The organism is Penaeicola halotolerans (assembly GCF_016464625.1).
GTDB classification, from domain to species: Bacteria; Bacteroidota; Bacteroidia; order Cytophagales; family Cyclobacteriaceae; genus Penaeicola; species Penaeicola halotolerans.
Window position 1 is genome coordinate 115,343 of sequence record NZ_JAEAGO010000004.1, and the last position, 55,462, is coordinate 170,804.

The following is a 55,462-nucleotide window of genomic DNA, read 5'->3' on the forward strand; positions in this document are numbered from 1 at the left end:
GGAGGCTAATTTTGAATTAGCCTCCTTTTTATTGATCATACTGTCATGATTTCTTGTTCTTTCTTATTGAAGAGATCATCTACTTTAGAGATGTGCTCATCTGTTAGTTTCTGAACTTTATCTTCAGCTCTCTTTATATCATCTTCAGAGGCACCTTCTTTGAGTAGTTTTCTCAGTGATTCGTTAGTATCTTTTCTGATGTTTCTAACACTGATTTTACCATTTTCACACTCGTTTTTTACTTGCTTTACGAGGTTTTTTCTACGCTCCTCAGTAGGAGGTGGAATGGATAAAATCACTTGTTCCCCATTATTTTGAGGGTTTAGTCCTAGATCAGAGTTGATGATGGCTTTTTCTATCTCACCGATGAGCCCCTTTTCCCAAGGCTTGATAGTGAGTGTCCTGGCATCTGGAGTCGTGATACTGGCCACTTGTTGTATTGGTGTTGGGGCACCGTAGTAGTTTACTTCTATACCGTCCAACATATTAGGCATGGCTTTTCCAGCTCTGATTTTGAGTAGCTCAGCATTTGTATGACTGATGGCTTTTTCCATCAGCTCCTTAGCTTCATCTAGGTATAATTTGATCTCTTCCATTGAAATGTTAGTTTTTAGCAGTGATTAAGGTCCCTACTTCTTCTCCTTTGACTAGTTTTTCTAAGTTCCCAGTTTTATTCATATCAAAAACGATGATGGGAAGATTGTTTTCTTGGCAGAGTGTAAAAGCTGTCATGTCCATGATATTCAAGTTTTTCTCATAAGCCTCTTGAAATGAAAGCGTATTGTATCTGGTAGCCTTTGGGTCTTTCTCTGGATCAGCAGTGTAGACACCATCTACTCTAGTACCTTTAAGAACTACATCTGCTTCTATCTCGATAGCACGTAAACTGGCTGTAGAGTCAGTCGTGAAATAAGGATTACCAATACCCGCTCCGAAGATGACGATCCTGCCTTTTTCGAGGTGTCTAACAGCTCTTCTTCTGATGAATGGCTCACAGACTGATTCGATTTTGAATCCAGACATCAGTCGAGTGTACATGTTATTTTTTTCTAGGGCGCTTTGAAGCGCCATGGCATTGATCACTGTAGCGAGCATGCCCATGTAATCACCTTGTACCCTGTCGATCCCTACTTTTTCGGCTTGTACTCCTCTAAAGATATTACCTCCACCAATCACGATGGCGATCTCTATCCCTAAGTCATGAGCCCTTTTGATTTCTTGCGCGTACTGATCGAGTCTTTGTGGGTCGATACCGTAGCTGTTATCCCCCATGAGGGCCTCTCCACTTAATTTGAGTAGAATCCTTTTGTATTTCATCGTTTATTATTTCTTACCTCTCGGTGGTATTTAGGTACAAGTTCTGATTTTCAAAATTTGACAAATATAATGGCTACAAGTGTAAAATTAAAGTCAGACTAGAAGAGAATCATCACTTGGTTTTTCTCTACACTATCCCCTTTTTTGACTTTGATAGCAGAGATAGTGCCATCACCAGGCGACTTTAAGAGGTTTTCCATCTTCATCGCTTCGAGGATGAGGATAGGCTCTCCTTTTTTGACTTCATCACCCACTTTAACTTTTATATCTAAGATCAAGCCAGGCATTGGTGCTTTGATATCTTTCAGTTGAGTGCTAGCTAGTGAAGACATGCCTAACTTTTCTAGCAGTAGGTCAAATTTGTCTTTCACCTTGAATTCAGCTACCTTGTTATTGATCTTTAAGATCACTTTTTTTTCTTCGGCTTCTACAGCGATCAACTCACATCGGTAAGACTGATGATTTTTGATGATATGAAACTCGTTATCTGAGATCTTTTGGACATCCCAGTCGAAAATTTCATTATCAACGGTGATCACTTCTTTTTCAGAGGTGATTTCATATTTAGAAGTAGGAGTAGATACTGCGTACATTTGTTTTATAATTTGACGGCTTAAATATAAACCAAACATAGTAAACATCCCTATGCAAATCCATAAATCCCTTACAAAGCTAAGTATCCTAGTGGTCATATTACTGATGAGTTGTGTGGCTAAGTCACCGACTCCAGCTGTAGTGTCTAAGGCTCAGACTGAGTCGAATGTCAGCCCTTCAAAAGAGCAATCTAAAGTGGAGGTCAAGCCATATAAAGCTTCTAAAGAGCGATTTTTTGATTTATTGCATACAAAGATTGAGTTAGGCTTTGATTGGGAAAAAGAACAAGCATTAGGAAAGGCACAGCTTACACTGGTGCCGTATTTTTATCCCCAGAATACACTGACGCTAGACATGAAGGGTTTTGAGATCCATGATTTGGGAGTTTATCGTGGAGAGGCTTACTATCCGCTAGAGTATGTTTATGACGGCTATCAAGCTCAAATAACTTTGGATAAAGTGTATCAGCGTACTGACACGCTAAAAATACAAGTGTCTTACACAGCCAGTCCGGGAATTGATAAAAATACTGGTGAGAAAACTGCTATTGATGATAAAGGACTTTACTTTATCAATCCTCGAGGTGAGGTAACAGATTTCCCTCGGCAAATTTGGACACAAGGTGAACCCGAGGCTAATTCTTGGTGGTTTCCTACGATAGATGCTCCCAATGAGCGCAGTACTCAGGAGCTCTTACTGACAGTTCCTGATACTATGGTCTCTGTCTCAAATGGGAAACTAATCCATCAAAAGAAAACAAACAATGGTTTTAGGGTAGACCACTGGAGGATGGATCAGCCTCACGCGCCTTACCTTTTTGCTTTTGCTATTGGAGACTTTGCTGTTGTGAGAGATAGCTGGGGCGGAATTCCACTAGCTTATTATACTGATCAGAAATACGCGGAGACTGTAGGAGAGGTATTCAAGCGGACACCTGAGATGATGACGTATTTTTCTGAATTGCTTGGAGTCAAATTCCCTTGGCCTAAATATGATCAAGTCGTAGTGAGAGAGTTTGTTTCTGGCGCTATGGAAAATACGACCGTTTCTATATTCTATGATGAATTAAACATGCGAGCTGGTCAACTGAATGATTATCACTGGGACGAGATCATCGCGCATGAGCTTTTTCATCAGTGGTTTGGTGACTTGGTCACTACTGAGTCATGGGCGAATCTCCCTCTGAATGAAGCTTTTGCTAATTATTCAGAGTACTTATGGCTGTCGCATTACTATGGAGAAGCGACTGCTATGACTCATCACATCTCTGAGATGCAGGCATACTTTACCGAGGCTGAAGATAAGAAAGTAGATTTGATTCGCTTTGATCATGAGCTACCAGATGACATGTTTGATAGTCACTCCTATGCAAAAGGTGGTCGTGTCTTGCATATGTTGAGAAACGAGGTGGGAGATGAAGCTTTTTTTGCTTCTTTAGAGCACTATCTCAAGAGCCATTCATACAAGAGTGTAGAGATTCATGATTTGCGCTTAGCCTTTGAGCAAATTACTGGAAGAGATTTGAATTGGTTTTTCAATCAGTGGTTTTTAGCAGCCGGGCATCCTGAATTGAAGATTTCATATGAGTACCGATCTGATAGTGTTTTGGTGAAAATTTCTCAAAATCAAGATTTGACTAAATATCCACTTTACAGATTACCCTCAGAGCTGAGTATATATATGGGTGCTGAAGTAATTAAAAAGCCAATCCTCATTACCAAACAGCAAGAGACATTTAGTATACCTGTTTCGAGAAAACCTTCTTTAGTGATTTGGGATGAGGATTTTACTATACTAGCCGCTCGTGAGGAGCAAAAAAATGAAGTTGATTTTATCAATCAATACAAGCAATCAAAAGCTGTAATCAGACAGATCGAAGCCTTGGACTCACTTCAAAATTACCCTTACCAAGAGTCGATAAAGTCCATAGTGATAGATGCGCTGAATAGCGCGGACAAGGAATTAAGAGTATCAGCGCTTAATTATCTACTCAGTACGGATGTAGAAACAGCATCGCTTTTTGAGTCTAAAATACTAGAGATTGCAGAGAAAGATAGTGACAATATGACTCGGTCTACAGCGATCTATCTGCTTGAAGAGATTGACGCGATTGCTTATGCTACTTTTTTTAAAGCTTTGATCAATGACCCTTCAGAATTGGTTTCCGCTACAGCCTTAGCATCATATTTATCTTCTGATCCAGCGGATGCGGCAGTCTACGTAGCTCGATATGAAAATAGTGAGCAAACAGACGCACTCATCGCTATCGCAGAATATTATATAAATGCTACAGCTGATGTTTCTGATTGGTACCAATCCACTATCGATCGCGTGGGTTCTGCCAATGCCTATTATTTAGTTAATTTATACGGAGAGTACTTATCTGCTCAGTCTAAAGCCATTCAGGAGAAGGCAGCTGTTTTCTTAAAAGAGCTGGCACTTAACGGGGCCAACTCATACGTGAGGTTCATGGCTACCCAATCAATCTATGGATTATTTTCTGTAGAAAACAGGGATCAACTTTTAATGGAGATTTATCAGAAAGAGTCAGATTTAGGCTTAAAGTCCTTCTACAAGTCGATGGGTATAGATAGTTTGGAAGATTAAGCGATTGAAAGCTAAAAGCTTACTATCACGGCATTAAAAAATGTCAAGTTTTTTTGGGAAAAAGTTTGAACAATCGTGAAAAGCGTATAATTTTGCCACTCGTTAGAACAATGACTGAGTTAGAGATTGTTCTGATGGCTTACTAAAATCAGTTGGGGGGATACCAAAGCGGCCAACTGGGACGGACTGTAAATCCGTTGACTTATGTCTTCACAGGTTCGAATCCTGTTCCCCCCACACTAAAAGTTTAAACTAATGCGGGAGTAGCTCAGTTGGTAGAGCGACAGCCTTCCAAGCTGTAGGTCGCGGGTTCGAGCCTCGTCTCCCGCTCCATTAGTTTAAGCTTTTTTATAGTTTAAGCCGATGTAGCTCAGGGGTAGAGTACTTCCTTGGTAAGGAAGGGGTCACGGGTTCAATTCCCGTCATTGGCTCTTTAAAATTTACCTTGGATACTAGTAGATCTTCAATCGAATGACTGAAGAGGTAAATAGGAGTAGAGACTCCTGACAATATTGGATTAATTTAATCTATCATACATTTATCATTAACTAAAAAGAGGATTTTCAAGCATGGCAAAAGCAACCTTTGACCGTTCGAAACCGCACGTAAATATCGGTACTATTGGTCACGTAGACCATGGTAAGACTACTTTGACTGCCGCTATCACTACAGTATTGGCAAACAAGGGTCTTTCTGAGTTGAGAGATTTCTCATCTATCGATAACGCTCCGGAAGAAAAAGAAAGAGGTATTACTATTAATACTTCACACGTAGAGTACGCTACAGCAAATCGTCACTATGCACACGTTGACTGTCCAGGTCACGCTGACTATGTAAAGAACATGGTTACAGGTGCTGCGCAGATGGACGGTGCTATCCTAGTAGTAGCTGCTACTGACGGACCTATGCCACAGACAAGAGAGCACATTCTTTTGGCTCGTCAGGTAGGTGTACCTCAGCTAGTAGTATTCTTAAACAAAGTAGACATGGTGGATGATCCAGAACTACTTGAGCTTGTTGAGATGGAAGTTAGAGAACTTCTTTCATTCTATGAGTTTGACGGTGACAACATCCCTGTGATCCAAGGATCTGCTCTTGGTGCACTTAATGGTGAGCCAAAGTGGGTTGAGACTGTAGAAGCTTTGATGGAAGCAGTTGATACTTGGATTCCACTTCCAGAAAGACTTGTTGACAAAGATTTCTTGATGCCTGTAGAAGACGTATTCTCTATCACTGGTAGAGGTACAGTAGCTACTGGTAGAATCGAAAGAGGTGTCATCAACTCTGGTGATCCAGTAGATATCATCGGTATGGGTGCTGAAGGTCTTAAGTCAACTGTAACAGGTGTTGAGATGTTCCGTAAAATCCTAGACAGAGGTGAAGCTGGTGATAACGTAGGTCTACTATTGAGAGGTATCGAGAAGTCTGATATCAAGAGAGGTATGATCATCTGTAAGCCAGGTTCTGTGAAGCCACACCAGAAGTTCAAAGCTGAGGTTTACGTACTTTCTAAAGAAGAAGGTGGACGTCACACTCCATTCTTCAACAAGTACAGACCACAGTTCTACCTAAGAACAACTGACGTAACTGGTGAGATCATGCTTCCTGAAAACGTTGAAATGGTTATGCCAGGTGACAACGTGACTATCGAAGTTAACTTGATCAACAAAGTAGCTCTTGAGAAAGGTCTAAGATTCGCTATCCGTGAGGGTGGTAGAACAGTAGGTGCCGGTCAGGTAACTGAAATTCTTGACTAATCAAGACTCCATTTAATATTTAACATAATGCGTTTCTGATATTTTCGGAAACGCATTTGTTTCATATAGTATTTATCATTAGCTTTGCACTCCGTTTTGGAGTTTGCAAATGACTTACGGGTGTAGTTCAAGGGTAGAATACCGGTCTCCAAAACCGTTGATGGGAGTTCGAATCTCTCCACCCGTGCGAAAATTATAAAACCATGAACATAAAGCAGTTTGTAGTAGATTCCATCGATGAGATGAGAAACAAGGTGACTTGGACACCTTTTAGAGAATTGCAAGGAAGTGCAACTCTAGTACTAGTGGCATCCTTGATCTTTGCTTTGTTGATCTTTGTGATTGACTTAGGCTTTGAGAATATGCTGACATGGTTTTATAATGCATTTTAACTAGAATTTGAATCACTGATGGCTGAACATAAATGGTACGTGCTTAGGGTGGTAGCCGGGCAAGAGAAAAAAGCAAAAACTTATCTTGATAATGAGATAACTCGAGCTAATCTGTCAGACTTTATCCCTGAAGTATTGATCCCATCTGAGAAAGTGTATGAGATGCGCAATGGCAAAAAGCGTGTGAGAGAGAGAAATTTCTTTCCAGGCTATGTCTTAGTGTCTGCTGATCTTTCAAATGGTGAAGCTAATCACGTGATTACAAGTATACCCGGTGTGATCGGATTTCTCGGTTCAAACAACGGGGGGGCTTCCAAAACCCCCGAGCCATTACGCCAATCAGAAGTTAACAGAATCTTAGGACGAGTTGAGGAGATTGATGAGTTTGACGATAAACTCGAGACGCCATTTATAGTTGGAGAGACCGTTAAGGTAATGGACGGTCCCTTTAGTGGCTTTACTGGGACAATTGAAGAGGTGTTTGAAGATAAGAAGAAACTTAATGTTATGGTTAAGATCTTCGGTCGTAACACACCTGTCGAATTAAATTTCATGCAAGTAGAAAAAACTGAATAACAATGGCTAAGGAAATTAGTGGTTATCTGAAATTACAGGTAAAAGGTGGCCAGGCAAACCCTTCACCTCCAGTCGGTCCGGCTTTAGGTTCTAAGGGTCTGAACATCATGGAGTTCTGCAAGCAGTTTAATGCTAGAACTCAAGAGAAAAATGGTCAGATACTTCCTGTTCTAATCACCATTTATTCTGACAAGTCTTTTGACTTCGTAGTAAAAACTCCTCCAGCACCAATCATGCTGATGGATGCTGCCAAGTTGAAGGGTGGTTCTGCGGAGCCAAACAGAAAGAAAGTTGGTTCGGTTACTTGGGATCAGGTAAAAGAGATCGCAGAAGTTAAAATGCCTGACTTGAATGCCTTCAAAATCGAGTCTGCTATGAAAATGGTAGCTGGAACGGCTAGAAGTATGGGTATAACTGTAACTGGTAAAGCTCCTTGGGAGAATTAATTAGAAAAGAGATGGCGAAACTGACTAAAAAAATGAAAGAAGCGCTTTCGAAGTATGATGCTACGCAGCAGTACTCTCTAGAAGCGGCTTCTAAGCTAGTTAAGGAAATCACTAATGCTAAATTTGATGCTTCCGTAGATATTGACATCCGTTTGGGTGTAGATCCACGTAAAGCTGATCAAATGGTCAGAGGTGTTGTAGCGCTTCCTCATGGAACAGGTAAAGATGTAAGAGTACTTGTACTTTGCACTCCTGACAAAGAGCAAGAGGCTAAGGATGCTGGTGCTGACCACGTAGGATTAGATGACTATATAACTAAGATAGAGGGTGGATGGACAGACATTGATGTCATCATTACTATGCCAAACGTGATGGCGAAAGTCGGTCGTTTAGGTAAAGTATTGGGTCCAAGAGGCTTGATGCCTAACCCTAAATCAGGTACTGTAACGCTAGATGTAGCTAAGGCAGTGAAAGATGTGAAAGCAGGTAAAATTGATTTCAAAGTAGATAAATTTGGTATCATTCATACTAGTGTAGGTAAGGCATCTTTCTCTCCAGAGAAGATTCTTGATAACGCTAACGAGGTGATTCAAACAATCTCTAAGTTGAAGCCAGCATCTGCGAAAGGTACTTACTTTAAGAGCATTACCCTATCGAGCACAATGTCTCCAGGGATTGCAATTGACAAAACCAGTATTCAAGGTATTTAATCATGACTAGAGAAGAGAAAAAAGTAATAATAGACAGTCTTACCGAGAAGCTTAAAGTAACACCTTATTTCTACATTACTGATGCTTCTGGTTTTTCAGTTGCTCAGGTAAATGCCTTCAGACAAGTTTGCTATGACAAAGGTGTCGAGTATAAAGTGTACAAAAATACGCTTATCAAAAAGGCATTAGAAAATCTAGAAACGGATTACACTGCATTTGCAGATGAGGCGCTTAAAGGTTTCTCAGGTATCATGTTTTCACAGGAAGTAGCAAATCTTCCAGCAAAAGTTTTAAAGGATTTTAGAAAAGCAAACGGTAAATTAAACAAGCCAACGCTTAAAGGTGCTTCAATTGATTCAGCTTTATTCATTGGTGACAATAATTTGGATATGCTATCTACGCTTAAGTCTCGTGAAGAGCTTATCGGAGATATCATCGGATTGCTACAGTCTCCAGCTAAAAATGTGGTATCTGCTCTTCAGAGTGGTCAGCATATCTTGGCAGGAGTTGTTAAAACCCTTTCAGAAAAATAATCAATCAGTTAAAAAAATCAATCAATTAAAATTTCTAATAAAATGGCAGATCTTAAAGCATTCGCTGAGCAGTTAGTAAATCTTTCAGTAAAAGATGTAAATGAACTAGCTGCAATTTTGAAAGAAGAGTACGGTATTGAGCCTGCAGCTGCTGCTGCTGCTCCAGCAGCTGTAGCCGGTGGTGGTGACGTTGCTGCTGCTGAAGAGAAAACTTCTTTCGATGTTATCCTTAAAGCTGCAGGTGGTCAGAAACTTGCTGTCGTGAAACTTGTTAAAGAACTTACAGGCCTAGGCTTGAAAGAAGCTAAAGACGTAGTTGACGGAGCTCCTAAAGCAGTAAAAGAAGGAGTAGGTAAAGACGAAGCTGAAGCACTTAAGAAGCAGCTTGAAGAAGCAGGTGCTGAAGTAGAATTGAAATAAATCTAGTAGGCCATTTGCCATATTTTAGCAAATGGTTTACTGATATTAGACCTGGCAATTGAGTCAGGTCTTTTCCTGTTTGTACATGTCTTAATTATTGTACAATTCAAAGCGAATATATTCGCATTTTGATAAAAAATTATCTTCAATCTAAATATACACGGCCTTGGCTATCCAAAATCAAACAGGCAGAATTAATTTCTCGTCAATCAAGGTAGTTAAAGATTATCCGGATTTCCTTGATATCCAACTCCAGTCATTTCAGGATTTTTTCCAATTGGAAACTCCTGCGGAGAAAAGAACCCAAGATGGTTTGTTCAAGGTTTTTTCTGAAAACTTCCCGATTTCAGATTCCAGAGAAAACTTCGAATTATCATTTATAGACTACACTGTAGATCCTCCTAAATACTCAGTAGAAGAGTGTATTGATAGAGGACTTACTTATGCAGTGCCGCTCAAGGCAAAGCTTAGACTAGTCTGCAATGATAGTGATAACGAAGACTTCGAAACTATTGAGCAAGAGGTATTTTTAGGTAATATCCCTTACATGACCGAAAAAGGCTCATTTGTAATCAATGGTGCTGAAAGAGTCATCGTTTCTCAATTACATAGATCTCCAGGTGTATTTTTCGCGCAAAGCAAGCATACAAATGGGACGAAGCTATATTCAGCTAGGATTATCCCTTTCAAAGGTTCTTGGATTGAGTTTGCTACAGACATCAACAATGTCATGTATGCCTACATCGATCGTAAGAAGAAGTTTCCGGTAACTACACTCCTAAGAGCTATAGGATATGGTAGTGATAAGGATATCTTAGATCTATTTGGTCTATCAGAAGAGGTAGATGCTACAAAATCGAAATTAAAAAATGTAGTCGGTAGAAAGCTAGCTGCTAGAGTCCTTAAGACTTGGGTGGAAGATTTCGTGGATGAGGATACTGGAGAAGTAATCTCTATACCTAGAAATGAAATCTTGCTAGAAAGAGATTCTATTTTGACTGCCGAAGATATAGAATTGATATTGGAATCAGGCTCTAAGTCTATCATCTTGCATAGAGAAGATGTCAACATAGCTGATTACTCTATCATATATAATACGCTTCAAAAAGATAATTCAAACTCTGAAAAAGAAGCGGTAGAACAAATCTACAGACAACTAAGAAATACAGAAGCTCCAGATGAGTCTACAGCTCGTGAAGTTATTCACGGATTGTTCTTCTCTGATAAGCGTTATGATCTTGGTGAAGTAGGTAGATATCGTATCAACAAAAAGCTAGGCCTTGATATTGATGCCCTCAAAATCGTCTTGACGACTGAGGATATCATCTCTATCGTGAAGTACCTCATTGGTTTGATCAACTCTAAAGCGGTAGTCGATGATATCGATCACTTGAGCAATAGACGTGTAAGAACAGTAGGTGAGCAGCTTTACAGCCAGTTTGGTGTAGGTCTTGCAAGAATGGCTCGTACTATCAGAGAGCGTATGAATGTCAGAGATAATGAGGACTTCAAGCCAGTTGATTTGATTAACGCTAGAACGCTTTCTTCTGTCATCAACTCATTCTTCGGTACTAACCAGCTTTCTCAGTTTATGGATCAAACAAATCCATTAGCTGAATTGACGCACAAAAGAAGACTTTCTGCCCTAGGACCAGGTGGACTTTCAAGAGAAAGAGCTGGTTTCGAGGTTAGAGACGTTCACTATACGCACTATGGTCGTCTTTGTACGATCGAAACTCCAGAGGGACCAAACATTGGTTTGATCTCATCTCTTTGCGTTCACGCTAAGGTCAACTCTATGGGATTCCTTGAGACACCTTACAGAAAAGTGAATGATAGCAAAGTAGGAATGTCTGAAAAGGACATCGTTTACTTAACTGCAGAAGAGGAAGATGGACACAACATCGCTCAGGCTAATGCTCCTTTGGATGAAAAAGGTAAGTTTGTCAACGATAGAGTAAAGGCAAGATTTGAAGGAGACTTCCCTGTGTTGGAGCCTACTCAAATCACCTTCATGGATATTGCTCCTAACCAGATCGTATCGGTAGCAGCTTCATTGATTCCATTCTTGGAGCATGATGATGCTAACAGAGCCTTGATGGGATCAAACATGCAAAGACAAGCTGTTCCGTTGCTAAAGGCTGAAGCTCCTATCGTAGGAACTGGTCTTGAGGCTAGAGCAGCGCTTGATTCTAGAGCATTGATCATTGCTGAAGCTGATGGAGTCATCGATTATGTAGATGCACGTCAGATCAGAGTGAAGTATGATTTGACTGATGATGAGCTATTGGTAAGCTTTAGCGATCAGTTCAAAACTTACGACTTGATTAAGTTCAGAAGGACAAACCAAGATACTTGTATCAACTTAAAGCCTATTGTACTTAAAGGTCAGAAAATCAAAAAAGGCCAAGTACTATGTGAAGGTTACTCTACTAATAATGGAGAACTAGCACTAGGTAAAAACCTAAGAGTAGCCTACATGCCATGGCAGGGGTATAACTTTGAGGATGCAATTGTTATATCTGAAAGAGTTGTTAGAGACGATGTCTTTACTTCTATCCACATTGAAGAGTTCCAGCTAGAAGTTAGGGACACTAAGAGAGGAGAGGAGGAATTGACTTCTGAAATTCCTAACGTATCTGAAGAGGCTGTGAAGCACTTGGATGAAAATGGTATCATCAGAGTAGGTGCTGAAGTAAAAGAAGGAGATATCCTCATCGGTAAGATCACACCAAAAGGTGAGACTGATCCTACTCCGGAAGAGAAACTTCTAAGAGCGATCTTCGGTGATAAGGCAGGTGATGTGAAAGACGCTTCTCTAAAAGCTTCCCCATCTCTCAGAGGTGTAGTCATCGGCACTAAATTGTTCTCTAGACCTAAAAAGGATAAGGATCTTAGAGCTAAGTCTAAGAAAGAAGTGGAAGTACTTAAGGCTAAATATGGTAAAGACCTATTAGCAGTAAGAGCTCAAATGATTAAGAAAATGGTAACACTACTTGAGGGTAAAGTTTCTCAAGGAGTCAAGCACAAGTTTGGTGATGAAATCATCAGCAAAGGCGTGAAGTTTACCGCTAAAAATATAGAAGAGAATCTCTTCCCTCCAAAGAACGTCTACAGAGATGAAAGTACTTATAATGTACCTGAAGAAGCTAACTTAATAGCTGATATCATCTTAGACAATTGGACGGATGATGAGCGCATCAATGATATCATTGTGAAACTTGTCAAAAGCTATATCAGAACACGTAATGAAGTGTCTGGTAAGTTTAAGAGAGAGAGATTCACACTTGAAGTTGGTGACGAATTACCAGCAGGTATCGTACAACTTGCTAAAGTTTATGTGGCTAAAAAGCGTAAACTAAAAGTAGGGGATAAGATGGCTGGTCGTCACGGTAACAAAGGTGTGGTAGCAAGAATCGTTCGTGAGGAAGACATGCCATTCTTAGAAAATGGCACTCCAATGGACATCGTGCTTAACCCACTAGGTGTACCTTCTCGTATGAACATCGGTCAAATCTTCGAAACAGTACTTGCATGGGCAGGTAAGGAACTCAATAGAAAGTATGCTACACCAATCTTTGATGGAGCTACTCTTGATGAAGTTTCCGCTGAGCTTACTGAAGCAGGTCTTCCAGAATTTGGTAGAACATACCTATATGATGGACTTTCAGGAGATAAGTTTGACCAACCAGTAACAGTAGGTATCGCTTACATGTTGAAACTTGGTCACCTTGTCGATGATAAGATGCACGCGAGATCTATCGGTCCATACTCACTCATTACACAGCAGCCACTTGGTGGTAAAGCTCAGTTTGGTGGTCAGAGATTTGGAGAGATGGAAGTTTGGGCACTTGAGGCATTTGGTGCTTCTCACGTGTTGCAAGAGATCCTAACGGTAAAATCTGATGACGTAGTCGGTAGAGCTAAGGCTTATGAGGCGATCGTCAAAGGTGAAAACCTTCCTAAACCAAATATTCCTGAGTCATTCAATGTATTGGTTCATGAACTTAGAGGTTTGGCATTAGAGATCACTTTAGACTAAAAAATATAATGGGGCTTCGGCCCCTATCCATACTTTATCAATAAAACTATGGCATTCAGAAAAAATAAAAAATTAAATATTGACTTCTCTAAAGTCACTATAAGTCTAGCTTCTCCAGAGTCTATTCTAGAGAGTTCTCATGGCGAGGTCACTCAGCCTGAGACAATCAACTACAGGACTTATAAGCCAGAAATGGGAGGTCTTTTCTGCGAGAGAATTTTCGGGCCTGTGAAGGACTGGGAATGTCATTGTGGTAAATACAAAAGAATCAGATACAAAGGCATCATCTGCGATAGATGTGGTGTTGAAGTAACTGAGAAGAAAGTTAGAAGAGAGAGAATGGGTCACATTGAGCTAGTAGTTCCTGTGGCGCATATCTGGTATTTCAAATCTTTACCGAATAAAATAGGTTACCTACTAGGTCTTCCTACTAAGAAGCTTGATCAGATCGTTTACTATGAGCGATATGCTGTCGTACAGCCAGGTATCAAAGCTGAAGAAGGTGTTCAGTATTTAGACTTCTTGACTGAAGATGAATACTTAGACATCATGGATAAGCTTCCTAGAGAAAATCAAATGTTAGAAGACTCTGACCCTAATAAGTTTATCGCTAAAATGGGTGCTGAGGCTATCGAAATGCTACTTGCTAGACTTGAGCTTGACGAATTGTCTTATAGCTTGAGACACCAAGCTGCAACAGATACTTCACAGCAGAGAAAAGCTGAAGCATTGAAGCGTCTGAAAGTAGTGGAAGCATTTAGAGATGCTAGAACTAGAATCGAAAACCGCCCTGAGTGGATGGTGATTCGTATGGTTCCAGTGATTCCGCCAGAGTTGAGACCACTTGTGCCTCTTGATGGTGGTAGATTCGCTACTTCAGATTTGAACGATCTTTATAGAAGAGTGATCATCAGAAACAACCGTTTGAAGAGATTGATCGACATCAAGGCGCCAGAGGTGATTTTGAGAAACGAGAAAAGAATGCTTCAAGAAGCAGTTGACTCGCTATTTGATAACTCTAGAAAAGTCAATGCAGTAAGATCTGATGGAAACAGAGCATTGAAGTCGCTTTCCGATATGCTTAAAGGTAAGCAAGGACGTTTCCGTCAAAACTTACTTGGTAAGCGTGTGGACTATTCAGGTCGTTCAGTGATTGTTGTAGGACCAGAACTGAAACTTCACGAGTGTGGTCTACCTAAGGACATGGCTGCAGAGCTTTTCAAACCATTTGTGATCAGAAAATTGATCGAAAGAGGTATCGTAAAGACTGTAAAGTCTGCTAAGAAAATAGTAGATCGTAAAGACCCTGTCGTATGGGATATCCTCGAGAATGTATTGAAAGGACATCCTGTATTACTCAACAGAGCTCCTACGCTTCACAGACTTGGTATACAGGCCTTCCAGCCTAAGTTGATCGAAGGTAAAGCTATCCAATTACACCCATTAGTATGTACAGCATTCAACGCTGACTTTGACGGTGATCAGATGGCGGTACACGTTCCACTTGGACATGAGGCTATTTTGGAAGCTTCGACTTTGATGTTGGCTTCACACAATATCCTAAACCCTGCAAACGGAGCACCTATCACGGTACCTTCACAAGACATGGTTTTGGGTCTTTATTACGTAACTAAAGGAAGAAGATCTACTCCTGAGCATCCAGTTCAAGGAGAAGGAATGACATTCTACGGAGCTGAAGAGGTCATAATTGCTTTGAATGAAAAGCAAATCTCTAAGCATGCTTATATCAATGTAAAGACTATCGTCCGTGAAAATGGAGAATTGGTAGAGAAAGTCATTGAGACAGTAGCGGGTAGAGTGATCTTCAACCAGTTTGTACCTACTCAAGTAGGATACGTCAACGAACTTTTGACTAAAAAGAAACTTCAGCAAATCATCGCTGAGGTAGTAAAAATCTGTGGAATCGCTAGAACAGCACAGTTCCTAGATGATATCAAAGACTTAGGTTTCCAGATGGCTTACAAAGGTGGTCTATCAATGGGACTTGGTGATGTACTCGTGCCAGACAATAAAGAAGGCATGGTAGACAAAGCTAAAGAGGAAGTAGATGCTGTATGGAACAACTACCTCATGGGTCTGATCACAGATAATGAAAGATATAACCAAGTAATTGATATCTGGACAAGAACTAACTCGGCTTTGACTAACAACCTCATGAGGTTGATGGAAGAAGATAACCAAGGGTTCAACTCGATCTACATGATGATGCACTCTGGAGCCAGAGGTTCTAGAGAGCAAATTCGTCAGCTCGGGGGTATGAGAGGATTGATGGCCAAGCCACAGAAAAACCTTCAAGGTTCAGTGGGTGAAATCATCGAAAACCCAATCTTGTCTAACTTCAAAGAAGGTCTAGATGTATTGGAGTACTTCATCTCTACTCACGGTGCGCGTAAAGGTCTTGCGGATACTGCCTTGAAAACAGCCGATGCAGGTTACTTGACTAGAAGACTTGTAGACGTTTCTCAAGACGTGATCATCACAGAAGTGGATTGCGGTACTTTGAGAGGTCTAGAAGTATCAGCGCTGAAAGATAATGATGAGATCGTAGAGCCACTATCTGAAAGAATAGTAGGAAGGGTATCAGTTCATGATATTTACCACCCAATCACAGATGAGTTGATCATTTCAGCGGGTGAAGAGTTCACAGAAGATATCTCTAAGATCATTGATGAATCTCCAATAGAAGATGTTGAGATCAGATCAGTATTGACTTGCGAATCTAGAAGAGGTGTTTGTGCAAAATGCTACGGAAGAAACTTGACGACAGGCCTTATGGTACAGTCTGGTGAAGCTGTCGGTGTGATCGCAGCACAGTCTATCGGTGAGCCAGGTACTCAGCTTACTTTGAGAACATTCCACGTGGGAGGTACAGCTTCTAACATCGCTGTTGAAGCAAGTATCAAGTCTAAGTTTGATGGTAAAGTACAGTTTGAAGATCTAAGATGGATCAAGACAACCAATAACGAAGGAGAGGAAGTCAATGTCGTGATGGGTAGATCTGGTGAAGTCAAAGTAGTAGATGAAAAATCTGGAAAAACGCTCATCAGCAACCACGTACCTTATGGTGCATTCCTTAAGGTAAAAGAGGGTGCTAAAGTAGCTAAAGGTGATGATCTATGTACTTGGGATCCATACAATGCGGTTATCCTTTCTGAGTTTGATGGTAAAGTAGAGTTTGATGCGATCGAAGAAGGCATTACTTATAAAGAGGAAGCTGATGATCAAACAGGATACAGAGAGAAAGTAATCATCGATACTAAGGATAAGACTAAAAACCCTGCTGTAGTAGTAAACTATGGTGATGAATCTAAAGGATATAACATTCCAGTAGGTGCTCACCTTGCAGTAGATAAAGGCGATAAGGTAAAAGCAGGACAAGTACTTGCTAAAATCCCTAGAGCCGTAGGTAAGTCAAGAGATATTACAGGTGGTCTTCCAAGAGTTACTGAATTGTTTGAGGCGAGAAATCCTTCAAACCCAGCAGTTGTTTCTGAGATTGATGGTGTAGTAACTTATGGAGCAATTAAAAGAGGAAATAGAGAAATCTTTATCGAGTCTAAAGATGGCGTGAAGAAGAAGTACATGGTGCCTCTATCTAAGCACATCTTAGTTCAAGATAACGACTTCGTGAAAGCTGGTTATCCATTATCAGATGGAGCGATCACGCCTTCTGATATCCTTTCTATAAAAGGACCAACAGCTGTACAGGAGTATGTTGTGAATGAAATTCAGGAAGTTTACCGTTTACAAGGTGTGAAGATCAATGATAAGCACATCGAAGTGATCGTGAAACAAATGATGCAAAAAGTGGAAATCTTGGATGCAGGTGATACTAGCTTCCTTCAGGGACAAACTGTTGACAAGTTTGTATTCAGAGAGGAAAACGATGATGTCCTTGACAAAAAGATTGTGACAGATGCAGGTGATTCTAGCACATTGAAGCCAGGAATGATCATCAGTGCGAGAAGATTGAGAGATGAAAACTCAAGCTTGAAGCGTAAAGATCTCAAACTGGTAGAAGTGAGAGATGCTGAGCCAGCTGTATCGAGACCTACCCTACAGGGTATCACGCAGTCATCATTAGGTACTGAAAGCTTTATATCTGCGGCATCCTTCCAAGAGACTACTAAAGTACTCAGCGAAGCAGCTATCAGAGGTAAAGCAGACAATCTACTCGGCTTAAAGGAAAACGTGATCGTTGGTCACTTGATCCCAGCCGGTACAGGTCAGCGTATTTACAATAACTACATCGTAGGCTCTAAAGAAGAGTACGAGAAGTTAGAAAATGCAAAAGAGCAACGTACGTCTGCTTCTAAAGAAAAGGAGACAGCTCAGTAAAAAATAAGCGGCCTGGAAACAGGCCGCTTTTATCATAAAATGATATGGCAAAAGAATCAAATAAAGACGGTCAAATGAACATCGAGCTTACTGAAGATGTAGCAGAAGGTGTTTATTCCAATTTGGCAATGATCGCTCACTCAAACAGTGAGTTCGTCATTGATTTTATCAGACTCATGCCAGGAGTGCCTAAGGCTAGAGTAAAGGCCAGAGTCGTCATTACACCAGATCATGCAAAACGACTCCTGTCTGCTCTAAAGGACAATATTGAAAAATATGAGCAGTCTTTTGGCTCAATTAAGCAAAACGAAGAATTTCCACAATTCCCGATCAACTTTGGAGGGACAGTAGGAGAGGCTTAAAAATTATAAGTCTTTAGTTTTGTTTAATTTATCTGTTTCATTACCTTTGCAGTCCTAAAAAACTTCTAATAAAGAAATTTAAACAATTATAGTTAATGCCTACTATACAACAGCTAGTTAGAAAAGGTAGAACTACTTTAGAAACAAAATCTAAGTCTAGAGCTTTGGATTCTTGTCCTCAGAGAAGAGGCGTATGTACTAGAGTATACACTACCACCCCTAAGAAGCCAAACTCAGCGATGAGAAAAGTGGCTAGGGTAAGATTGACCAATGGAAAAGAGGTTAACGCCTACATTCCAGGAGAGGGTCACAACCTTCAAGAACACTCTATTGTACTCATCAGAGGTGGTAGAGTTAAGGATCTTCCAGGTGTTCGTTATCACATTATCAGAGGTGCACTTGACACAGCTGGTGTGAAAGGAAGACTACAGGCCAGATCTAAGTATGGAGCTAAGAGACCTAAGCCAGGACAAGCAGCAGCTCCTGCTAAGAAAAAATAATATTTTGTAACATTTATTAAGCAATGAGAAAAGCTAAACCAAAGAAGAGATATATTCTTCCTGATCCAAAGTTTGCAGATACTTTGGTAACTAAGTTTGTAAACTGCCTGATGGTAGACGGGAAGAAGAGTATTGCCTACACTATATTCTATGATGCAGTAGAATTAGTAGAGAAGAAAACAGGTGAGAATGGTCTTGAAGTTTGGAAAAAGGCGCTTAACAACATCAGTCCTTCAGTAGAAGTGAAGAGTCGTAGAGTTGGTGGAGCTACTTTCCAGGTACCATTAGAAGTTAGACCTGAAAGAAAGATTTCACTCGGCATCAAATGGATGATTCTTTATTCAAGAAAAAGAGGTGAGAAGACTATGATGGATAGACTAGCTGGTGAAATCATATCAGCGTCTAAGGGTGAAGGAGCAGCAGTGAAGAAGAAGGATGACACCCATAGAATGGCTGAAGCAAACAAAGCATTCTCACACTTTAGATTCTAATTGAAATGGCAAGAGATTTAAAATTTACAAGAAATATAGGAATCGCAGCCCATATCGATGCGGGTAAGACCACTACTACTGAGCGTATTCTTTTTTATGGTGGTGTGAGCCATAAAATTGGAGAAGTACACGATGGTGCGGCTACCATGGACTGGATGGAGCAAGAGCAAGAAAGAGGTATCACTATCACTTCTGCTGCGACTACAGTTTTTTGGAATTACAGAGACAATAAATATCAAATCAATATCATTGATACTCCAGGTCACGTGGACTTTACCGTAGAGGTAAACCGCTCCCTTAGAGTATTAGATGGACTTGTATTCCTTTTTAGTGCTGTTGATGGTGTTGAGCCTCAGTCAGAGACTAACTGGAGACTTGCTGACAACTACAAAGTAGCTCGTATAGGATTCGTTAATAAGATGGATCGTGCTGGAGCCAACTTCCTAGATGTATGTAAGCAAGTGAAGGAAATGCTAGGTAGCTATGCAGTTCCACTTCAACTACCAATTGGTGCTGAAGACAAATTCAAAGGTGTTGTTGACTTGATCAATAACAGAGCTATCGTTTGGAATGAGGATGACTTCGGTATGACTTACGAGGTAGTTCCTATCCCTGAAGATATGCAAGAAGATGTTGACTACTGGAGAGAGCAATTGCTTGAAGCAGTAGCTGACTATGATGAGACTTTGATGGAGAAATTCTTCGAAGATCCTAACTCAATCACTGAAGCTGAAATACTTTCTGCACTTAGAAAAGCAGTAATCGATATGAAGATTGTACCTATGGTATGTGGATCTTCATTCAAAAACAAAGGTGTTCAGACGATGTTGGATTTGGTGATGGAGCTACTTCCTTCTCCACTTGATAAGACTGAGCTTTATGCTTCTAAATTGGATAATGAAGAAGAAAAAGTATTAGTGAAGCCTATCGCTACAGATCCTTTCGTAGGTCTAGCATTTAAGATCGCTACGGATCCATTTGTTGGTCGTCTTTGCTTCGTGAGATCATATGCTGGTACACTAGAATCTGGTTCTTATGTATTCAACAGCCGCTCTGGAAACAAAGAGAGAATCTCTAGAGTATTCCAGATGCACGCAAACAAGCAAAATCAAATCGAAAGATTAGAGGTAGGAGATATCGCTGCAGTAGTAGGCTTTAAAGACATCAAAACAGGTGATACACTTTGCGATGAGAGACGTAAGCTTGTCATGGAGTCAATGGTATTCCCTGAGCCAGTTATCGGTTATGCGATCGAGCCTAAAACGCAAGCTGACGTAGATAAACTAGGCATGGCTATCGGTAAACTAGTGGAAGAAGATCCTACACTTCAAGTAAATACTGACCACGAAACTGGACAGACTATCTTGAGAGGTATGGGTGAACTTCACTTAGATATCATCATCGATAGATTGAGACGTGAGTTTAAGGTAGAGATCAACCAAGGTGCTCCGCAGGTAGCTTACAAAGAAGCTTTGTTTGGTACAGTAGAGCACAAAGAAGTCTACAAGAAGCAGTCAGGTGGTAAAGGTAAATTTGCCGATATCGTATTTGAACTTGGCGCTAAGGATCCAGATCCTGAGACTAACGAGATCAAGCCAGGACTTGACTTCCAAAATGCAATCGTGGGTGGTGTGATTCCAAAAGAATTTATCCCAGCTATTCAGAAAGGTTTCACAGAAGCTATGAAGAATGGTCCACTTGCTGGATATCCAATCGAGTCTATGAAAGTGAAGCTTTTCCACGGATCTTATCACGATGTCGATTCAGATGCACTTTCTTTTGAACTTGCTGCAAGAATCGGTTTCAAAGAAGCTGCTAAGAAAGCTAAACCAAAACTTCTTGAGCCTATCATGGCGGTAGATGTAGTGACTCCTGATGAGTACACTGGTCCTATCACAGGTGACTTGAACAGAAGAAGAGGTATGATGAAAGGTATGGATACCAAAGGAACTTCTACAGTAATCAGAGCTTCTGTGCCTCTATCTGAGTTGTTCGGATATGTGACGGATCTAAGAACGATCACATCTGGTAGAGCTACTGCTTCGTTGACTTTCTCTCACTATGAGGAAGTACCTAACAACATAGCTGAGGCTGTCATAGCAAAAGTTAAAGGCGAAGGAAAATAACAAAGATCATGAATCAGAAAATTAGAATAAAACTAAAATCTTACGACTACAATCTAGTAGATAAGTCTTCTGAGAAGATCGTGAGAGCTGTAAAGGCCACAGGCGCTGTAGTAGTGGGTCCTATTCCATTGCCAACAGAGAAAGAGAAGTTCACAGTATTGAGATCACCACACGTAAATAAGAAGTCTAGAGAGCAATTTCAGCTTTGTACTTACAAGCGTCTGGTAGATATCTACTCAAACAACGCTAAGACAGTAGATGCTTTGATGAAAATCGAGCTTCCAAGTGGTGTTGATGTAGAGATCAAAGTCTGACAGAACATATTTCAAACATAAGGAATGCCCCAGAAGCAAGTGCTCTGGGGCTTTTCTTTTCTCTGCTTTACAGTGTGCTGATAGAGAGAGAATTGCTATGCTAATATGTTGAAAATAATTGCACTCACATTTGTAGTGTACAATTTAATTACTAACTTTGCAGTCCTTTAAAGGGGCATAAGTGTGTCTACACGTATGCTATTGTATTAATTTATTTATAAGATGTCTGGTATCATAGGAAGAAAAATCGGAATGACTAGCATTTTTAGTGCCGATGGACGTAATGTCGCATGCACGCTAATAGAAGCTGGTCCTTGCGTGGTAACGCAAGTAAAAAATGTAGAAACAGACGGGTACAACGCCATCCAATTGGGTTATGCTGAGCGCAAGGAGAAAAACACTCCTAAAGCACTTAAAGGTCACTTTAAGAAGGCAAATACAACTCCTAAGAGGAAAGTTGTTGAATTCAGAGACTTTAGAGTTGAGTTTGAAGGTCAAGTAAATCTTGGTAATTCAATCTTGGCACACGAAGTATTTAAAGAAGGTGACTTCTTAGATGCTATCGGTACTTCTAAAGGTAAAGGTTTCCAAGGTGTGGTCAAAAGACACAACTTTGGTGGAGTTGGCGGCCAAACACACGGTCAACACAACAGATTAAGAGCTCCAGGTTCTATCGGTGCTTGTTCATTCCCTTCTAGAGTATTCAAGGGTATGAGAATGGCTGGAAGAATGGGTGGAAACAGAGTAAAGGTCATCAACTTAAAAGTGATGAAGCTTATCCCTGAGAGAAACTTGATCCTAATCAGTGGCTCAGTTCCAGGTCCAAAAAATTCTTTTGTAATCCTAGAGAAATAAGCAAGATGGAATTAGCAGTATTAAAACATACAGGAGAAGATACCGGAAGAAAAGTTTCTCTTTCGGCAGAGATATTTGGTATTGAGCCAAACGATCACGCTATCTACTTAGACGTTAAGCAGTTTTTGGCTAACCAAAGACAAGGGACACACAAGTCTAAGGAAAGAAATGAGATCGCTGGTTCTACCAAGAAGATCAAGAAGCAAAAAGGTACTGGCGGAGCTAGGGCAGGATCTTTGAAATCACCACTTTTCAGAGGTGGAGGTAGAGTATTTGGACCTAAGCCTAGAGACTATAGCTTCAAGCTCAACAAGAAGCTGAAAGTGGTCGCTAGAAAGTCAGCCTTGACGTATAAAGCACAAGAGAGCAGTCTATCAGTTATTGAAGATTTCGCTTTTGATGCACCAAAGACTAAGAGCTATATCAATCTATTGAATGGCCTTTCATTGACAGACAAGAAGACTTTGTTTGTGCTTCCAGAGGTAAATAAGAACATTTATCTATCTAGCAGAAACCTTAAAAATGCTAAGGTAGTCACTGTGGATGACTTGAATACATATGATGTATTGAATGCAGATACACTACTCCTAAGTGAAGGTTCCGTAAGTAAATTAGAAACCCTTTTATTGAAGAAGTAAGACAATGAGCGTTTTAAAAAGACCAATCATTACGGAAAAAATTTCTGCCTTGAATGAAAAAGGTGTCTACGGATTCGTAGTGGAAAAATCTGCTAACAAGGTAGAGATTCAGAAAGCCGTTGAGAAGATGTATGGTGTCAAAGTTACTGGTATCAGAACGATGCGCTATGCAGGAAAATTGAAAACAAGATACACAAAAGCGAGAGTAGTATCTGGCTTCACTAATGCTTACAAAAAAGCTTTGGTAACAGTATCTGAAGGTGAAGTAATAGATTTTTACGGAGGAATTTAATCAAATAGAAAATGGCAGTTAAGAAGTTAAGGCCTATAACACCAGGGACAAGATTCAGAGTTGCTCCTGCTTTTACTGAGATTACTAAATCTACGCCAGAGAAGTCTCTACTAGCTCCTTCTAAGAAGAGTGGTGGTAGAAATAACTCAGGTAGAATGACTATGCGCTACATCGGTGGTGGTCATAAGCAAAAGTTGAGAATCATCGACTTCAAAAGAAGAAAGCATGGTATCCCAGCGACAGTAAAAGCTATCGAGTATGATCCTACAAGATCAGCAAGAATTGCCCTTTTGTTTTATGTAGATGGAGAAAAGGCCTACATAATCGCTCCAGAGGGTCTGCAAGTTGGACAGACAGTGATCTCTGGTGAAAGCATTGCTCCTGAAGTAGGAAATGCTTTACCAATTGCTTCTATACCACTAGGTACTATAGTTCACAATATCGAACTAAAGCCTGGAAGAGGTGGAGCTTTGGCAAGAAGTGCCGGATCATATGCACAGATAGTCGCTAGAGAAGGTAAGTATGTGACCATTAAACTCCCTTCAGGAGAGATGAGATTCATACTTGGTACTTGTATGGCAACTGTTGGTACCGTTTCTAATGGTGATCACATGAACGTGAACTTAGGAAAAGCGGGTAGAAAAAGATGGTTAGGAAGAAGACCACGTGTCAGAGGTGTAGTAATGAACCCTGTGGATCACCCAATGGGTGGTGGTGAAGGTAGATCATCAGGTGGTCATCCTAGATCTAGAAATGGTTTGCTTTCTAAAGGTAAGAAGACCAGAACTCCTAAAAAGTATTCTAACAAGTTCATTATTAGTAAAGGTAAATAATCATGGCACGTTCGTTAAAAAAAGGACCTTATATAGATTTTAGACTGGAGAAAAAGGTGGACACCATGAATGAAGCCGGTAAGAAATCTGTCATCAAGACTTGGTCAAGAAGATCAATGATTTCTCCTGATTTCGTAGGTCATACCTTCGCTGTTCACAATGGTAACAAGTTTATCCCAGTATTTGTGACAGACAATATGGTAGGTCATAAGCTCGGTGAGTTTGCTCCTACTAGAAACTTCAGAGGTCACATTGCTAAAAAAGATAAAGGCAAGAAATAATGGAAGCAATAGCAAAATTAAATAATGTCCCTACTTCTACCCGCAAGATGCGCCTAGTGGCAGATCTTGTTAGAGGCAAGAAAGTAAATACGGCTTTGAGCATATTGAAATTCCAAGCAAATCAAGGTGCTCCTAAATTGGAGAAACTTCTTCTTTCAGCTATCGCCAACTGGCAAGCAAAAAATGAAGATGTAAGACTTGAGGATGCAGATCTATATGTAAAAGAAATATTTGTAGATGGCGGTCGTATGTTGAAGAGACTAAGACCAGCACCTCAAGGTAGGGCTCATAGAATCCGCAAAAGATCTAATCATGTAACTTTGGTAGTTGATACCGTGAAAGTTACCGCTGATAGTAGTGTAAACAATATCCAATCAGATAAATAAGATTATAATATGGGACAGAAAGTTAACCCTGTTGGTCTTAGACTTGGTGTTATTAAAGGATGGGACTCTAACTGGTACGGAGGAAAAACATTCTCTGACAAGCTAGTTGAGGATCATAAGATCAGAAAGTATGTTTACGCCCGTATTCCAAAGGGTGGAATTGCCAAAGTTGTAATAGAAAGAACGCTTAAGAGAATTACGCTCACTATCCATACAGCAAGACCAGGTGTGGTCATTGGTAAAGGAGGTTCTGAAGTTGATAAGATCAAGGAAGAACTTAAGAAAATCACAAATAAGGATGTTCAGATCAACATCTTTGAAATCAAGAGACCAGAACTTGATGCTAAGCTAGTAGGTGAGTCTATTGCTCAACAGCTACAAGCAAGAATTTCATTTAGAAGAGCTATGAAGCAGTCTATCTCATCAGCGATGAGAGTAGGTGCCGAAGGTATCAAGGTGAAATTGTCAGGTAGACTTGGTGGTGCTGAGATGGCACGTTCTGAAATGTACAAAGAAGGAAGAATTCCTCTTCATACATTAAGAGCTGATATCGACTATGCACTGTCTGAGGCACTCACAGTATATGGTATCATTGGTATCAAAGTTTGGATATTCAAGGGTGAAGTTTACGGTAAGAGAGATCTATCTCCAAATCAAGCTGCAGGCGGTCCTAGCGGTGCTAGCAATAGCCCTAAGGATAATGGCAGACGCAGAAGAGGTGGTGAAGGTGCTCCTAAGCGTAAGAGAAAATAAATACATGTTTCACCATTAAGTGATTAGACGATGTTACAGCCAAAAAGAACCAAATATAGAAAGCAGCAAAAAGGTAGAGTAAAGGGTCTCGCAGGTAGAGGTCACGAACTTGCCTTTGGAAACTTCGGCATCAAAGCCCTAGAACCAGCTTGGATCACTTCTAGACAAATAGAAGCAGCTCGTATCGCGATGACAAGAGCGATGAAAAGAGAAGGTCAGGTTTGGATTAAAATATTCCCAGATAAGCCAGTTACCAAGAAGCCTGCAGAGGTGCGTATGGGTAAAGGTAAAGGTGCTCCTGAATATTGGGTAGCAGTAGTGAAGCCAGGAACTATTTTATTCGAATCTACTGGAGTAAGTGAAGAAGTAGCAAGAGAGGCATTGAGACTAGCTGCTCAGAAGCTGCCTATCAGCACTAAGTTTGTAGTACGTAGAGATTACGTTGGACAATAATAGCGATGAAAAATTCAGAAATAAGAGCACTTGGGATAAGTGAAATACAGGAGCGAATCCTAGCAGAGAAGGAAAACCTTACGAAATTAAATTTCGCTCATGCCATATCTCCAATCGAGAATCCTAACAAAATAGGAGAAAGTAAAAAATTGATCGCGAGATTGATGACAATCTTGAGAGAAAAAGAATTAGCTAAATAATTATGGAAAAGGCGACCAGAAATCTGCGTAAAGAGAGAATAGGTAAGGTGGTAAGCAACAAAATGGAGAAATCAATCTCTGTAGTTGTAGAGCGTAAAGTGAAACACCCTATCTACGGAAAATTCGTAGGAAAAACCACTAAATTCATGGCCCATGACGATAAAAATGAGTGCAACATTGGAGACATTGTACGCATCTCTGAGACTCGTCCGCTGAGCAAGAATAAGCGTTGGAGATTAGTAGAAATCATAGAAAGAGCTAAGTAATCATGATACAGCAAGAATCAAGATTAAGAGTAGCGGATAACAGTGGTGCCAAAGAGGTGCTATGTATCCGCGTACTAGGTGGTACAGGAAAGAGGTATGCTTCTGTTGGCGACAAAATTGTCGTGACTGTTAAGTCTGCTATTTCTTCTGGCAACATGAAAAAAGGTACAGTTACCAAAGCGGTAATCGTAAGAACCAAAAAGGAGATCAGAAGAAAAGATGGCTCGTACATCCGCTTTGAAGATAATGCTGCTGTCCTTCTGAATAATAATGACGAACCAAGAGGTACCCGTATATTCGGACCTGTGGCTAGGGAACTCAGAGAAAAGCAGTTCATGAAAATTGTTTCTTTAGCCCCTGAAGTATTATAATCATGGAGAAAAAGCAAGTAAATACGGCCAAGCTGAAAATAAAAACTGGTGATACTGTAAAGGTGATCGCTGGTAACAGCAAAGGCAAGACTGGAAAAGTACTTTCAGTTAATAAAGAAAAGAATAGAGTAATCGTAGAGGGTCAAAACATGATCACAAAGCATGTGAAGCCTTCAGCTGCGAAACCACAAGGTGGCATCGAAAAGAAAGAGGCAGGTATCCATGTCAGCAATGTGATGTTGGTAGATCCTAAGACTGGCGAAGCTACAAGAGTAGGACGTAAGCTAAACGAGAACGGTAAACTAGTTAGATATTCTAAGAAAACTGGGGAGGTGATCAATGGCTAATCCTAGACTAAAAAGCAAATTCCAAGAGGAAATCGTTGCTGAGTTAAAAGAAAAATTTCAGTATAAGTCTGTAATGCAAGTACCTAAGTTGACAAAAATTGTCATCAATAAAGGTATCGGTGCTGCAGTTGCTGATAAGAAGCTGGTTGATCACGGAGTTGAAGAACTTTCAACGATCACAGGTCAAAAAGCAGTAGCTACTAAAGCTAAAAATTCTATCTCTAACTTTAAGTTGAGAGAAGAAATGCCTATCGGTGCTAAAGTGACGCTAAGAGGTGACAAGATGTATGAATTCTTTGATAGATTGATTACGGTAGCACTTCCTAGAGTTAGAGACTTCAAAGGTATCAGTGATAAAGGATTTGACGGTAGAGGCAATTACACACTAGGTGTGAAAGAGCAAATCATCTTCCCTGAGATCAGCATTGATAAAATCAACAGAATCTCAGGTATGGACATCACATTTGTGACTACTGCTCAGACTGATGAGGAAAGCTTAGCGCTTTTGAAATCATTTGGTATGCCTTTCATCAACAAAAATAACAACTAAGTTATGGCAAGAGAGTCGATTAAAGCTCGTGAGAGAAAAAGAGAAAAACTTGTAGCTAAGTACGCTAAGAAAAGAGCTGAATTGAAAGCTGCAGGAGACTATGTTGGTCTTGACAAACTTCCTAAAAACTCTTCTCCAGTTAGATTGCACAACAGATGCAAGTTGACTGGTAGACCAAAGGGTTATATGAGGAAATTTGGAATCAACAGGGTAACATTCAGAGAAATGGCTTCTGAAGGTAAAATCCCTGGTGTAACAAAGGCTAGCTGGTAAAAACTAGTAAATATTTTTAATTTTAAAATTGTTGTGTAACTTTGCACGCCCGTTCAGGGTGTGTAGTTAGACTATATTTATATGACTGATCCAATAGCTGATTATCTAACCAGGTTGAGAAACGCCATCAAGGCTAATCACCGTATCGTAGAAATACCCGCTTCTAATCTTAAAAAAGAGATTACAAAGGTACTTCACGACAAAGGCTTTATTCAAAACTATAAGTTTGTAGAAGAAGGCCCGCAGGGTACTATCAAAATTGCTTTGAAGTATAACCCTACGACAAAGGCAAACGCCATTGTTAAACTTGAGAGAATTAGTAAGCCTGGCTTGAGAAAGTACAGCAGTGCAGAAAGTCTTCCTAGAGTAATCAATGGATTAGGAGTTGCTGTATTATCTACCTCAAAAGGTGTGATGACTGACAAGGAAGCTCGTCAGATGCACATCGGTGGAGAGGTACTTTGTTACGTATATTAATATTTTGTAATATGTCACGTATAGGTAAAAAACCAATAAATCTACCTGCTGGTGTAACTGTAAGCGTCTCGGCTGATAATGTCGTGACTGTCAAAGGTCCCAAAGGTACTCTTACTCAGGATGTGAATCCCGATATTAAGATAGTCATAGAAGATAGCCTACTTACTGTAGAAAGACCTACTGAGCAGAAGAGACATAAGTCACTTCACGGTCTTTATAGAGCCCTTATCAATAACATGGTAGTGGGTGTAACGGAAGGTTATAAGAAAGAGCTTGAATTAGTCGGTGTAGGTTACAAAGCCACAAACAATGGGAATGTGTTAGAACTTAGCCTTGGCTATTCTCACAACATTTTTGTGTCGCTTCCTCAAGAAATATCTGTAAAAACAGAGACTCCTAAAGGAAAGAACCCACTAGTAACACTAGAAGGTATCGATAAAGAATTGATCGGACAAGTAGCCGCAAAAATCAAATCTCTACGTAAAGTAGAACCTTACAAAGGTAAAGGTGTACGTTTTGTTGGTGAAGTTATTAGACGTAAGGCTGGTAAAACTGCTGCTAAAAAATAAGTAAGATGGCAATCAATAAAACCGAAAGAAGGTTCAAAATAAGAAAAGGTATCAGAAAAAACCTAGCTGGTACTGCTGATAGACCTCGTCTCTCTGTATTCAAAAGTAATACAGCTGTTTATGCTCAGTTGATCGATGACTTGAGTGGTAAGACGTTAGTTTCTGCTTCTTCTAAAGAACTAGGATCTACTACTTCTGCTAATATGGAAATCTCTAAAGAAGTAGGTAAGAAAATAGCTGAAAAAGCTGTAAGTGAAGGCATCTCTTCTGTAGTATTCGATAGAAGTGGCTATATATATCATGGTAAAGTCAAAGCTCTTGCAGATGGTGCAAGAGAGGGAGGACTTAAATTCTAAGAAATTATGTCTCAGATAAAGAATAAACCTGTAAGAGCAATAGATACTGACCTAAAAGAACGCGTAGTTGCTATCAACCGTGTAGCTAAGGTAGTAAAAGGTGGTAGAAGATTTAGCTTTTCTGCTATCGTAGTAGTAGGCGATGGCAAAGGTGTAGTAGGTTATGGACTAGGTAAGGCTAATGAAGTAACTGATGCTATCACTAAAGGCATCGAAGACGCTAAAAAGAATTTGCAAAAAGTACCAGTTCTTAAAGGAACTGTTCCTCATGATGCTATCGGAAAATACAGTGGTGGTGTTGTATTAATCAAGCCTGCTGCTCCAGGTACTGGAGTAATCGCTGGTGGTGCAATGCGTGCTGTATTAGAAAGTGCTGGTGTGACAGACGTTTTGGCTAAATCAAAAGGTTCTTCTAACCCACACAACGTGGTAAAGGCAACAATCGATGCACTCAATAACATGAGAGAGCCAATCGAAGTAGCCATGCAAAGAGGAGTGAAATTATCTAAAGTATTTAATGGTTAATCACGATGAGTAAGGTAAAAATCACACAAACTAAAAGTGTCATTGACAGACCTAAAAGACAGAAGTTAACTATTCAGGCTTTAGGTTTAGGAAAAATCAACCGATCTGTTGAGGTAGAGTACACTGCTCAGATAGCAGGTATGGTCAATAAAGTTCAACATCTCGTAACTGTAGAACAACTGTAATCATGAAATTGAATTCATTAAAACCTGCTGAAGGTTCTATTAAGAATAGAAAGAGAATAGGTCGTGGTACTGGATCTGGTAGAGGTGGAACTTCTACTAGAGGTCACAAAGGAGCTAAGTCTCGTTCTGGTTACTCTAAGAAACTAGGTTTCGAAGGTGGTCAGATGCCTTTACAAAGAAGAGTTCCTAAGTTTGGTTTCAAAAGCATCAATAGAATTGAGTGCAAGCCAATCAACTTGGATACTATTCAAGAATTAGTTGACAAACTTAATATCACTGAAGTTAGCTTTGAGACATTCGTTGATAACGGATTAGCTTCAAGTAACGATACAGTGAAGGTACTTGGTAGAGGAGATCTAAAAGCTAAAGTTGCGGTATCTGCTCATTATTTTTCTGCTAGTGCTATCGCTTCTATCGAGAAGGCTGGCGGATCAATTAACAAGATTTAATTTCTATGAAAAAATTCATCTCAACAGTAAGGAATATATTTTCTATTGAAGATTTGAGAGTCAGAATTCTCAATACGATTGGATTTCTAGTTGTTTTCAGAATCGGTTCTTTTATCGTATTACCAGGTGTAGATCCTTCATTGCTTACTGATAAAGCTGAAGGTATATTTGGCTTAATTGATACTTTCTTAGGTGGCGCGTTTAGTAATGCTTCTATCTTTGCATTAGGTATCATGCCTTATATTTCTGCATCGATCGTATTACAGTTACTTACTGTGGGTGTACCATATTTTCAGAAGCTTCAAAAAGAAGGAGAGTCTGGTAGAAAGCGTATCAATCAATACACTAGAGTATTAACGATAATTATTACAGTAGCTCAAGGTATAGGATACCTAAGCACTAATAACATCAATGATGCTGTAGTCATTAATCAAACGTTTTTCTTATTCTCCTCACTTATCCTACTAGTTGCGGGTACAATGTTCTGTATGTGGCTTGGTGAAAAAATCACTGAGAAAGGAATTGGTAATGGTATTTCAATGCTGATTATGATTGGTATTATTTCCAGATTCCCTGGAGCTATTATTTCAGAATCAGTATCAAAAGGATTTAGCGGTGGATTGTTATTCATATTAGAGATTGCCGTACTATTCTTTGTAGTTGTAGGTGTAGTAGCTATCACTGAAGCTACTAGAAGAGTACCAGTACAGTATGCTAAACAAGTAGTAGGCGGTAAAGTATATGGCGGACAGAGACAGTATATACCTATCAAAGTAAATGCAAGTGGTGTAATGCCAATTATCTTCGCTCAGTCTTTGATGTTTTTACCATCTCTTTTGGCTGGTTTATGGTCTGAGGAAAGTGAAACAGCCAACTTTATTGTTACTACATTTTCTGATATTCAATCTTGGCAGTATAACTTACTGTTTGCGGTATTGATCATTCTTTTCACTTTCTTCTATACAGCGATTACGATCAACCCTGATCAAATGGCAGAGGATATGAAGAGAAATGGAGGATTCGTTCCTGGTATCAAGCCTGGTGCTGCTACTTCTGAGTTTATTGACAATATCGTCTCAAAAATCACTCTTCCAGGTTCTATTCTATTAGCCTTGGTAGCCATTATGCCAGCTTTCGCTATGATAGCAGGTGTAGGTATGGAGTTCGCGCAGTTTTATGGCGGTACTTCACTACTGATCATGGTGGGTGTTATTTTGGATACGCTTAGACAAATTGAAAGTTATCTTTTAATGAGGCATTACGAAGGACTGATGAAGTCTGGAAATACAAAAGGTACTGCTTCAAATTATGCTGTAGCTTAATAATGATTCATTATAAAACCTCTGAAGAGGTAGAGTTAATAAAGCAAAGCGCAGAGATATTAGGCAAAGCACATGGCGAAGTTGCCAAATATGTAAAGGAGGGTGTAAAAACCTCCTTTCTTGACAAAATAGCTGAGGAATTCATCCTTGATCACGGAGCAAAGGCTTCTTTTAAAGGATATAATGGTTTTCCAGCGACACTGTGTATTTCGGTAAACGAGGTAATCGTTCACGGATTTCCCAGTGACTATATATTGAAAAACGGGGATATAATCTCAATAGATTGTGGAGTTTTTCACCAAGGTTTTCATAGTGATAGTGCATACACTTATCCTATTGGTGATGTCTCCCCTGATATTTTATCCCTTCTCAAAGTCACCAAGGAATCTCTTTATTTAGGTATCGAAAACGCAGTAAATGGCAAAAGAATAGGTGACATTGGTTACGCTATTCAAAAACATGCTGAATCTCATGGCTATACTGTGGTCAGAGAACTTGTTGGTCATGGCTTAGGTAGAAATCTACATGAGTCGCCAGAAGTTCCTAATTATGGTAAGCGTGGAAGTGGCCCTGTGATGAAAGAAGGCTTGGTTATAGCAATAGAGCCTATGATAAATCTAGGATCACGCAATGTGGTGCAAGAGCGAGATGGCTGGACGATACGAACAGCAGATCGGAAACCTTCAGCACATTATGAGCATACGGTAGCTGTATTTGCTGATAGAACTGAAATATTGACAACGCATAAGTACATAGAAGAAAACTTTAAATTTTAATATGCCAAAACAGTCATCTATAGAACAAGATGGAACAATCGTAGAAGCTTTGTCTAATGCGATGTTTAGAGTGGAGCTTGAGAATGGGCATCAGCTGATCGCTCATATTTCAGGAAAAATGCGAATGCATTACATTAAAATACTTCCTGGAGACAAAGTGAAATTAGAAATGTCTCCATATGATTTATCAAAAGGTAGAATCGTTTACAGATATAAATAAAAAATCATGAAAGTAAAGGCATCTATAAAGAAGCGTAGTGCTGACTGCAAGATTATCCGCAGAAAGGGTAAGTTGTATGTGATAAATAAGAAGAATCCAAAGTTTAAACAAAGACAAGGTTAATTATGGCAAGAATTGCTGGTGTAGATATCCCTGATAATAAGCGTGGCGAGATCGGCTTGACTTATATCTTCGGTATTGGAAAAACCTCTGCTCAAAATATCCTTACCAAAGCTGGTATCGATTTTAGCAAGAAAGTAGGAGAATGGAATGACGATGAGTCTACTGCTATTCGTAACATCATCGCTGAAGAACTTAAGGTAGAAGGTGTTCTTAAATCTGAAATTCAGTTGAACATTAAGCGTTTGATGGACATAGGTTGTTATAGAGGTCTAAGACACAGAAAGGGTCTCCCTGTAAGAGGTCAGAAGACTAAAAACAATGCTAGAACCAGAAAAGGTAAGAGAAAGACTGTTGCTAACAAGAAGAAGGCAACTAAATAGTAATTAGTAAAGACTATGGCTCAGAAAAGAAAAGATAAAGTAAAAAAGAGAGTAGTTGTTGTTGAACCTGTAGGTCAAGTACATATCAAGGCTTCGTTTAACAACATCATAATTTCTATCACGAACCAAGCTGGTCAAGTAATATCTTGGGCATCAGCGGGTAAGATGGGCTTCAGAGGCTCTAAGAAAAATACTCCTTATGCAGCTCAAATGGCCGCTCAAAACTGCGGTCAAGTAGCATATGACTTAGGTATGAGAAAAGCTGAGGTTTTTGTAAAAGGCCCAGGATCAGGTAGAGAATCTGCTATCAGAACTATCCAAAATGTAGGTATTGACGTGACTACCATCACTGATATCACTCCACTACCACATAACGGATGTCGTCCACCTAAGCGTAGAAGAGTTTAATCTAAAGATTTAAAAGAAATGGCAAGATATACAGGTCCTAAAACCAAAATCTCCAGAAAATTTGGAGAGCCTATCTTAGGCAATAGCAAAGCCTTGCAGAAGAAAAACTATCCTCCAGGACAGCACGGCAAAGGCAGAAGAAGAAAGCAATCTGAATACGCTATCCAGTTGATGGAAAAGCAGAAAGCTAAGTACATCTACGGTGTGCTAGAGAAGCAGTTTGCTAACCTTTATGAGAAAGCTTCTAGAAAGCAGGGTATCAAAGGTGAAAACTTACTTCAATTGCTAGAAGCAAGACTTGACAATACAATTTACAGACTAGGTATCGCTCCTTCGAGAAGATCTGCTAGACAGCTCGTATCGCACAAGCATATCACAGTCAATGGTGAATTGGTAAACATCCCTTCTTATTCACTTAAGCCAGGCGATGTAGTAGCAGTTAGAGAGAGATCTAAGTCATTAGAATTGATCACTAGCAGCTTATCTGCTAAAGGTGCAAAGAGACACCCTTGGTTAGAGTGGGATAACACGGCTTTTGCTGGTAAGTTTGTAACTATGCCATCTAGAGACGATATTCCTGAGAATATTAAAGAGCAACTAATCGTTGAACTTTACTCTAAGTAATAAACTTCTGACTTAACAAAAAATATTGATATGTCTATACTCGCATTTCAAATGCCCGACAAAGTGGTGATGGAAAAAGCTGATGATTTTCACGGGCTTTTCACATTCAAACCACTTGAAAAAGGTTACGGGGTTACCATTGGTAATGCTTTAAGAAGAATTCTGCTTTCTTCACTGGAAGGCTATGCTATTGTTAGCATTAAAGTTCCTGGTGTTTCTCACGAATTTTCTACCATCGAAGGTGTAGTAGAGGATGTAAGCGAAATAATCCTTAATCTAAAACAAGTGAGATTCAAGAAGCTGCACGATTCTGTTGACAATAAGATCAATGTTCAGATTAAGAACCAGAAGGTATTTACAGCCGGTGATATAGCTAAGTTCACTTCTTCATTTGAAATCCTGAATCCAGATTTTCTAATCTGTAACCTTGACGACAAGGCAGGTTTTGAGATTGAGCTGACTGTAGATAAAGGTAGAGGTTATCTACCTGCTGAAGAGTCTAAGCCTAAAGAGCAAGTATTTGGCTTGATCCCTATCGATGCGATCTTCACACCTATCAGAAATGTGAAATACAGCGTTGAAAACACAAGGGTTGAGCAAAAGACTGACTTTGAAAAACTTATTTTGGATATTGAAACAGACGGATCTATCCATCCTGAGGTAGCTTTGAAAGAAGCTGCAAAGATTCTCATCCAGCACTTCATGTTGTTCTCTGATCAGACGATGATCCTTGAGACAGCTGATCAAAACCAGCCAGAGCAAGTTGATGAAGAATTCTTACACATGAGAAAGCTTCTGAAGACTAATCTCAATGATCTAGACCTATCTGTGAGAGCTTACAACTGTCTCAAAGCGGCAGATGTGAAGTCTTTAGGAGATCTAGTAAGATTGGAGATTTCTGACATGATGAAGTTTAGAAACTTCGGTAAGAAGTCTCTAGCTGAACTTGAGCAACTAGTTGCAGAAAAGAACCTTACTTTTGGTATGGATCTATCTAAGTATAAACTTGACGAAGATTAATAGAAATGAGACACGGTAAGAAATTTAACCACCTTGGCAGAACAGCTTCTCATAGAAAAGCTATGTTGTCAAATATGGCTTCTTCGCTCATCATGAGTAAGAGAATCTCTACTACTTTGGCTAAAGCTAAAGAGTTGAGAAAATTTGTAGAGCCAATGATCACTAAAGCGAAGGATGATACTACGCACAATAGACGTATCGTTTTCTCTTATCTTCAAAATAAAGACTCTGTAAAGACTTTGTTTGGAGAGGTAGTGAGCAAAGTAGCAGACAGACCAGGAGGATATACACGTATCCTTAAGACTGGTAACAGACTTGGTGATAATGCAGAGATGTGTATCATTGAGCTTGTTGACTACAACGAGGCTATGCTAAGCGATAAGGCTGCTACAAAAACTAAAACTAGAAGAAGTAGAAGAAGTGCAAAGCCTGCTGATAAGGCAGCTGATGCAGCTACTGAAGCTAAAACAGATGAAGGTACTTCTGCTGAATAATGAAGTATGTATCTTAAATATTAAAAGGGGTTGGACTATGGTTCATCCCCTTTTTTTATGAATACTATTTAAACATAGATCAAAACCTCTAAATTTGTCACAAAATAAAAATTCCATGAGCTATACTGCATTGCTTATTTTACAAGATGGGACAGTTTTTAAAGGAAACGCCATCGGTAAAATAGGGACCTCTGGAGGCGAGATATGCTTCAATACTGGGATGACAGGCTATCAAGAGATCTACACAGATCCATCCTACTATGGTCAGATCATCGTCAATACTACTCCACATATTGGAAACTATGGTGTGATAGATGAAGAAACTGAGTCTGATGCACCCAAAATTGCTGGTATTGTCATCAATGCCTTCTCGGAAGTACACAGTAGAGTAGATGCTACAGCATCCCTTCAAAAATATCTAGAACAACACGGAGTGGTAGGAATCTCAGGGATAGATACACGCAGATTAGTAAGGCATATTCGCTCTGTAGGTGCTATGAATGCGATCATCTCTTCAGAGATATTGGATGAGGCAGTGCTCAAAGAGAAACTACGAGATGTGCCAGATATGGCAGGACTTGAGCTGTCTTCTATCGTCACTACTAAACAAGCCTACGATGTAGGTGATCCAAATAGTGATATCAAAGTAGCCTGTATGGACTTTGGCATCAAAAAGAATATCTTACGATCTCTCACTGAGCGAGGGGTGTTTTGTAGGGTTTTTCCTGCTAGAACTACTTTTGATGAGGTTAAGCAATGGAATCCAGATGCTTACTTCCTGTCTAATGGGCCGGGTGATCCTGCCACTATGGATTATGCTATAGAGACCACCAAGCAAATGCTAGCAAGCGACAAGCCGCTTTTCGGGATATGTCTAGGACATCAGCTATTGGCTAGGGCTAATGGGATCGGCACCTCAAAGATGCATCATGGACACAGAGGACTCAATCATCCTGTGAAAAATATGCTGACAGGCCTTGGAGAAATTACCTCTCAAAATCACGGGTTTGAAGTGAATAGAGAAGAAGTAGAAAAGAGTGATTTAGTGGATCTTACACACATTCATCTCAATGATGGGACGGTAGCTGGCATCAGATTGAAAAATGGAAAAGCTTTTTCTGTTCAGTATCACCCAGAGTCATCTCCAGGCCCTCACGATTCAAGGTATCTTTTTGATGATTTTATAAATTTAATTAAAAACAAAAACCTATAAACCTATGAGTATAATTCAAAGCATTCATGCGAGACAGATATTAGATTCTCGCGGTAATCCAACAATTGAGGTAGATGTGACAACAGAAAATGGCTATGTAGGCCGTGCCGCTGTTCCTTCTGGCGCATCTACTGGTAAGTATGAAGCAGTAGAATTAAGAGATGACGATAAGTCAAGATATATGGGGAAAGGCGTCCTGAAGGCTGTGTCTAATGTGAAAGATATCATTGCGCCTGAGTTAGTGGGCTTCTCTATTTTTGAACAGAATCTCATCGATCAGATCATGCTAGACCTAGATGCTACGCCAAATAAGTCTAAGTTGGGTGCTAATGCGATGCTAGGGGTTTCTCTGGCAGTGGCAAAAGCGGCAGCGTTTGAATCAGGACAATCTCTATACAGATACATTGGTGGTGTGAATGCCAATACATTACCCGTTCCGATGATGAACATCCTCAATGGCGGTAGCCATGCTGATAATGCAATTGACTTTCAAGAGTTCATGGTTATGCCTGTTAAAGCGGAGAGCTTTTCTGAGTCTTTGAGAATGGGTACTGAGGTATTTCACCATTTGAAAAGTGTATTGAAGTCAAAAGGTCTCTCTACTAACGTAGGAGACGAAGGTGGATTTGCTCCAAATATTCGATCAAATAAGGAGGCGATAGAAGTAGTACTTCAGGCAATCGAGAAAGCAGGATATAGACCAGGTGAAGATATTTTCATCGCTATGGATGCAGCTTCTTCTGAGTTTTATGATGCAGAAGCCAAGCGTTATGTATTCAAAAAGTCAACAGGTGATTCATTGACCTCAGATGAGATGGTAAGCTACTGGAGTGAGTGGGTAGATAAATATCCAATTATCTCTATAGAAGATGGGATGGATGAAGACGACTGGGCTGGTTGGAAAAAACTCACTGAAAAGGTAGGTAGCAAAATCCAACTGGTAGGAGATGATCTATTTGTGACTAATGTGAATAAACTTCAAAAAGGTATCGATAACCAAACAGCTAATGCGATCCTTGTAAAAGTTAACCAAATAGGTACACTCACAGAGACAATCAATGCTGTAAATCTAGCACATAGAAACAAATACAAGAGCGTGATGTCTCACAGATCTGGAGAAACTGAGGACAATACAATAGCAGATTTAGCTGTTGCATTAAATACAGGACAAATCAAGACTGGTTCTGCATCAAGATCTGATAGAATGGCTAAATACAATCAGTTGATCAGAATAGAGGAAGAACTGGGTGAAGTTGGGTATTTTCCAGGACTGAAATTTTAATCCTAAAGCCTCTAAGAAATTAGAGGCTTTTTTTTATGCTTTTGTTTTTCTAATTTTCGTTATCGTTAGTAATCATGGAAAGATTTAAGAAATATCTCAAGTACACTAAGAATTTTTATGTCATGTTCACACTAGGCTTCTTGGTGTGGATGATTTTTATCGATTCTAGTAACGTAATTTCTCATATCGAATTGAGGAGTAAGCTCGGGGACTTAGAAGAGGAGAAGGAGTACTATCTTGAGAAGAAAAAGAAAATTGAGCAGGATAGGCAAGAATTAATGAGTAATTATGAACTCTTGGAGAAGTTTGCTCGTGAAAGATACTTGATGAAAAAAGAGACGGAGGATTTATATGTTATCATTCCAGAAGATTAAGTCAAGTGCCATTTTTTTGCTCTTCATAGGAGCTATGTTTTGTACTCAAATTGTCTTTGCTCAAAGAGATTTTGATCCTGAGATAGACAAGTCATTCAAAGAGCGTGTGTACTTCGGGGGAAATTTTGGTCTTCAATTTGGAACTATCACCGCTGTTGAGGTATCTCCACTTGTAGGATATATGCTCACAACAAAACTATCTACTGGTGCTGGGATCACTTATCAGTATTTTGAAGATAAGCGATACAGGCCATCATACTCTTCTAGTATTTATGGAGGACGTGTTTTTGGTAGGTACAATATCCTCGAAGCATTTTATGCCTATGCAGAATATGAATCTTTAAATCTTAAATTCTATGATCCGTTTAGAGATCGCTTTAGCACTGAATGGGTACCTGGGCTTTTGATAGGTGGCGGATACAATCAAATAGGTCCAGGTGGTAGAGGTGGCTTTAACATCATGGCGCTTTACAATGTTACCTACGATAATGTAAGATCGCCTTATGCCAGTCCACTAGTGCTTCGAGTAGGATTTATCTATTGACAAAGCCTAATTACTTTATAACTCCACTTCAAATTTTTCACCAAGGGACTTTAAGTCTTCTACTACTGGAAGGAGGAGCGGAATACCTTTTTTCATTCGAATAGCTTCCATCTCTCGTTCTGGATCTCCTGGGATTAAGACACGTTCATGTCCATCCACTGTTTTGGATGACCTAAATCTTCTAATCCAATTGTCCATATGCTCTTTAAACTCTTCGGCTGGTCTGAATGCATTGACTGTCATAGCACCAAAGAAGTGTCCTATTCCCTTACCTACTGGATCTGCAGGAGGTGCTAAGAAACTGACAAATGGTGGGACCCATGGCCCATAATTAGCGCCTGATAAGACCGCTGATAAGATGTCTACCATTGCCCCTAGACTGTAGCCTTTGTGACTTCCATGGACTTTGTCGCCACCTAGAGGTAGTAAAGCTCCACCATCTTTGACCCCATTAGCATTTTGTGTGGGTTTGCCAGCCTTATCTTGAATCCATCCCTCAGGAGCATCTTCTTGCTTTCTTTGCAGAATTTCCAGTTTGCCATTAGCCGCTGTAGTGGTGGCGAAATCTGCTACAAATGGAGGCTCCTCATTGGCAGGGATAGCAATGGCGATAGGATTGGTGCCTAGGAGCCTTTCTGCCGAAAAAGTAGGTGCTACAAGTGGGCTAGCATTGGTCATTGCCCAACCGATCATATTGTGTTCTAGACCCATCATCGCATGATATCCCGCGATGCCAAAGTGATTAGAGTTTCGGACTGCTACCCAGCCTGTACCTGCTTTACTGGCTTTTTCGATAGCGATCTCCATAGCAAATGGCGCGATGACTAAACCCAAACCACCATCTCCATCTATGACTGCGGTACTTGGTGTCTGATGTACTATCTTGATATTAGGAGTGGCATTGATACGATCAGCCTCCCATAGTCTCACATAGCCTGAGAGTCTGGCTACTCCATGAGAGTCTACACCTCTAAGATCGGCTGATAGCAGGACAGTGCTAGCTGTTTCTGCGTGAGCTTCAGAGCAACCGATTTTCAGAAATATATTTTTAGTAAAGGTTTTGAGCCTATTATAATCGTATATTGTTTGCATGATATTGATCTTAATTTGAGCTGGCTAATAACTTGCCTGATATCACCTGAGCCAGTATTCCTTCTTTTAATGCATAGTTTGAACAGATGATTTCATCTACTTTGATCTGTTCGAGTATAAAAGTAGTCAATGCACCCGCTACTACGATCATGTCTACGCGCATTGGGATCATTCCTGGGATCTCAAGTCTCTCCTCGCGCGTTTTAGTGATAAACTCATTGTAGATATCTCGGTAATTTGATACGGGCAAAGTATAGGTGGGTTTTTTATAGTCTTTCTCAAAACCCATCTCTTGAAAATAAATGTCAGTCAATGTGTCAAAAGTACCCGAAGAGCCTATCAGTTTTTGAGGGTTATAAGTATTGATAGCATTTAATAGAGGCGTAAGTTTCTCTTGCAAGTACTCATTGAGATTGATGATTTCTTCAAGTAAAATAGGGTCATGATAATGAAAAAGATCTAATAGTCTTTGAGCTCCAATTTCAAAGCTTTGCTTCCAGAATATCTCTTGTGCATTACCAATGATGAATTCCACACTACCACCGCCTATGTCCATCATCAGACTTGGTGTCTCGTCTAGTGAAACAGCCTTTTTGATCCCTTCATAGATAAGCTCAGCCTCTTGATCGCCAGAGATGACTTGTATTGATATTTCGTATTTCTTTCTGATACTTGTTACAAAATCCTGTCCATTGGCAGCATTTCGAATAGCACTCGTAGCAAAGGCATATATCTCACTGATGTTTTCACCATCAATCAGATTTCTAAAGTGCTTGAGCGTATGATGAGCCCTTTTAAGAGCGTCTTCTGCAATGAATCCATTGTTTATCCCTCCTTTTCCAATTTTGACAGCAATCTTTTCCTTAAAGAGGATAGTGAACCTGTCATCTATGATTTGAGCAATCATTAGATGAAATGTATTTGTCCCTAAGTCTATTATCGCGATCTTCCTCGAAAACATGGAGTGCTTAAAAATTTTCGTGAAGTTATTATATTCTATTAAAAATCACTGAAAAAATGAGGGAAAGGTTCAAATTTAATCATCGCTTAATAAACGAGGCTATTGTTTCGAGTTTAAGCCTCTCCTAACTATATTTGGAGGAAATAAAACCAATGATAACACATGGCAGATAAGGATAAAAATGTCGTCTATACATTACCTACCAATAAAGAAAAATATGAGTTACTGGCTCAAAAGAATGAAGAAGCACTTTTAGGAGGAGGAGAAGCTAGGATAGCCTCCCAACATAAAAAAGGTAAACTTACAGCCCGCGAAAGAATTCATTTATTATTAGACGAAGGATCCTTCCAAGAGATTGGCAAGTTTGTCATGCACAGAGCCAAGGATTTTGGTTTGGATAAAGAGCATTACCTTGGAGACGGAGTTGTCACTGGGTATGGTACGGTCAATGGACGCCTGACTTATGTGTTTTCCCAAGATTTTACTGTCTTTGGAGGTTCACTGTCTGAGACTCATGCAGAGAAAATCTGTAAAGTAATGGATCTCGCTATGAAAAATGGTGCGCCAATTATAGGTCTAAACGATTCAGGTGGTGCTAGAATACAAGAAGGGGTAGTTTCTCTAGGAGGATATGCAGATATTTTCTTTAAAAATACTAGAGCTTCTGGCGTGATACCACAACTTTCTGCAATCATGGGGCCATGTGCTGGAGGGGCTGTTTACTCACCTGCCATTACAGACTTTATCTTGATGGTAGAAAATACATCTTACATGTTTGTGACTGGGCCTAACGTAGTGAAAACAGTTACTCAAGAAAACGTAACGGCTGAGGAGCTTGGTGGTGCAAGTACACATAGTACTAAGTCAGGCGTGACGCATTTTTCTTGTGCTAATGAGGTAGAGTGTATCAATTATCTCAAGCGTCTTTTGAGCTATGTACCTCAAAACTGCGAGGAGGATGCGCCTAGTGTACCTTATGAGATGAAAGAGGACGAAAGTAGACCTGCGCTAGATAGCATCATGCCAGACAATCCGAATCAGCCTTATGATATGCGTGAAGTAATTGAAGGGATTGTGGATGAAGGTACTTTTTTTGAAGTCCATAAAAATTTCGCAGACAATATCGTAGTTGGATTTGCTCGACTAGCAGGTAAAAGTATAGGAGTCGTGGGAAATCAACCTTCTTCACTTGCAGGGGTGCTGGACATCGATGCGAGTACTAAAGCTGCAAGATTTGTTAGATTCTGCGATAGTTTCAATGTTCCACTTCTCGTTTTAGAAGATGTCCCAGGCTTTTTACCAGGAACGGATCAAGAATGGAGAGGCATCATCACTAATGGTGCGAAATTGCTTTATGCTTTCTCTGAAGCTACAGTACCTAGGATCACTGTCATTACTAGAAAAGCCTATGGTGGCGCCTATGATGTAATGAACTCTAAGCACATAGGAGCAGACCTCAACTTTGCTTGGCCGATGGCTGAAATCGCAGTGATGGGAGCCAAAGGTGCTGCTGAGATCATCTTTAAAAAGGAAATATCAGAAGCTGTTGATAAAGAAGCCAAACTCCAAGAGAAGGTAGATGAGTACACAGCAAAATTTGCTAATCCATACAGAGCGGCTCACAGAGGGTTTATAGATGAAGTCATCATGCCATCTGAGACTAGAGCGAAACTTATCGCTGGATTCAAGATGTTAGAAAACAAGGTAGAGACACTGCCAAAGAAAAAGCATGGTAACATTCCATTGTAATCAATTGATTTTATGACAAAAGCAGAAGAGTTTTTATATAAGTATTTGAATAATGCCTCACCAACAGGATTTGAGGCAAGTGGTCAGCAGATATGGCTGGACTATCTCAAGCCAGTGGTAGACACTTATTTCACAGATAGCTACGGTACAGCTGTGGGGGTGATCAATCCCGATGCACCTTACAAAGTAGTGATAGAAGCTCACGCAGATGAGATTTCTTGGTTTGTAAATTATATCACTTCTGATGGATACATCTATGTAAGACGCAATGGTGGCTCAGACCACATGATCGCACCCTCTATGCGTGTGAATATCCATACGGATAAAGGGATAGTAGATGGCGTTTTTGGCTGGCCTGCTATCCATGTACGTGATGCAGCCAAGGAAGAAACTCCATCACTCAAAAACATCTTTATAGATGTAGGAGCAAGCTCTAAAGATGAAGTAGAGAGCTTAGGGATTCATGTAGGTTGTGTAATCACCTTTAAAGATCAGCTGTCTGACTTGAACAACAAGTACTACTGCGGACGTGCTCTAGACAATCGTATAGGGGGCTATATGATCGCCCAAGTAGCACATAAAATCAAAGAAAGTGGTGTGAAGTTACCATTTGGACTATATATCGTCAACTCGGTACAAGAGGAAATAGGACTGCATGGTGCACAAATGATCGCGCATAATATCAAACCTAATGTGGCTATCATCACTGATGTATGTCATGATACTACCTCTCCTATGTATGATAAAAAGCAAAATGGAGACTTCACTGCTGGTAAAGGCCCTGTATTGACTTATGGTGCAGCAGTGCACAAAAAACTTTTGGATCTGGTCATAGGAGTCGCTAAAAAACAAGAGATTCCTTTTCAAAGAGCGGCAGCCTCTAGATCTACTGGAACAGATACAGACGCCTTTGCTTATTCAAATGAAGGTGTGCCATCAGCATTGATCTCTCTTCCGCTCAAGTATATGCATACTACAGTGGAAACAGCACATAAAGAGGATATTGAAAATGTAATTAAGCTGATGTATGAATTTTTGATTCAGCATGACCCAGCTTTTGATTTTAGATATGTCAAATAAACGAGGCTCCTACGGGAGCCTTTATTTATGAAATACACAGATCAGACAGGAAGAGAAGTTATACTAGAAGGGATTCCAAAGCGTATCATATCTCTCGTCCCATCTCAGACAGAGTTACTTTATGATTTGGGGCTTGAGGATGAGCTAGTAGGTGTCACTAAATTTTGTGTACATCCTGTCGCGGCCAAACAGAAAGCTCAAATAATAGGAGGAACAAAGAATTTTAGATTTGAGGTCATTGATAAACTTAAGCCAGACCTGATCATTGGCAATAAGGAAGAAAATTACCAATCTGGTATTGAGCAATTGGCTGAGAAATATCCAGTTTGGTTGAGTGATATATATGATCTGAATGATGCTTTGAAAATGATCAGTCAAGTAGGTCAGTTAGTAGGGAAAGTGAATGAGGCGATGACCATGAGCGAGCAAATAAAGCGAGGCTTTGATCATTTGCCAAAGAGAAGACTAGGTTCTGCTGCTTACCTCATCTGGAATGACCCTATTATGGCCGTTGGCTCTCAGACTTTTATTGATGATATGCTCAAAAGAGTTGGTTTTGAAAATGCGGTAACTCAGTCAAGGTATCCTGAGCTGAGTCTTGAAACACTCGAAAAATTACAACCAGATTATCTCTTGCTATCAAGTGAGCCATTTCCTTTTCAAGATAAACACACCCTGTTCTTCAAAGAGCATCTGCCAAATACCCATGTAGAAATAGTAGACGGGGAGATGTTTTCTTGGTATGGTAGCAGACTATTCAAATCCTTGGCCTATTTCCATAAATTCTAATCTGCAGAGTTACTTTTTAAATATAAAGTACACGGCAAGAACTAAGAAAGCAAAACCGATGAGATGATTCGTTTTAAGGGTCTCATTTTTGAAAAACAGTAATGTGAAAATCATAAATGTGACAAGTGTGATTACTTCCTGAAGCACTTTTAATTGGACCAAGGTAAAGGGTCCTCCATTTTCTTTGAAACCTATGCGATTAGCTGGGACTTGGAAGAAATATTCAAATAGGGCAATCCCCCAACTGATCAGGACGATACTGATCAACCCTAGATTTTCAAACCATTTGAGCTCTTTAAATTTAAGGTGTCCATACCAAGCCAATGTCATGAAGGTATTGGACAATATCAAGAGAAGGATAGTGTAGAAAGCTTTCATAAGATTAGGTCATTTCAAAACCACAAATAGCTAAATGTTGCCAAAAAGAGGGATAGGATTTGTTGACTACTTCTGGATCGGCTATGTCGAGCTGCATAAGTGTGCCTAGCGGAGCAAATGCCATTGCCATCCTATGATCATCATATGTTTCAAAACTAGCTATCTCGGGTAGTTTATTACTTGGAGTCAATTGCCAAAAACCCGTTTCTATTTCTTCAAATTTAGCTCCTACTTTGCTTAATTCAGCTTGAAGAGCTGCTATTCGATCAGTTTCTTTGATTCGGAGACTCTCTAAACCACTAAAAGTCATAGATAATCCAAGGCCAGCACAAGTCACAGCTACTGTCTGTGCGATATCTGGACAGTGGAGAAAGTCATATTGTTTGATGCCTTTAACAGGGATTTTCTCTAAAAGAATACCGTCTTCTTTAAATGCAGTTTTGATACCTAAATAGCTCATGATATCTACTATGGAGGCATCTCCCTGTAGTGATTTTTCTTTTAGCCCTTGGATGAAAAGTGAACCAGACTTAGCTAGTGCCAATAGACTAAACCAATAGCTCGCACCAGACCAATCACCTTCTATAGCATAGCTTTGTGCTTGGTAAGACTGAGCAGGTATGTAGATAGTGTTTTTTTCCCATGTATGTTTCACCCCAAACTGACTCATAAGCGCAAGCGTCATCTCTATGTAAGGTCTAGATCCTATAGTACCCGTGAGCTCAATAGATAATCCCTTAGATAACTTTGGAGCGATCATCAAAAGTGCTGAGATATACTGGCTGCTTACATCTCCTCTAATGCTGATTTTATCAACTTGTTGAGCAGTAAATGGCTTGATCAAAAGTGGAGGGTAGCCTTCTTGATCCAGATAGTTGATATCCGCACCGATTTCTCGCAGTGCATCTACTAAGATACCTATGGGTCTTTGACACATGCGAGGCGTACCTGTCATAGTCACTTCTTGATCAGATATCGCATAGTAAGCAGTCAAAAATCGCATAGTCGTACCCGCATCTAGTACATCTTTCAAATCGCTTCTGTCAGCGAGCAAGCGAATCATTGTTTGCGTATCTCTCGCTTCAGCTAGATTGGATAGCTCAATGGAATTTCCGTTAGCTAATGCTTGAATGATCAAAGCACGATTACTCTCGCTTTTGGAAGCAGGTAGTGGAATGATCTGATCACCTATGTCTTGAACGGGTTTTAGCGTTACGGATTTATGCTCTTTCACAGGATTCATAAATGGCTAGTGCTTCTAAAATTTGATGACTATCTGCTTTACAGTCAAAGTCACATTTACCTATGGTGCTCAGCAAGCTAAAGCTTAAGGTTTGGCGTGAATTTTTCTTGTCATGCTGCATGAGTGTAAGCAATACTGAACTTTCTGGAAGTGACTTCATCGGATAGAAACGCTTCATTACTTGATGTATTTCTTCTGCAGCACTTTGGGGTAGTTTGCCAATTATTTGCGCGAGATAAGCCTCGCAAACCATCCCAATAGCGATGGCTTCTCCATGTAATAGTGGATGATCAGTGGTCAAATAATGACTTTCCACAGCATGCCCTATGGTATGTCCAAAATTGAGAATCTTACGCAAGCCTTTTTCTTTAGGGTCTTTTTCTACTACCTGCTTTTTCAACATAATAGAGTGTGCGATGTCATCAGCAGTGATCTCATTTGGATGGTTAAGTCTGGAAAGCCTTTTGAAATATACCTCGTCTGAAATCAGTCCATGTTTGAGCATTTCAGCAAATCCAGATTTGAGTTCACACTCAGGAAGCGTTTGAAGGAAGACTGGATCTACTACTGTCTCTTCTGGTTCATGAAAAAGGCCAATGTGATTTTTAAGTGATCCAAAGTCAATTCCCAATTTACCACCAATACTAGCGTCTACTTGAGCAAGCAGTGTGGTTGGGATATTGATAAATCGAATCCCACGCTTATAAGTAGCTGCACAAAAACCTCCCATATCACCTATCACGCCACCACCTAAGTTGATGAGTAAAGCACTTCTATCCAACTTTTCATCTGTCATCTTTTGCCAGATATTGAGGCAAGTACTGATGTTTTTATTTTGCTCTCCAGCCTTTATTTGGATTAATATGCAGTCATGAACCAAATCTCTAATGATCGGGAGACAGTACATGGCTGTGTTTTCATCTACCAAAACAGCTACTTTTGAAGCGTTTGCCTTCGAGAGCGTTTTTTGGAGATGAGTGCTAATCTGATCGGTAACGGTGACTTTATTCAATTTTTTTTCAGTAAAGATAAAACTAAAAGAAACTTATTGGCAGCTTGTTTCAGACTTTTAAGCTATTCGTGGTGCTTTGAGTCTTTATTTGCTTTTCTTGTCTTTTTACAGACTCTTCATGTATCGCAAAAAGAAGTTCTTTCATGAATTTTTCACTGAGGTTTTTAGCTACACCTTCTTTTGTCCTAGACTCCATTACGCTGGTCCATCTATCTGGCTGGAATACTGCCAAACCTTGATCCCTTTTATGCGCTCCTATTTTATCAATGACTTTAAAGCGTTCTGCAAGGATCTCCATGAGTTGATGGTCAAGCTGATCCACTTCCACACGGAACTTACTCAATTGATCATCTAGATTTTCATTCCAAAGCGTCTCTCTGAACTCAAGTTGCTTGAGGATTTCAGCTAGCCTAGTAGGTGTGACCTGTTGAGCGGCATCACTCCAAGCATTATCAGGATCATGGTGTGTTTCGATCATTAGTCCATCCAAGCCAAAGTTAAGAGCTCGCTGCGACACTTCTAAGATCATGTCTCTTTTACCCGTGATATGGCTAGGATCATTGATGACTTCTATACCGGGAATTTCTCTTTTGAGGTGAATAGGTATACTCCAGTTGGGTTTATTTCTATACGTCTTATCATGCTGGTCAGTAAACCCTCTATGGATTCCAGCTAACCTGTCTATACCTACTGCATTGAATCTCTCAAAAGCACCTACCCAAAGCCCAAGATCAGGACTCATTGGATTCTTGACCAGTACAGGTATATCTACTCCTCTGAGTGCTTCAGCGATCTCTTGCACTGAAAATGGATTTACGGTAGTACGGGCACCCACCCAGAGCACATCGATACCAGCCTTTAAGGCTTCTTCTACATGCTTGGTATTGCCGACTTCTACAGTGATGGGTACATTGAGTTCTTCTCGCACGATCTCTAGCCAAGGAAGTGCTGTAGCACCAAGACCTTCAAATCCCCCAGGTCTTGTGCGTGGTTTCCACACACCAGCTCTGAAAAGATCTGGCTTGATGTTGTTCAACTTCATTTCTGTACAAATAGCAGATAGCTGAGCAGGACTCTCTACACTACACGGGCCAGCGATGATCGCAGGACTTTTGAGGTTCATACCCCAGGCGGACATGTTCTTTAGGTTTTTCATTGGTTTTTGTAAATAAGAAAAGCCCGACTCTGTGAAGAATCGGGCTTTAGGTTATGGTTTGTTTTCTATTTCTTTTAAGCAATAGCTACCAAGCTCCGATTCTTGAGGAATGGATAAAAGTAAAAATAGCTAAAGTAAAATTTTGCTTGGTTGCTTATCATATCTTCAAAAGTATAGAATAAATTTTAACGAACAAGCAGTAGAAAGAAATTATTTAAACTTTTTTATAATGATTAGATATCGCTATCAAGTATATCTGTTTGCTTTTTGATCGATTCATCATGTATCAATCGGTAAAGTTCTTCTATAAAATTTGGATTGATCTGAAGTGCTCTAGCCCATTCAGGTCTAGAGGAAAATATCTCATGCCACCTGTCCATTTGCAGTGCAGCTACATTATTAGCTTTTTTGTAATAGCCGATTTTTTCTACTAATCTCATCCTTCTGCTGATGGCTTCTAGGATCTCTCGGTCCGCTTCATCTATTTGCTCACGGATGATTTCTAGTTGAGATTGGTACTCTACATTATCTACTGTGATCTGACGTGTTTTAAGTGCGCTAAGTATTTCAGCAAGTCTGTCTGGAGTCACTTGTTGTGATGCATCTGACCAAGCGAGGTCTGGTGTGATGTGAGACTCGATGATCAGCCCGTCATAGTTTAAGTCTAGAGACATTTGAGCCAGAGGTTGTATAAGCTCGCGCTTGCCACCCATGTGACTTGGATCACAGATGAGTGGTAGTTGAGGGAGTTTTGTCTTGAGCTCGATAGCTATCTGCCACATAGGGGCGTTTCTATAAGTGGTATTCTGAAATGAGCTAAAGCCTCTGTGAATAGCGCCCAACTTACGGATACCGGCATTGTACACACGCTCTATAGCACCCATCCATAGTGCTAGGTCAGGATTGATCGGATTTTTGATCAATACAGGGATGTCTACACCAGTGAGTGCATCAGCAATTTCTTGAACGGTAAACGGATTGACAGTAGATCTTGCACCTATCCAGAGTACATCTATGCCATTTTTGAGGCAGACTTCTACATGTTTAGGGTTGGCTACTTCTACGGCAAATTTAACTCCGTATCTTTCTTTAGCTTCTACTAACCATGGCATGGCTTTTTCTCCGACACCTTCAAAGTTATTAGGTCTAGTGCGTGGTTTCCATACACCAGCGCGTATGGTGTGGATACCTTTTTGAGCCAATTGAGCAGTAGTTTCTAAGACTTGTTCTCTCGTCTCTGCACTACAAGGTCCTGCTATGACAAAGGGATTTTTGACCTCTATCCCCCAGTTTTTTATCGATTGAATATCTGGTAATTCTAACATTTTTGATTTCTTCAAATGGATAACAAATTCCAGCATGTTGCTGTTTTTGTATATATTTGCAACTCTTTAAAATACCATATGCAGACAAGTACAAAAATCTCTTTTGACAACCTTGAAATAGCCTTTTCGTCCAAGTCGGATCAGCAACTGAAAAAGCAGTATTTGATCTTTTCAGCGATGAATAACAATGCACTGGTAAGTTTTGGCACTAAATTTTCAAATTTAGCACTAAAGCTTGGATTGCCAGTCAAGGGTATCATCAAAAGTACGGTTTTCAGCCATTTTTGTGGAGGAGAAAATATCCAAGAATGTGAGCCTACGATCAAGTCTTTGAGTGAGTTCGGTATAGGTACCATACTTGACTATTCGGTAGAAGGTGGAGAGAAAGAGGATGGATTTGATCATACGCGAGATGAAATCATAGCGACTATCCACAAGGCAAGTAATAATAAAGCCATTCCTTTTAGTGTGTTTAAGATCACTGGACTCGCATCTACACCACTTTTAGCTAAAGTACAAGCCGGGAAACAGCTAAGTCAAGCAGAAACAGAGGCTTTTGAAAGAGTCAAGGCGAGAGTAAATGCTATCTGCAAATCGGCATTTGATCATGGGGTAAGAATCTTCATAGATGCTGAGGAGACGTGGATTCAAGATACTATAGATCAGATGGCCTATGAGATGATGTTTTTGTACAATAAAGAAACAGCCATCGTCTATAATACTTATCAGATGTATCGTGCAGATATGCTTGGCAACTTGTCAGAAGCACTTCAAAATGCTAGAGAAAAGCGTTACTACCTTGGAGCCAAGCTTGTCAGAGGTGCTTACATGGAAAAGGAGCGTGCTAGGGCTAAGGAAATGGGTTATCCAAGTCCCATCCAGCCAAATAAGGCTGCCAGTGATAGAGACTTTGATGCAGCATTGAAGTTGGCGATGGATAATAAAGATGTCTTCTATATCTGCTGCGGTTCGCATAATGAGAAGAGTACGATATACCTAGCCGAGCTGATGAATGAGCATGGCTTGAAAAATGACGATGCTAGATTTTTCTTTGCGCAGCTTTATGGTATGAGTGATAACATCTCATACAATCTGGCAAACGCGGGATATAATGTGGCTAAATACGTCCCTTATGGCCCTATCAAGTCTGTGATGCCATACCTAGGTAGAAGAGCTGCTGAAAACACATCTATAGCAGGTCAATCTAGCAGAGAGTTTGAATTAGTCAAAAGAGAAATGGCTAGGAGAAAAGCCAATAAATAAAGCAATAACCAATAATAATTTGACATGCAACTACTGAGTGAGCAGGAAATAGAACGCAGAAAAGACCGTGAAGAGTTGATGAAGCTGGGGATCAATCCCTATCCCGCTGAGTCTTTTGATATCAATGTAACTGCGGCAGATATTCACCAGAACTACGAAAATAATAAGAATGACTATAAAAGCATCTCGATAGCAGGTAGATTGATGAGTCGCAGAATCATGGGTTCTGCTTCTTTTGCGGAGATTCAAGATGCTACTGGCAGACTACAAATCTATGTCAGAAGAGATGACATCTGTCCAGAGGATGATGCCAATAAAGTACTGTACAATACAGTATTCAAAAAGCTCCTAGGTATAGGAGATTTTATTGGGGTGAAGGGTTATATTTTCACTACACAAACGGGTGAGATTTCACTTCATGTTACAGAATTGAAATTGTTATCAAAAGCTGTAAAGCCACTTCCAGTAGTGAAACGAGACGAGGAAGGTAATGTCTACGATGGATTTACCGATCCTGAAATGCGCTATAGACAGCGATATGTGGACTTGACAGTCAATCCTCAGTATAAAGATATTTTTATCACTAGATCAAAAATCATCAGCACGATGAGAAGGTTCTTTGATGACAATGGCTGGTTAGAAGTGGAGACGCCTATCTTACAGGCTGTTCATGGAGGGGCTGCTGCTAGACCGTTTAAGACGCATCACAATACCCTAGACATGCCGCTTTTCTTGAGAATAGCCAATGAGCTTTACCTGAAAAGGTTGATTGTTGGAGGATTTGATGGTGTGTATGAATTTGGCAAGATGTTCAGAAATGAGGGGATGGATCGTACACACAATCCAGAGTTCACTTCTATGGAGATCTATGTGGCTTACAAGGACTACATTTGGATGATGGAGATGGTGGAAAACCTCCTAGAGGATGTCACTCAGAGAATTCATGGAAAGACTACTGTCACTGTGGGTCAAAATCAAATAGACTTTGCAGGGCCATATCGTAAGCTCAGCATGTATGATTCGATCAAAGAATATACAGGCATCGATATCTCAGAAATGAACGAGAAGCAACTTAGAGAAGTGTGTGCTCAAATGTCTATAGAGGTAGATGATAGCATGGGTAGAGGAAAACTGATCGATGAGATTTTTGGTGAAAAGGTAGAGGCGAATTTGATTCAACCAACTTACATCACTGATTACCCTATAGAAATGACTCCTCTAGCTAAGAAGCATAGAAGTAAAGCTGGCTTGGTAGAGCGCTTCGAACTTTTTGTGAACGGTAAAGAGATCGCTAATGCCTACTCAGAACTCAATGATCCTATTGATCAAAGAGAGCGATTTGAGGAGCAACTCAAGCTCGCAGAAAGAGGTGATGATGAAGCGATGGCGATGGATGAGGACTTTCTCAGGTCATTAGAATATGGTATGCCGCCTACTTCTGGCTTGGGTATAGGTATCGATCGTTTGACGATGCTATTGACCAATCAGCATACGATCCAAGAGGTATTATTCTTCCCTCAGATGAGACCAGAGAAGAAAGTCGAGCTAGCGACTGATGCTGACTTTGAGGCGCAGGGAATTCGCGCTGACTTATTGCCAATCATCAGAAAAATGAATATTCATACCATAGATCAACTCAAAGGCTTTGATGCTAACAAGCTCTTTAATGATGTCTGTGGGATGCGTAAAAAGCTTAAGCTAGAAGTTGCTAATCCTACCAAAGAAGAGGTAGAAGGTTGGTTAGCTTAATATAGTCTTGCAAAATAGTATAGCCTCAGGATCACTCGATCTTGAGGCTTTTTTTATATGATATACTGGTATTGAGAGCAAGCAAGTGCTAGATAGTTAAGAAAGTAAAGGGAACCATAAAATTTATGGTGTTCCTTGGCTTTGCTTTTAGCTTGATTGATCATCCACCAGTTTACAGCAAGCATAAAAAACTGAGTTACTAAAAGGAAGTCTTGGACAATCTGATCCATTCCTCCTCTAAAAGCCAAAGACAAGAATTGGAAGATGATCACAAAGAAGATCAAGTAGATTTGATTTGAAAAGCGAAACCTACCAACCAAAGCAAAGGACTGAAATAAGTAAAAAGCAGCATAAACAATAGCTAAAATAGGGACGGCTATCATCAGCCCTGGACTAAAGTGATGCAAAAGATAGGCTATCACAATGAATAGCAGAGGCCCAAAATAATTGGAGCCATTATAAAAAGATAAAGACATCGTTTGGACGATTTTTTCCAAAGTTAGTCATAAAAAAGAATTCTATCGGACTATCTGAAGTCAAAGAAGCTTCTTCTTCTACTAATTTTGAGGTCTTGAAGCATAGAGGCTTTTACTCGAATGTCTATCGAATATGATTGATACCTACCAAAAGGCACCCAGTTTACCAGCATCTCCCAACAGTGAAGATCTCTTGCAATAGAAATATTGGTTTGTGTTAGATCTCTATTTTCAAAGTCAAAGCCTGAATTGAAGTTGATTTTCCATTTCTCCGTTAAGCTCACATCCCCCGAAAAGTTTAATGCTTGGGTGATTCTAGCTTCTTGAAAACCTACTTTAGCGTAGTTCAGGTTGTAGTTGAGATTGAGACTCCAAGGGACATTCCAGTCTATGTAGGCATTTGGATTCATCGCCATACTGCGGAGCTCGGCCTCCATTGCAGGATCTACAGGCATACCTTCCATCGCTGCTTGCCTATTCATAGCACTATTGACAGCGGCAGGATTATTATTCGTTTTTGAGTTAGGATTCAAACTCGTACTCATATTGATAGAAGCTGCGGTGATTTGCCCCAGTCCTCTGCCATTATTCCAAGCAAACTGATTGAGCTGAGTCTGCTGCACTGTAGTGACTCCCGTCCGCTCATTGACAAAAAACGAATCCAATCGATAAATATATGGATTGAGGGTAGCATTCATGTTGATGCTCACTTTGTCATTAAAAAGTCCCGTAAACGCAGTCATACTGATAGGGGCCAACTGAAATGAATCTCTAGCAAAATTATAGGAAGAGTTAAAACTCAAATTTTTGATGATGGGGACTTTTTTCATTTCCGTAGCAGTGTCGGATTTGGTCCTTATTTTCATCTCTATATTATTATCAAAGCCAAAGGTCAAAGACCGAGATTCTCCCGCAGGAGCTGTACCCCAGACAAAATTTTGATATTTGGAGAGCATCTGTGTACGCCCCGTTGAGTCTATCTGAACTTCTCTAAAAAAGCCATAGCTTGGATCTGTAAAGTCAGGGTTGTAGCTGAAACCTACCCTCGGTGTGATCACGTGTCGGATACGATCTATTTTCTTTCCACGGATATTAAAGAAACCATATATACGTGTTGTCATATTTGCACTCGCATTGTAAAAACCTCCACGAGAAAAACCACTCAAAGTATCGATTCTAACTGCTCTCGCCTCTTCATCGTAGCTAAAATCAAGCTCTTTGAGATACCATAGCTCTGTATAGTTGAAGCTTGGACTGATATTGAAGTGCTTGAGCAGGTTAAATGAGGTAGATATCGGTACTGTATGTCTAGCACCATTTTGAGCTTCCCTAAAAATGAGGGGTAAATTAGCTGCATCAAAAGGTCTCACTTCCAGAGGCTGACCAGTAAGCGTATCTATTGGCACAAATGTATTTGCTACAGGGAAGCCAGCAGATCGCGTCTTTACGGCATTGCTGATACGATTAGTCGCTACGAAGTTCCAAGCTAGATTGAGTCTTTTCAGGATATCTAGATTTGAATTCTGAAAAGGGGTCTGTCTATTCATGTTGACAGCTACATCAGGCAACTGCACCTGTACTTCTCTAGTACGGACATTTTGACTATGTCTAAATGAGGTCGAAAAGCTGAAGGGTGTTCCTTGGATGACATTACTATAATTGACAGAAGAGCTAAATTCCGAATTGATGTTTCTAGCAAAGTCATTTTGAAAGTTTTGATTCGTATTGTAGGTAGAAGTACCAGCATTGACTGATGCAGAAAATCTAGCTGTTCCTCTGGTTTGAGGTGTATGACTCCATCTAA

Annotated in this window: 65 protein-coding genes and 4 tRNA genes (1 of these 69 only partly in view); 57 read left to right on the forward strand and 12 right to left on the reverse strand. The window is 40.1% G+C overall.

Annotated features, from left to right (window positions below; all coding sequences use genetic code 11):
* Nucleotides 1-35 precede the first annotated feature (35 nt).
* The 3 genes from frr to I5349_RS11280 form a co-directional block, all read right to left on the reverse strand.
* On the reverse strand, nt 36-596 hold the full coding sequence (gene frr, locus I5349_RS11270; RefSeq protein ID WP_226390873.1) for a ribosome recycling factor: 561 nt from the start codon (nt 594-596) through the stop codon (nt 36-38).
* A 7-nt stretch (nt 597-603) separates the two neighbouring features.
* The gene (gene pyrH / locus I5349_RS11275) at nt 604-1,317 is read right to left on the reverse strand and encodes a UMP kinase (protein WP_226390874.1); all 714 of its coding nucleotides are present in this window, start codon (nt 1,315-1,317) and stop codon (nt 604-606) included.
* Between the two features lie 98 nt (nt 1,318-1,415).
* Complete coding sequence (locus tag I5349_RS11280) at nt 1,416-1,910, reverse strand: acyl-CoA carboxylase biotin carboxyl carrier protein subunit (RefSeq protein ID WP_226390875.1); 495 nt, start codon at nt 1,908-1,910, stop codon at nt 1,416-1,418.
* 52 nt (nt 1,911-1,962) lie between these two features.
* Here I5349_RS11280 and I5349_RS11285 point away from each other — a divergent pair, with 52 nt between their 5' ends.
* From I5349_RS11285 to I5349_RS11540, 52 genes are all read left to right on the forward strand, one after another.
* Nucleotides 1,963-4,518 (forward strand): M1 family aminopeptidase, encoded by a 2,556-nt coding sequence (locus I5349_RS11285; RefSeq protein ID WP_226390876.1) that lies wholly within the window; start codon nt 1,963-1,965, stop codon nt 4,516-4,518.
* 154 nt (nt 4,519-4,672) lie between these two features.
* Nucleotides 4,673-4,755, forward strand: a tRNA-Tyr gene (locus tag I5349_RS11290).
* Between the two features lie 20 nt (nt 4,756-4,775).
* Nucleotides 4,776-4,851, forward strand: a tRNA-Gly gene (locus I5349_RS11295).
* A gap of 26 nt (nt 4,852-4,877) precedes the next feature.
* Nucleotides 4,878-4,949 (forward strand) — tRNA-Thr (locus I5349_RS11300).
* Between the two features lie 138 nt (nt 4,950-5,087).
* Nucleotides 5,088-6,275 (forward strand): elongation factor Tu, encoded by a 1,188-nt coding sequence (tuf, locus tag I5349_RS11305; protein WP_226390877.1) that lies wholly within the window; start codon nt 5,088-5,090, stop codon nt 6,273-6,275.
* Nucleotides 6,276-6,391: 116 nt separating this feature from the next.
* Nucleotides 6,392-6,462, forward strand: a tRNA-Trp gene (locus I5349_RS11310).
* A 16-nt stretch (nt 6,463-6,478) separates the two neighbouring features.
* Nucleotides 6,479-6,667: a preprotein translocase subunit SecE gene (gene secE, locus I5349_RS11315; protein WP_226390878.1), complete on the forward strand. Its 189-nt coding sequence runs from the start codon at nt 6,479-6,481 to the stop codon at nt 6,665-6,667.
* An 18-nt stretch (nt 6,668-6,685) separates the two neighbouring features.
* Entirely contained in the window at nt 6,686-7,243 is a 558-nt protein-coding gene (gene nusG, locus I5349_RS11320; RefSeq protein ID WP_226390879.1) for a transcription termination/antitermination protein NusG, read from the forward strand.
* 2 nt (nt 7,244-7,245) lie between these two features.
* Entirely contained in the window at nt 7,246-7,689 is a 444-nt protein-coding gene (gene rplK, locus I5349_RS11325; protein ID WP_226390880.1) for a 50S ribosomal protein L11, read from the forward strand.
* A gap of 11 nt (nt 7,690-7,700) precedes the next feature.
* Nucleotides 7,701-8,399: a 50S ribosomal protein L1 gene (rplA, locus tag I5349_RS11330; RefSeq protein ID WP_226390881.1), complete on the forward strand. Its 699-nt coding sequence runs from the start codon at nt 7,701-7,703 to the stop codon at nt 8,397-8,399.
* A 2-nt stretch (nt 8,400-8,401) separates the two neighbouring features.
* Nucleotides 8,402-8,932: a 50S ribosomal protein L10 gene (gene rplJ, locus I5349_RS11335; protein ID WP_226390882.1), complete on the forward strand. Its 531-nt coding sequence runs from the start codon at nt 8,402-8,404 to the stop codon at nt 8,930-8,932.
* A gap of 42 nt (nt 8,933-8,974) precedes the next feature.
* Nucleotides 8,975-9,352 carry a 50S ribosomal protein L7/L12 gene (gene rplL / locus I5349_RS11340; protein WP_226390883.1) on the forward strand — a complete coding sequence of 126 codons (378 nt, stop codon included), beginning with the start codon at nt 8,975-8,977 and terminating at the stop codon, nt 9,350-9,352.
* Between the two features lie 166 nt (nt 9,353-9,518).
* Entirely contained in the window at nt 9,519-13,394 is a 3,876-nt protein-coding gene (rpoB, locus tag I5349_RS11345) for a DNA-directed RNA polymerase subunit beta (protein WP_226390884.1), read from the forward strand.
* A 48-nt stretch (nt 13,395-13,442) separates the two neighbouring features.
* Nucleotides 13,443-17,753, forward strand: a complete 4,311-nt coding sequence (gene rpoC / locus I5349_RS11350; RefSeq protein ID WP_226390885.1) for a DNA-directed RNA polymerase subunit beta' — start codon at nt 13,443-13,445, stop codon at nt 17,751-17,753.
* Nucleotides 17,754-17,797: 44 nt separating this feature from the next.
* Nucleotides 17,798-18,115 (forward strand): DUF3467 domain-containing protein, encoded by a 318-nt coding sequence (locus tag I5349_RS11355; protein ID WP_226390886.1) that lies wholly within the window; start codon nt 17,798-17,800, stop codon nt 18,113-18,115.
* A 95-nt stretch (nt 18,116-18,210) separates the two neighbouring features.
* Nucleotides 18,211-18,615 carry a 30S ribosomal protein S12 gene (rpsL, locus tag I5349_RS11360; protein WP_226390887.1) on the forward strand — a complete coding sequence of 135 codons (405 nt, stop codon included), beginning with the start codon at nt 18,211-18,213 and terminating at the stop codon, nt 18,613-18,615.
* A gap of 23 nt (nt 18,616-18,638) precedes the next feature.
* The gene (gene rpsG / locus I5349_RS11365) at nt 18,639-19,106 is read left to right on the forward strand and encodes a 30S ribosomal protein S7 (RefSeq protein ID WP_226390888.1); all 468 of its coding nucleotides are present in this window, start codon (nt 18,639-18,641) and stop codon (nt 19,104-19,106) included.
* 5 nt (nt 19,107-19,111) lie between these two features.
* A complete protein-coding gene (gene fusA, locus I5349_RS11370) occupies nt 19,112-21,232 on the forward strand; it encodes an elongation factor G (RefSeq protein WP_226390889.1) in 2,121 nt (706 codons plus the stop codon).
* Nucleotides 21,233-21,240: 8 nt separating this feature from the next.
* Complete coding sequence (rpsJ, locus tag I5349_RS11375; RefSeq protein ID WP_226390890.1) at nt 21,241-21,546, forward strand: 30S ribosomal protein S10; 306 nt, start codon at nt 21,241-21,243, stop codon at nt 21,544-21,546.
* Between the two features lie 222 nt (nt 21,547-21,768).
* Nucleotides 21,769-22,401 (forward strand): 50S ribosomal protein L3, encoded by a 633-nt coding sequence (gene rplC, locus I5349_RS11380; protein ID WP_226390891.1) that lies wholly within the window; start codon nt 21,769-21,771, stop codon nt 22,399-22,401.
* Nucleotides 22,402-22,406: 5 nt separating this feature from the next.
* Nucleotides 22,407-23,039 (forward strand): 50S ribosomal protein L4, encoded by a 633-nt coding sequence (gene rplD, locus I5349_RS11385; RefSeq protein WP_226390892.1) that lies wholly within the window; start codon nt 22,407-22,409, stop codon nt 23,037-23,039.
* A gap of 4 nt (nt 23,040-23,043) precedes the next feature.
* Nucleotides 23,044-23,331 carry a 50S ribosomal protein L23 gene (rplW, locus tag I5349_RS11390; protein WP_226390893.1) on the forward strand — a complete coding sequence of 96 codons (288 nt, stop codon included), beginning with the start codon at nt 23,044-23,046 and terminating at the stop codon, nt 23,329-23,331.
* A gap of 11 nt (nt 23,332-23,342) precedes the next feature.
* Nucleotides 23,343-24,164, forward strand: coding sequence for a 50S ribosomal protein L2 (rplB, locus tag I5349_RS11395; RefSeq protein ID WP_226390894.1), 822 nt, complete (start codon nt 23,343-23,345; stop codon nt 24,162-24,164).
* A gap of 2 nt (nt 24,165-24,166) precedes the next feature.
* Entirely contained in the window at nt 24,167-24,445 is a 279-nt protein-coding gene (gene rpsS / locus I5349_RS11400; RefSeq protein WP_226390895.1) for a 30S ribosomal protein S19, read from the forward strand.
* Nucleotides 24,445-24,831, forward strand: coding sequence for a 50S ribosomal protein L22 (gene rplV / locus I5349_RS11405; protein WP_226390896.1), 387 nt, complete (start codon nt 24,445-24,447; stop codon nt 24,829-24,831). The genes rpsS and rplV overlap by 1 nt, the downstream gene beginning before the upstream one ends.
* 9 nt (nt 24,832-24,840) lie before the next feature.
* Nucleotides 24,841-25,584 (forward strand): 30S ribosomal protein S3, encoded by a 744-nt coding sequence (gene rpsC, locus I5349_RS11410; RefSeq protein ID WP_226390897.1) that lies wholly within the window; start codon nt 24,841-24,843, stop codon nt 25,582-25,584.
* A gap of 30 nt (nt 25,585-25,614) precedes the next feature.
* On the forward strand, nt 25,615-26,037 hold the full coding sequence (gene rplP / locus I5349_RS11415) for a 50S ribosomal protein L16 (RefSeq protein ID WP_226390898.1): 423 nt from the start codon (nt 25,615-25,617) through the stop codon (nt 26,035-26,037).
* A gap of 5 nt (nt 26,038-26,042) precedes the next feature.
* On the forward strand, nt 26,043-26,237 hold the full coding sequence (gene rpmC / locus I5349_RS11420; RefSeq protein WP_226390899.1) for a 50S ribosomal protein L29: 195 nt from the start codon (nt 26,043-26,045) through the stop codon (nt 26,235-26,237).
* Nucleotides 26,238-26,239: 2 nt separating this feature from the next.
* The gene (gene rpsQ, locus I5349_RS11425) at nt 26,240-26,503 is read left to right on the forward strand and encodes a 30S ribosomal protein S17 (protein ID WP_226390900.1); all 264 of its coding nucleotides are present in this window, start codon (nt 26,240-26,242) and stop codon (nt 26,501-26,503) included.
* Nucleotides 26,504-26,505: 2 nt separating this feature from the next.
* A complete protein-coding gene (rplN, locus tag I5349_RS11430) occupies nt 26,506-26,874 on the forward strand; it encodes a 50S ribosomal protein L14 (RefSeq protein WP_226390901.1) in 369 nt (122 codons plus the stop codon).
* Nucleotides 26,875-26,876: 2 nt separating this feature from the next.
* Complete coding sequence (gene rplX, locus I5349_RS11435; RefSeq protein ID WP_226390902.1) at nt 26,877-27,221, forward strand: 50S ribosomal protein L24; 345 nt, start codon at nt 26,877-26,879, stop codon at nt 27,219-27,221.
* Entirely contained in the window at nt 27,214-27,771 is a 558-nt protein-coding gene (gene rplE / locus I5349_RS11440; protein WP_226390903.1) for a 50S ribosomal protein L5, read from the forward strand. The genes rplX and rplE overlap by 8 nt, the downstream gene beginning before the upstream one ends.
* Before the next feature lie 3 nt (nt 27,772-27,774).
* Nucleotides 27,775-28,044 (forward strand): 30S ribosomal protein S14, encoded by a 270-nt coding sequence (rpsN, locus tag I5349_RS11445; protein WP_226390904.1) that lies wholly within the window; start codon nt 27,775-27,777, stop codon nt 28,042-28,044.
* 81 nt (nt 28,045-28,125) lie between these two features.
* A complete protein-coding gene (rpsH, locus tag I5349_RS11450; RefSeq protein WP_226390905.1) occupies nt 28,126-28,521 on the forward strand; it encodes a 30S ribosomal protein S8 in 396 nt (131 codons plus the stop codon).
* Between the two features lie 11 nt (nt 28,522-28,532).
* Entirely contained in the window at nt 28,533-29,090 is a 558-nt protein-coding gene (gene rplF, locus I5349_RS11455; protein WP_226390906.1) for a 50S ribosomal protein L6, read from the forward strand.
* 5 nt (nt 29,091-29,095) lie between these two features.
* Nucleotides 29,096-29,446: a 50S ribosomal protein L18 gene (rplR, locus tag I5349_RS11460; RefSeq protein WP_226390907.1), complete on the forward strand. Its 351-nt coding sequence runs from the start codon at nt 29,096-29,098 to the stop codon at nt 29,444-29,446.
* Nucleotides 29,447-29,452: 6 nt separating this feature from the next.
* Nucleotides 29,453-29,971, forward strand: coding sequence for a 30S ribosomal protein S5 (gene rpsE / locus I5349_RS11465; protein WP_226390908.1), 519 nt, complete (start codon nt 29,453-29,455; stop codon nt 29,969-29,971).
* A 5-nt stretch (nt 29,972-29,976) separates the two neighbouring features.
* Complete coding sequence (gene rpmD, locus I5349_RS11470) at nt 29,977-30,156, forward strand: 50S ribosomal protein L30 (RefSeq protein ID WP_226390909.1); 180 nt, start codon at nt 29,977-29,979, stop codon at nt 30,154-30,156.
* 2 nt (nt 30,157-30,158) lie between these two features.
* Nucleotides 30,159-30,605 carry a 50S ribosomal protein L15 gene (gene rplO / locus I5349_RS11475; RefSeq protein WP_226390910.1) on the forward strand — a complete coding sequence of 149 codons (447 nt, stop codon included), beginning with the start codon at nt 30,159-30,161 and terminating at the stop codon, nt 30,603-30,605.
* A gap of 5 nt (nt 30,606-30,610) precedes the next feature.
* Entirely contained in the window at nt 30,611-31,927 is a 1,317-nt protein-coding gene (gene secY / locus I5349_RS11480) for a preprotein translocase subunit SecY (protein ID WP_226390911.1), read from the forward strand.
* A gap of 2 nt (nt 31,928-31,929) precedes the next feature.
* Nucleotides 31,930-32,703, forward strand: a complete 774-nt coding sequence (gene map, locus I5349_RS11485; protein WP_226390912.1) for a type I methionyl aminopeptidase — start codon at nt 31,930-31,932, stop codon at nt 32,701-32,703.
* A 1-nt stretch (nt 32,704) separates the two neighbouring features.
* Nucleotides 32,705-32,923: a translation initiation factor IF-1 gene (infA, locus tag I5349_RS11490; protein WP_226390913.1), complete on the forward strand. Its 219-nt coding sequence runs from the start codon at nt 32,705-32,707 to the stop codon at nt 32,921-32,923.
* A gap of 6 nt (nt 32,924-32,929) precedes the next feature.
* Nucleotides 32,930-33,046, forward strand: a complete 117-nt coding sequence (ykgO, locus tag I5349_RS11495) for a type B 50S ribosomal protein L36 (protein ID WP_226390914.1) — start codon at nt 32,930-32,932, stop codon at nt 33,044-33,046.
* 2 nt (nt 33,047-33,048) lie between these two features.
* Entirely contained in the window at nt 33,049-33,426 is a 378-nt protein-coding gene (gene rpsM, locus I5349_RS11500) for a 30S ribosomal protein S13 (RefSeq protein WP_226390915.1), read from the forward strand.
* 15 nt (nt 33,427-33,441) lie between these two features.
* Complete coding sequence (rpsK, locus tag I5349_RS11505) at nt 33,442-33,834, forward strand: 30S ribosomal protein S11 (RefSeq protein ID WP_226390916.1); 393 nt, start codon at nt 33,442-33,444, stop codon at nt 33,832-33,834.
* Nucleotides 33,835-33,852: 18 nt separating this feature from the next.
* Nucleotides 33,853-34,458, forward strand: coding sequence for a 30S ribosomal protein S4 (gene rpsD, locus I5349_RS11510; protein ID WP_226390917.1), 606 nt, complete (start codon nt 33,853-33,855; stop codon nt 34,456-34,458).
* A 30-nt stretch (nt 34,459-34,488) separates the two neighbouring features.
* Nucleotides 34,489-35,478: a DNA-directed RNA polymerase subunit alpha gene (locus I5349_RS11515; RefSeq protein WP_226390918.1), complete on the forward strand. Its 990-nt coding sequence runs from the start codon at nt 34,489-34,491 to the stop codon at nt 35,476-35,478.
* A 5-nt stretch (nt 35,479-35,483) separates the two neighbouring features.
* Nucleotides 35,484-35,972 carry a 50S ribosomal protein L17 gene (rplQ, locus tag I5349_RS11520; protein ID WP_226390919.1) on the forward strand — a complete coding sequence of 163 codons (489 nt, stop codon included), beginning with the start codon at nt 35,484-35,486 and terminating at the stop codon, nt 35,970-35,972.
* A gap of 115 nt (nt 35,973-36,087) precedes the next feature.
* Nucleotides 36,088-37,185 carry a glutamine-hydrolyzing carbamoyl-phosphate synthase small subunit gene (gene carA / locus I5349_RS11525; protein WP_226390920.1) on the forward strand — a complete coding sequence of 366 codons (1,098 nt, stop codon included), beginning with the start codon at nt 36,088-36,090 and terminating at the stop codon, nt 37,183-37,185.
* A 4-nt stretch (nt 37,186-37,189) separates the two neighbouring features.
* Nucleotides 37,190-38,467, forward strand: coding sequence for a phosphopyruvate hydratase (eno, locus tag I5349_RS11530; protein ID WP_226390921.1), 1,278 nt, complete (start codon nt 37,190-37,192; stop codon nt 38,465-38,467).
* Between the two features lie 74 nt (nt 38,468-38,541).
* On the forward strand, nt 38,542-38,841 hold the full coding sequence (locus I5349_RS11535) for a septum formation initiator family protein (RefSeq protein WP_226390922.1): 300 nt from the start codon (nt 38,542-38,544) through the stop codon (nt 38,839-38,841).
* Between the two features lie 34 nt (nt 38,842-38,875).
* A complete protein-coding gene (locus tag I5349_RS11540) occupies nt 38,876-39,385 on the forward strand; it encodes a hypothetical protein (RefSeq protein WP_226390923.1) in 510 nt (169 codons plus the stop codon).
* Nucleotides 39,386-39,400: 15 nt separating this feature from the next.
* On the opposite strand, the gene I5349_RS11545 is transcribed toward I5349_RS11540, so the two are convergent.
* Nucleotides 39,401-40,477 carry an Ldh family oxidoreductase gene (locus tag I5349_RS11545; RefSeq protein WP_226390924.1) on the reverse strand — a complete coding sequence of 359 codons (1,077 nt, stop codon included), beginning with the start codon at nt 40,475-40,477 and terminating at the stop codon, nt 39,401-39,403.
* 10 nt (nt 40,478-40,487) lie between these two features.
* Nucleotides 40,488-41,384: a Ppx/GppA phosphatase family protein gene (locus tag I5349_RS11550; protein ID WP_317194247.1), complete on the reverse strand. Its 897-nt coding sequence runs from the start codon at nt 41,382-41,384 to the stop codon at nt 40,488-40,490.
* A gap of 216 nt (nt 41,385-41,600) precedes the next feature.
* Here I5349_RS11550 and I5349_RS11555 point away from each other — a divergent pair, with 216 nt between their 5' ends.
* From I5349_RS11555 to I5349_RS11565, 3 genes are read left to right on the forward strand one after another with little or no spacing between them, the layout of a single operon-like run.
* The gene (locus I5349_RS11555) at nt 41,601-43,187 is read left to right on the forward strand and encodes an acyl-CoA carboxylase subunit beta (protein WP_226390926.1); all 1,587 of its coding nucleotides are present in this window, start codon (nt 41,601-41,603) and stop codon (nt 43,185-43,187) included.
* Nucleotides 43,188-43,199: 12 nt separating this feature from the next.
* The gene (locus I5349_RS11560; protein ID WP_226390927.1) at nt 43,200-44,267 is read left to right on the forward strand and encodes a M20/M25/M40 family metallo-hydrolase; all 1,068 of its coding nucleotides are present in this window, start codon (nt 43,200-43,202) and stop codon (nt 44,265-44,267) included.
* Nucleotides 44,268-44,294: 27 nt separating this feature from the next.
* Nucleotides 44,295-45,056 carry an ABC transporter substrate-binding protein gene (locus tag I5349_RS11565; RefSeq protein WP_226390928.1) on the forward strand — a complete coding sequence of 254 codons (762 nt, stop codon included), beginning with the start codon at nt 44,295-44,297 and terminating at the stop codon, nt 45,054-45,056.
* 9 nt (nt 45,057-45,065) lie between these two features.
* On the opposite strand, the gene I5349_RS11570 is transcribed toward I5349_RS11565, so the two are convergent.
* The 5 genes from I5349_RS11570 to I5349_RS11590 form a co-directional block, all read right to left on the reverse strand.
* Entirely contained in the window at nt 45,066-45,434 is a 369-nt protein-coding gene (locus tag I5349_RS11570) for a DMT family protein (protein ID WP_226390929.1), read from the reverse strand.
* A gap of 4 nt (nt 45,435-45,438) precedes the next feature.
* The gene (locus tag I5349_RS11575) at nt 45,439-46,677 is read right to left on the reverse strand and encodes a 3-phosphoshikimate 1-carboxyvinyltransferase (protein ID WP_226390930.1); all 1,239 of its coding nucleotides are present in this window, start codon (nt 46,675-46,677) and stop codon (nt 45,439-45,441) included.
* Nucleotides 46,655-47,689 (reverse strand): 3-dehydroquinate synthase, encoded by a 1,035-nt coding sequence (gene aroB / locus I5349_RS11580; RefSeq protein WP_226390931.1) that lies wholly within the window; start codon nt 47,687-47,689, stop codon nt 46,655-46,657. Before aroB ends, I5349_RS11575 begins: the two co-directional genes overlap by 23 nt.
* A 49-nt stretch (nt 47,690-47,738) precedes the next feature.
* The gene (locus I5349_RS11585; protein WP_226390932.1) at nt 47,739-48,845 is read right to left on the reverse strand and encodes a chorismate mutase; all 1,107 of its coding nucleotides are present in this window, start codon (nt 48,843-48,845) and stop codon (nt 47,739-47,741) included.
* Between the two features lie 233 nt (nt 48,846-49,078).
* Entirely contained in the window at nt 49,079-50,170 is a 1,092-nt protein-coding gene (locus I5349_RS11590; protein ID WP_226390933.1) for a bifunctional 3-deoxy-7-phosphoheptulonate synthase/chorismate mutase type II, read from the reverse strand.
* Between the two features lie 78 nt (nt 50,171-50,248).
* Here I5349_RS11590 and I5349_RS11595 point away from each other — a divergent pair, with 78 nt between their 5' ends.
* Both I5349_RS11595 and lysS read left to right on the forward strand, forming a co-directional pair.
* A complete protein-coding gene (locus tag I5349_RS11595) occupies nt 50,249-51,433 on the forward strand; it encodes a proline dehydrogenase family protein (protein WP_226390934.1) in 1,185 nt (394 codons plus the stop codon).
* Nucleotides 51,434-51,457: 24 nt separating this feature from the next.
* Nucleotides 51,458-53,182, forward strand: a complete 1,725-nt coding sequence (gene lysS, locus I5349_RS11600; protein ID WP_226390935.1) for a lysine--tRNA ligase — start codon at nt 51,458-51,460, stop codon at nt 53,180-53,182.
* Nucleotides 53,183-53,235: 53 nt separating this feature from the next.
* On the opposite strand, the gene I5349_RS11605 is transcribed toward lysS, so the two are convergent.
* Together I5349_RS11605 and I5349_RS11610 are read right to left on the reverse strand one after the other, a co-directional pair.
* Complete coding sequence (locus tag I5349_RS11605) at nt 53,236-53,658, reverse strand: hypothetical protein (RefSeq protein ID WP_226390936.1); 423 nt, start codon at nt 53,656-53,658, stop codon at nt 53,236-53,238.
* Nucleotides 53,659-53,708: 50 nt separating this feature from the next.
* On the reverse strand, nt 53,709-55,462 hold the 3' portion of the coding sequence (locus I5349_RS11610) for a putative LPS assembly protein LptD (RefSeq protein WP_226390937.1). The gene runs 985 nt beyond the window's last position; 1,754 of the gene's 2,739 nt are visible here — the last part of the coding sequence; the start codon falls outside the window, past its right edge — the gene reads right to left on this strand; its stop codon occupies nt 53,709-53,711.

What these genes read in the sequence shown, in the direction of transcription:
- frr (WP_226390873.1), bottom strand. Translation starts at nt 596, where the DNA reads ATGGAAGAGATCAAATTATACCTAGATGAAGCTAAGGAGCTGATGGAA.
- pyrH (WP_226390874.1), bottom strand. Translation starts at nt 1,317, where the DNA reads ATGAAATACAAAAGGATTCTACTCAAATTAAGTGGAGAGGCCCTCATG.
- I5349_RS11280 (WP_226390875.1), bottom strand. Translation starts at nt 1,910, where the DNA reads ATGTACGCAGTATCTACTCCTACTTCTAAATATGAAATCACCTCTGAA.
- I5349_RS11285 (WP_226390876.1), top strand. Translation starts at nt 1,963, where the DNA reads ATGCAAATCCATAAATCCCTTACAAAGCTAAGTATCCTAGTGGTCATA.
- tuf (WP_226390877.1), top strand. Translation starts at nt 5,088, where the DNA reads ATGGCAAAAGCAACCTTTGACCGTTCGAAACCGCACGTAAATATCGGT.
- secE (WP_226390878.1), top strand. Translation starts at nt 6,479, where the DNA reads ATGAACATAAAGCAGTTTGTAGTAGATTCCATCGATGAGATGAGAAAC.
- nusG (WP_226390879.1), top strand. Translation starts at nt 6,686, where the DNA reads ATGGCTGAACATAAATGGTACGTGCTTAGGGTGGTAGCCGGGCAAGAG.
- rplK (WP_226390880.1), top strand. Translation starts at nt 7,246, where the DNA reads ATGGCTAAGGAAATTAGTGGTTATCTGAAATTACAGGTAAAAGGTGGC.
- rplA (WP_226390881.1), top strand. Translation starts at nt 7,701, where the DNA reads ATGGCGAAACTGACTAAAAAAATGAAAGAAGCGCTTTCGAAGTATGAT.
- rplJ (WP_226390882.1), top strand. Translation starts at nt 8,402, where the DNA reads ATGACTAGAGAAGAGAAAAAAGTAATAATAGACAGTCTTACCGAGAAG.
- rplL (WP_226390883.1), top strand. Translation starts at nt 8,975, where the DNA reads ATGGCAGATCTTAAAGCATTCGCTGAGCAGTTAGTAAATCTTTCAGTA.
- rpoC (WP_226390885.1), top strand. Translation starts at nt 13,443, where the DNA reads ATGGCATTCAGAAAAAATAAAAAATTAAATATTGACTTCTCTAAAGTC.
- I5349_RS11355 (WP_226390886.1), top strand. Translation starts at nt 17,798, where the DNA reads ATGGCAAAAGAATCAAATAAAGACGGTCAAATGAACATCGAGCTTACT.
- rpsL (WP_226390887.1), top strand. Translation starts at nt 18,211, where the DNA reads ATGCCTACTATACAACAGCTAGTTAGAAAAGGTAGAACTACTTTAGAA.
- rpsG (WP_226390888.1), top strand. Translation starts at nt 18,639, where the DNA reads ATGAGAAAAGCTAAACCAAAGAAGAGATATATTCTTCCTGATCCAAAG.
- fusA (WP_226390889.1), top strand. Translation starts at nt 19,112, where the DNA reads ATGGCAAGAGATTTAAAATTTACAAGAAATATAGGAATCGCAGCCCAT.
- rpsJ (WP_226390890.1), top strand. Translation starts at nt 21,241, where the DNA reads ATGAATCAGAAAATTAGAATAAAACTAAAATCTTACGACTACAATCTA.
- rplC (WP_226390891.1), top strand. Translation starts at nt 21,769, where the DNA reads ATGTCTGGTATCATAGGAAGAAAAATCGGAATGACTAGCATTTTTAGT.
- rplD (WP_226390892.1), top strand. Translation starts at nt 22,407, where the DNA reads ATGGAATTAGCAGTATTAAAACATACAGGAGAAGATACCGGAAGAAAA.
- rplW (WP_226390893.1), top strand. Translation starts at nt 23,044, where the DNA reads ATGAGCGTTTTAAAAAGACCAATCATTACGGAAAAAATTTCTGCCTTG.
- rplB (WP_226390894.1), top strand. Translation starts at nt 23,343, where the DNA reads ATGGCAGTTAAGAAGTTAAGGCCTATAACACCAGGGACAAGATTCAGA.
- rpsS (WP_226390895.1), top strand. Translation starts at nt 24,167, where the DNA reads ATGGCACGTTCGTTAAAAAAAGGACCTTATATAGATTTTAGACTGGAG.
- rplV (WP_226390896.1), top strand. Translation starts at nt 24,445, where the DNA reads ATGGAAGCAATAGCAAAATTAAATAATGTCCCTACTTCTACCCGCAAG.
- rpsC (WP_226390897.1), top strand. Translation starts at nt 24,841, where the DNA reads ATGGGACAGAAAGTTAACCCTGTTGGTCTTAGACTTGGTGTTATTAAA.
- rplP (WP_226390898.1), top strand. Translation starts at nt 25,615, where the DNA reads ATGTTACAGCCAAAAAGAACCAAATATAGAAAGCAGCAAAAAGGTAGA.
- rpmC (WP_226390899.1), top strand. Translation starts at nt 26,043, where the DNA reads ATGAAAAATTCAGAAATAAGAGCACTTGGGATAAGTGAAATACAGGAG.
- rpsQ (WP_226390900.1), top strand. Translation starts at nt 26,240, where the DNA reads ATGGAAAAGGCGACCAGAAATCTGCGTAAAGAGAGAATAGGTAAGGTG.
- rplN (WP_226390901.1), top strand. Translation starts at nt 26,506, where the DNA reads ATGATACAGCAAGAATCAAGATTAAGAGTAGCGGATAACAGTGGTGCC.
- rplX (WP_226390902.1), top strand. Translation starts at nt 26,877, where the DNA reads ATGGAGAAAAAGCAAGTAAATACGGCCAAGCTGAAAATAAAAACTGGT.
- rplE (WP_226390903.1), top strand. Translation starts at nt 27,214, where the DNA reads ATGGCTAATCCTAGACTAAAAAGCAAATTCCAAGAGGAAATCGTTGCT.
- rpsN (WP_226390904.1), top strand. Translation starts at nt 27,775, where the DNA reads ATGGCAAGAGAGTCGATTAAAGCTCGTGAGAGAAAAAGAGAAAAACTT.
- rpsH (WP_226390905.1), top strand. Translation starts at nt 28,126, where the DNA reads ATGACTGATCCAATAGCTGATTATCTAACCAGGTTGAGAAACGCCATC.
- rplF (WP_226390906.1), top strand. Translation starts at nt 28,533, where the DNA reads ATGTCACGTATAGGTAAAAAACCAATAAATCTACCTGCTGGTGTAACT.
- rplR (WP_226390907.1), top strand. Translation starts at nt 29,096, where the DNA reads ATGGCAATCAATAAAACCGAAAGAAGGTTCAAAATAAGAAAAGGTATC.
- rpsE (WP_226390908.1), top strand. Translation starts at nt 29,453, where the DNA reads ATGTCTCAGATAAAGAATAAACCTGTAAGAGCAATAGATACTGACCTA.
- rpmD (WP_226390909.1), top strand. Translation starts at nt 29,977, where the DNA reads ATGAGTAAGGTAAAAATCACACAAACTAAAAGTGTCATTGACAGACCT.
- rplO (WP_226390910.1), top strand. Translation starts at nt 30,159, where the DNA reads ATGAAATTGAATTCATTAAAACCTGCTGAAGGTTCTATTAAGAATAGA.
- secY (WP_226390911.1), top strand. Translation starts at nt 30,611, where the DNA reads ATGAAAAAATTCATCTCAACAGTAAGGAATATATTTTCTATTGAAGAT.
- map (WP_226390912.1), top strand. Translation starts at nt 31,930, where the DNA reads ATGATTCATTATAAAACCTCTGAAGAGGTAGAGTTAATAAAGCAAAGC.
- infA (WP_226390913.1), top strand. Translation starts at nt 32,705, where the DNA reads ATGCCAAAACAGTCATCTATAGAACAAGATGGAACAATCGTAGAAGCT.
- ykgO (WP_226390914.1), top strand. Translation starts at nt 32,930, where the DNA reads ATGAAAGTAAAGGCATCTATAAAGAAGCGTAGTGCTGACTGCAAGATT.
- rpsM (WP_226390915.1), top strand. Translation starts at nt 33,049, where the DNA reads ATGGCAAGAATTGCTGGTGTAGATATCCCTGATAATAAGCGTGGCGAG.
- rpsK (WP_226390916.1), top strand. Translation starts at nt 33,442, where the DNA reads ATGGCTCAGAAAAGAAAAGATAAAGTAAAAAAGAGAGTAGTTGTTGTT.
- rpsD (WP_226390917.1), top strand. Translation starts at nt 33,853, where the DNA reads ATGGCAAGATATACAGGTCCTAAAACCAAAATCTCCAGAAAATTTGGA.
- I5349_RS11515 (WP_226390918.1), top strand. Translation starts at nt 34,489, where the DNA reads ATGTCTATACTCGCATTTCAAATGCCCGACAAAGTGGTGATGGAAAAA.
- rplQ (WP_226390919.1), top strand. Translation starts at nt 35,484, where the DNA reads ATGAGACACGGTAAGAAATTTAACCACCTTGGCAGAACAGCTTCTCAT.
- carA (WP_226390920.1), top strand. Translation starts at nt 36,088, where the DNA reads ATGAGCTATACTGCATTGCTTATTTTACAAGATGGGACAGTTTTTAAA.
- eno (WP_226390921.1), top strand. Translation starts at nt 37,190, where the DNA reads ATGAGTATAATTCAAAGCATTCATGCGAGACAGATATTAGATTCTCGC.
- I5349_RS11535 (WP_226390922.1), top strand. Translation starts at nt 38,542, where the DNA reads ATGGAAAGATTTAAGAAATATCTCAAGTACACTAAGAATTTTTATGTC.
- I5349_RS11540 (WP_226390923.1), top strand. Translation starts at nt 38,876, where the DNA reads ATGTTTTGTACTCAAATTGTCTTTGCTCAAAGAGATTTTGATCCTGAG.
- I5349_RS11545 (WP_226390924.1), bottom strand. Translation starts at nt 40,477, where the DNA reads ATGCAAACAATATACGATTATAATAGGCTCAAAACCTTTACTAAAAAT.
- I5349_RS11550 (WP_317194247.1), bottom strand. Translation starts at nt 41,384, where the DNA reads ATGATTGCTCAAATCATAGATGACAGGTTCACTATCCTCTTTAAGGAA.
- I5349_RS11555 (WP_226390926.1), top strand. Translation starts at nt 41,601, where the DNA reads ATGGCAGATAAGGATAAAAATGTCGTCTATACATTACCTACCAATAAA.
- I5349_RS11560 (WP_226390927.1), top strand. Translation starts at nt 43,200, where the DNA reads ATGACAAAAGCAGAAGAGTTTTTATATAAGTATTTGAATAATGCCTCA.
- I5349_RS11565 (WP_226390928.1), top strand. Translation starts at nt 44,295, where the DNA reads ATGAAATACACAGATCAGACAGGAAGAGAAGTTATACTAGAAGGGATT.
- I5349_RS11570 (WP_226390929.1), bottom strand. Translation starts at nt 45,434, where the DNA reads ATGAAAGCTTTCTACACTATCCTTCTCTTGATATTGTCCAATACCTTC.
- I5349_RS11575 (WP_226390930.1), bottom strand. Translation starts at nt 46,677, where the DNA reads ATGAATCCTGTGAAAGAGCATAAATCCGTAACGCTAAAACCCGTTCAA.
- I5349_RS11585 (WP_226390932.1), bottom strand. Translation starts at nt 48,845, where the DNA reads ATGAAAAACCTAAAGAACATGTCCGCCTGGGGTATGAACCTCAAAAGT.
- I5349_RS11590 (WP_226390933.1), bottom strand. Translation starts at nt 50,170, where the DNA reads ATGTTAGAATTACCAGATATTCAATCGATAAAAAACTGGGGGATAGAG.
- I5349_RS11595 (WP_226390934.1), top strand. Translation starts at nt 50,249, where the DNA reads ATGCAGACAAGTACAAAAATCTCTTTTGACAACCTTGAAATAGCCTTT.
- lysS (WP_226390935.1), top strand. Translation starts at nt 51,458, where the DNA reads ATGCAACTACTGAGTGAGCAGGAAATAGAACGCAGAAAAGACCGTGAA.
- I5349_RS11605 (WP_226390936.1), bottom strand. Translation starts at nt 53,658, where the DNA reads ATGTCTTTATCTTTTTATAATGGCTCCAATTATTTTGGGCCTCTGCTA.